54 protein-coding genes (1 of these 54 running past the window's edge) are annotated in these 57,671 nt (G+C 53.5%); 42 read left to right on the forward strand and 12 right to left on the reverse strand.

Going from position 1 to position 57,671, the window contains the following annotated elements; genetic code table 11:
* The first annotated feature begins 119 nt into the window (after positions 1-119).
* Genes LCM31_RS05810 through LCM31_RS05820 form a run of 3 tightly spaced genes read left to right on the forward strand, consistent with a single transcriptional unit; the run spans position 120 to position 3,275 of the window.
* Positions 120-2,168, forward strand: a complete 2,049-nt coding sequence (locus LCM31_RS05810) for a M3 family metallopeptidase (protein WP_224868304.1) — start codon at positions 120-122, stop codon at positions 2,166-2,168.
* A 23-nt stretch (positions 2,169-2,191) separates the two neighbouring features.
* A complete protein-coding gene (locus tag LCM31_RS05815) occupies positions 2,192-2,452 on the forward strand; it encodes a YheV family putative zinc ribbon protein (RefSeq protein ID WP_224868305.1) in 261 nt (86 codons plus the stop codon).
* 16 nt (positions 2,453-2,468) lie between these two features.
* Positions 2,469-3,275 (forward strand): hypothetical protein, encoded by an 807-nt coding sequence (locus LCM31_RS05820; RefSeq protein ID WP_224868306.1) that lies wholly within the window; start codon positions 2,469-2,471, stop codon positions 3,273-3,275.
* A 98-nt stretch (positions 3,276-3,373) separates the two neighbouring features.
* Here the strand turns inward: LCM31_RS05820 and LCM31_RS05825 are convergent, their stop codons facing one another.
* Both LCM31_RS05825 and LCM31_RS05830 read right to left on the reverse strand, forming a co-directional pair.
* On the reverse strand, positions 3,374-4,033 hold the full coding sequence (locus LCM31_RS05825) for a hypothetical protein (protein ID WP_222247961.1): 660 nt from the start codon (positions 4,031-4,033) through the stop codon (positions 3,374-3,376).
* A gap of 156 nt (positions 4,034-4,189) precedes the next feature.
* Positions 4,190-5,548 carry an MATE family efflux transporter gene (locus LCM31_RS05830; protein WP_224868307.1) on the reverse strand — a complete coding sequence of 453 codons (1,359 nt, stop codon included), beginning with the start codon at positions 5,546-5,548 and terminating at the stop codon, positions 4,190-4,192.
* Positions 5,549-5,967: 419 nt separating this feature from the next.
* On the opposite strand from LCM31_RS05830, the gene coxB reads away from it, so the two are divergent.
* Genes coxB through LCM31_RS05850 form a run of 4 tightly spaced genes read left to right on the forward strand, consistent with a single transcriptional unit; the run spans position 5,968 to position 10,196 of the window.
* The gene (gene coxB, locus LCM31_RS05835; protein ID WP_224868308.1) at positions 5,968-7,128 is read left to right on the forward strand and encodes a cytochrome c oxidase subunit II; all 1,161 of its coding nucleotides are present in this window, start codon (positions 5,968-5,970) and stop codon (positions 7,126-7,128) included.
* 24 nt (positions 7,129-7,152) lie between these two features.
* Entirely contained in the window at positions 7,153-8,703 is a 1,551-nt protein-coding gene (gene ctaD / locus LCM31_RS05840) for a cytochrome c oxidase subunit I (protein ID WP_224868309.1), read from the forward strand.
* Positions 8,704-8,727: 24 nt separating this feature from the next.
* Positions 8,728-9,300 carry a cytochrome c oxidase assembly protein gene (locus LCM31_RS05845; RefSeq protein WP_224868310.1) on the forward strand — a complete coding sequence of 191 codons (573 nt, stop codon included), beginning with the start codon at positions 8,728-8,730 and terminating at the stop codon, positions 9,298-9,300.
* Positions 9,301-9,305: 5 nt separating this feature from the next.
* On the forward strand, positions 9,306-10,196 hold the full coding sequence (locus tag LCM31_RS05850) for a cytochrome c oxidase subunit 3 (RefSeq protein ID WP_222230793.1): 891 nt from the start codon (positions 9,306-9,308) through the stop codon (positions 10,194-10,196).
* Between the two features lie 47 nt (positions 10,197-10,243).
* Here LCM31_RS05850 and LCM31_RS05855 read toward each other — a convergent pair whose 3' ends face one another.
* Positions 10,244-10,468, reverse strand: coding sequence for a DUF2909 domain-containing protein (locus tag LCM31_RS05855; RefSeq protein ID WP_224868311.1), 225 nt, complete (start codon positions 10,466-10,468; stop codon positions 10,244-10,246).
* 32 nt (positions 10,469-10,500) lie between these two features.
* Here LCM31_RS05855 and LCM31_RS05860 point away from each other — a divergent pair, with 32 nt between their 5' ends.
* The 9 genes from LCM31_RS05860 to LCM31_RS05900 all read left to right on the forward strand — a co-directional run bounded on the left by LCM31_RS05860 (position 10,501) and on the right by LCM31_RS05900 (position 16,560).
* Complete coding sequence (locus LCM31_RS05860) at positions 10,501-11,334, forward strand: SURF1 family protein (RefSeq protein ID WP_224868313.1); 834 nt, start codon at positions 10,501-10,503, stop codon at positions 11,332-11,334.
* An 89-nt stretch (positions 11,335-11,423) separates the two neighbouring features.
* Positions 11,424-12,089: a hypothetical protein gene (locus tag LCM31_RS05865; RefSeq protein ID WP_224868315.1), complete on the forward strand. Its 666-nt coding sequence runs from the start codon at positions 11,424-11,426 to the stop codon at positions 12,087-12,089.
* 18 nt (positions 12,090-12,107) lie between these two features.
* Positions 12,108-13,160 carry a COX15/CtaA family protein gene (locus tag LCM31_RS05870; RefSeq protein WP_224868317.1) on the forward strand — a complete coding sequence of 351 codons (1,053 nt, stop codon included), beginning with the start codon at positions 12,108-12,110 and terminating at the stop codon, positions 13,158-13,160.
* A 216-nt stretch (positions 13,161-13,376) separates the two neighbouring features.
* Positions 13,377-14,285 carry a heme o synthase gene (cyoE, locus tag LCM31_RS05875; RefSeq protein WP_224868319.1) on the forward strand — a complete coding sequence of 303 codons (909 nt, stop codon included), beginning with the start codon at positions 13,377-13,379 and terminating at the stop codon, positions 14,283-14,285.
* A 1-nt stretch (position 14,286) separates the two neighbouring features.
* Positions 14,287-14,955: an SCO family protein gene (locus LCM31_RS05880; RefSeq protein WP_224868320.1), complete on the forward strand. Its 669-nt coding sequence runs from the start codon at positions 14,287-14,289 to the stop codon at positions 14,953-14,955.
* A gap of 83 nt (positions 14,956-15,038) precedes the next feature.
* Positions 15,039-15,830 carry a CPBP family intramembrane glutamic endopeptidase gene (locus LCM31_RS05885; protein ID WP_224868323.1) on the forward strand — a complete coding sequence of 264 codons (792 nt, stop codon included), beginning with the start codon at positions 15,039-15,041 and terminating at the stop codon, positions 15,828-15,830.
* 149 nt (positions 15,831-15,979) lie between these two features.
* A complete protein-coding gene (locus tag LCM31_RS05890; protein WP_224868325.1) occupies positions 15,980-16,189 on the forward strand; it encodes a hypothetical protein in 210 nt (69 codons plus the stop codon).
* A gap of 33 nt (positions 16,190-16,222) precedes the next feature.
* Positions 16,223-16,402 carry a hypothetical protein gene (locus LCM31_RS05895; protein WP_224868326.1) on the forward strand — a complete coding sequence of 60 codons (180 nt, stop codon included), beginning with the start codon at positions 16,223-16,225 and terminating at the stop codon, positions 16,400-16,402.
* Positions 16,403-16,404: 2 nt separating this feature from the next.
* Positions 16,405-16,560: a hypothetical protein gene (locus tag LCM31_RS05900; RefSeq protein ID WP_224868328.1), complete on the forward strand. Its 156-nt coding sequence runs from the start codon at positions 16,405-16,407 to the stop codon at positions 16,558-16,560.
* Positions 16,561-16,572: 12 nt separating this feature from the next.
* Here LCM31_RS05900 and znuB read toward each other — a convergent pair whose 3' ends face one another.
* Both znuB and znuC read right to left on the reverse strand, forming a co-directional pair.
* Complete coding sequence (znuB, locus tag LCM31_RS05905) at positions 16,573-17,376, reverse strand: zinc ABC transporter permease subunit ZnuB (RefSeq protein WP_224868330.1); 804 nt, start codon at positions 17,374-17,376, stop codon at positions 16,573-16,575.
* Positions 17,376-18,200: a zinc ABC transporter ATP-binding protein ZnuC gene (znuC, locus tag LCM31_RS05910; RefSeq protein ID WP_224868684.1), complete on the reverse strand. Its 825-nt coding sequence runs from the start codon at positions 18,198-18,200 to the stop codon at positions 17,376-17,378. Before znuC ends, znuB begins: the two co-directional genes overlap by 1 nt.
* A 214-nt stretch (positions 18,201-18,414) precedes the next feature.
* Here znuC and LCM31_RS05915 point away from each other — a divergent pair, with 214 nt between their 5' ends.
* Positions 18,415-19,323, forward strand: a complete 909-nt coding sequence (locus tag LCM31_RS05915) for a metal ABC transporter substrate-binding protein (RefSeq protein WP_224868332.1) — start codon at positions 18,415-18,417, stop codon at positions 19,321-19,323.
* A gap of 19 nt (positions 19,324-19,342) precedes the next feature.
* Here LCM31_RS05915 and LCM31_RS05920 read toward each other — a convergent pair whose 3' ends face one another.
* Positions 19,343-19,933 carry a hypothetical protein gene (locus LCM31_RS05920; RefSeq protein WP_224868334.1) on the reverse strand — a complete coding sequence of 197 codons (591 nt, stop codon included), beginning with the start codon at positions 19,931-19,933 and terminating at the stop codon, positions 19,343-19,345.
* A 232-nt stretch (positions 19,934-20,165) separates the two neighbouring features.
* On the opposite strand from LCM31_RS05920, the gene polA reads away from it, so the two are divergent.
* Entirely contained in the window at positions 20,166-22,907 is a 2,742-nt protein-coding gene (gene polA / locus LCM31_RS05925; protein WP_224868336.1) for a DNA polymerase I, read from the forward strand.
* Between the two features lie 683 nt (positions 22,908-23,590).
* Here polA and yihA read toward each other — a convergent pair.
* Positions 23,591-24,247: a ribosome biogenesis GTP-binding protein YihA/YsxC gene (gene yihA / locus LCM31_RS05930; protein WP_224868339.1), complete on the reverse strand. Its 657-nt coding sequence runs from the start codon at positions 24,245-24,247 to the stop codon at positions 23,591-23,593.
* Positions 24,248-24,382: 135 nt separating this feature from the next.
* On the opposite strand from yihA, the gene LCM31_RS05935 reads away from it, so the two are divergent.
* From LCM31_RS05935 to LCM31_RS05980, 10 genes are all read left to right on the forward strand, one after another.
* On the forward strand, positions 24,383-25,033 hold the full coding sequence (locus LCM31_RS05935) for a c-type cytochrome (protein ID WP_224868341.1): 651 nt from the start codon (positions 24,383-24,385) through the stop codon (positions 25,031-25,033).
* Between the two features lie 193 nt (positions 25,034-25,226).
* Positions 25,227-25,904, forward strand: coding sequence for a thiol:disulfide interchange protein DsbA/DsbL (locus LCM31_RS05940; RefSeq protein ID WP_224868343.1), 678 nt, complete (start codon positions 25,227-25,229; stop codon positions 25,902-25,904).
* Between the two features lie 125 nt (positions 25,905-26,029).
* On the forward strand, positions 26,030-27,262 hold the full coding sequence (locus tag LCM31_RS05945) for a hypothetical protein (protein ID WP_224868344.1): 1,233 nt from the start codon (positions 26,030-26,032) through the stop codon (positions 27,260-27,262).
* 172 nt (positions 27,263-27,434) lie between these two features.
* Positions 27,435-27,980: a hypothetical protein gene (locus LCM31_RS05950; protein ID WP_224868346.1), complete on the forward strand. Its 546-nt coding sequence runs from the start codon at positions 27,435-27,437 to the stop codon at positions 27,978-27,980.
* 172 nt (positions 27,981-28,152) lie between these two features.
* The gene (locus LCM31_RS05955) at positions 28,153-29,034 is read left to right on the forward strand and encodes a hypothetical protein (RefSeq protein WP_224868348.1); all 882 of its coding nucleotides are present in this window, start codon (positions 28,153-28,155) and stop codon (positions 29,032-29,034) included.
* Positions 29,031-29,441, forward strand: a complete 411-nt coding sequence (locus tag LCM31_RS05960; protein WP_224868350.1) for an ACT domain-containing protein — start codon at positions 29,031-29,033, stop codon at positions 29,439-29,441. The genes LCM31_RS05955 and LCM31_RS05960 overlap by 4 nt, the downstream gene beginning before the upstream one ends.
* Before the next feature lie 115 nt (positions 29,442-29,556).
* On the forward strand, positions 29,557-30,306 hold the full coding sequence (locus tag LCM31_RS05965; RefSeq protein WP_224868352.1) for a hypothetical protein: 750 nt from the start codon (positions 29,557-29,559) through the stop codon (positions 30,304-30,306).
* Between the two features lie 87 nt (positions 30,307-30,393).
* The gene (locus LCM31_RS05970; RefSeq protein ID WP_224868354.1) at positions 30,394-32,103 is read left to right on the forward strand and encodes a M28 family metallopeptidase; all 1,710 of its coding nucleotides are present in this window, start codon (positions 30,394-30,396) and stop codon (positions 32,101-32,103) included.
* A 153-nt stretch (positions 32,104-32,256) separates the two neighbouring features.
* A complete protein-coding gene (locus LCM31_RS05975; RefSeq protein WP_077399208.1) occupies positions 32,257-32,751 on the forward strand; it encodes a hypothetical protein in 495 nt (164 codons plus the stop codon).
* A gap of 42 nt (positions 32,752-32,793) precedes the next feature.
* A complete protein-coding gene (locus LCM31_RS05980; protein WP_224868356.1) occupies positions 32,794-33,480 on the forward strand; it encodes a hypothetical protein in 687 nt (228 codons plus the stop codon).
* A gap of 214 nt (positions 33,481-33,694) precedes the next feature.
* Here LCM31_RS05980 and LCM31_RS05985 read toward each other — a convergent pair whose 3' ends face one another.
* Positions 33,695-34,576 carry a LysR family transcriptional regulator gene (locus LCM31_RS05985; protein ID WP_224868358.1) on the reverse strand — a complete coding sequence of 294 codons (882 nt, stop codon included), beginning with the start codon at positions 34,574-34,576 and terminating at the stop codon, positions 33,695-33,697.
* A 121-nt stretch (positions 34,577-34,697) separates the two neighbouring features.
* On the opposite strand from LCM31_RS05985, the gene LCM31_RS05990 reads away from it, so the two are divergent.
* The 10 genes from LCM31_RS05990 (at position 34,698) to LCM31_RS06035 (ending at position 45,999) form a co-directional block, all read left to right on the forward strand.
* Positions 34,698-35,474 (forward strand): ferredoxin--NADP reductase, encoded by a 777-nt coding sequence (locus LCM31_RS05990; protein WP_224868360.1) that lies wholly within the window; start codon positions 34,698-34,700, stop codon positions 35,472-35,474.
* Between the two features lie 924 nt (positions 35,475-36,398).
* Positions 36,399-37,400: a glycosyltransferase family 2 protein gene (locus tag LCM31_RS05995; RefSeq protein WP_224868362.1), complete on the forward strand. Its 1,002-nt coding sequence runs from the start codon at positions 36,399-36,401 to the stop codon at positions 37,398-37,400.
* Positions 37,397-38,320, forward strand: coding sequence for a sulfotransferase family protein (locus LCM31_RS06000; RefSeq protein WP_224868364.1), 924 nt, complete (start codon positions 37,397-37,399; stop codon positions 38,318-38,320). The genes LCM31_RS05995 and LCM31_RS06000 overlap by 4 nt, the downstream gene beginning before the upstream one ends.
* Positions 38,307-39,398 carry a glycosyltransferase gene (locus LCM31_RS06005; protein WP_224868366.1) on the forward strand — a complete coding sequence of 364 codons (1,092 nt, stop codon included), beginning with the start codon at positions 38,307-38,309 and terminating at the stop codon, positions 39,396-39,398. The genes LCM31_RS06000 and LCM31_RS06005 overlap by 14 nt, the downstream gene beginning before the upstream one ends.
* A 9-nt stretch (positions 39,399-39,407) precedes the next feature.
* On the forward strand, positions 39,408-40,178 hold the full coding sequence (locus tag LCM31_RS06010) for a WecB/TagA/CpsF family glycosyltransferase (RefSeq protein WP_224868368.1): 771 nt from the start codon (positions 39,408-39,410) through the stop codon (positions 40,176-40,178).
* A 9-nt stretch (positions 40,179-40,187) separates the two neighbouring features.
* The gene (locus tag LCM31_RS06015; protein WP_224868369.1) at positions 40,188-41,234 is read left to right on the forward strand and encodes a glycosyltransferase family 2 protein; all 1,047 of its coding nucleotides are present in this window, start codon (positions 40,188-40,190) and stop codon (positions 41,232-41,234) included.
* A gap of 11 nt (positions 41,235-41,245) precedes the next feature.
* Positions 41,246-42,511 carry a glycosyltransferase gene (locus tag LCM31_RS06020; protein ID WP_224868371.1) on the forward strand — a complete coding sequence of 422 codons (1,266 nt, stop codon included), beginning with the start codon at positions 41,246-41,248 and terminating at the stop codon, positions 42,509-42,511.
* A gap of 98 nt (positions 42,512-42,609) precedes the next feature.
* Positions 42,610-43,887 (forward strand): hypothetical protein, encoded by a 1,278-nt coding sequence (locus LCM31_RS06025; protein WP_224868373.1) that lies wholly within the window; start codon positions 42,610-42,612, stop codon positions 43,885-43,887.
* Positions 43,888-43,959: 72 nt separating this feature from the next.
* Complete coding sequence (locus LCM31_RS06030) at positions 43,960-44,631, forward strand: hypothetical protein (RefSeq protein WP_224868374.1); 672 nt, start codon at positions 43,960-43,962, stop codon at positions 44,629-44,631.
* 9 nt (positions 44,632-44,640) lie between these two features.
* The gene (locus LCM31_RS06035) at positions 44,641-45,999 is read left to right on the forward strand and encodes a glycosyltransferase family 4 protein (protein ID WP_224868376.1); all 1,359 of its coding nucleotides are present in this window, start codon (positions 44,641-44,643) and stop codon (positions 45,997-45,999) included.
* On the opposite strand, the gene LCM31_RS06040 is transcribed toward LCM31_RS06035, so the two are convergent.
* On the reverse strand, positions 45,986-47,158 hold the full coding sequence (locus LCM31_RS06040; protein ID WP_224868378.1) for a glycosyltransferase family 4 protein: 1,173 nt from the start codon (positions 47,156-47,158) through the stop codon (positions 45,986-45,988). The two genes, LCM31_RS06035 and LCM31_RS06040, sit on opposite strands and share 14 nt — an antisense overlap.
* A gap of 666 nt (positions 47,159-47,824) precedes the next feature.
* Between LCM31_RS06040 and LCM31_RS06045 the strand changes: the two genes are divergently transcribed.
* Positions 47,825-49,696, forward strand: coding sequence for an immunoglobulin-like domain-containing protein (locus tag LCM31_RS06045; RefSeq protein ID WP_224868379.1), 1,872 nt, complete (start codon positions 47,825-47,827; stop codon positions 49,694-49,696).
* Between the two features lie 70 nt (positions 49,697-49,766).
* On the opposite strand, the gene LCM31_RS06050 is transcribed toward LCM31_RS06045, so the two are convergent.
* On the reverse strand, positions 49,767-51,740 hold the full coding sequence (locus LCM31_RS06050) for a PKD domain-containing protein (RefSeq protein WP_224868382.1): 1,974 nt from the start codon (positions 51,738-51,740) through the stop codon (positions 49,767-49,769).
* A gap of 145 nt (positions 51,741-51,885) precedes the next feature.
* Between LCM31_RS06050 and LCM31_RS06055 the strand changes: the two genes are divergently transcribed.
* From LCM31_RS06055 to LCM31_RS06065, 3 genes are read left to right on the forward strand one after another with little or no spacing between them, the layout of a single operon-like run.
* Entirely contained in the window at positions 51,886-53,169 is a 1,284-nt protein-coding gene (locus tag LCM31_RS06055; RefSeq protein ID WP_224868384.1) for a glycosyltransferase family 4 protein, read from the forward strand.
* Positions 53,166-54,551, forward strand: coding sequence for an oligosaccharide flippase family protein (locus tag LCM31_RS06060; protein ID WP_224868386.1), 1,386 nt, complete (start codon positions 53,166-53,168; stop codon positions 54,549-54,551). The genes LCM31_RS06055 and LCM31_RS06060 overlap by 4 nt, the downstream gene beginning before the upstream one ends.
* A 9-nt stretch (positions 54,552-54,560) precedes the next feature.
* Positions 54,561-55,787: a sulfotransferase family protein gene (locus tag LCM31_RS06065; RefSeq protein WP_224868388.1), complete on the forward strand. Its 1,227-nt coding sequence runs from the start codon at positions 54,561-54,563 to the stop codon at positions 55,785-55,787.
* A 47-nt stretch (positions 55,788-55,834) separates the two neighbouring features.
* Here the strand turns inward: LCM31_RS06065 and LCM31_RS06070 are convergent, their stop codons facing one another.
* Positions 55,835-56,752: a hypothetical protein gene (locus tag LCM31_RS06070; protein ID WP_224868390.1), complete on the reverse strand. Its 918-nt coding sequence runs from the start codon at positions 56,750-56,752 to the stop codon at positions 55,835-55,837.
* A 63-nt stretch (positions 56,753-56,815) separates the two neighbouring features.
* Positions 56,816-57,671 carry the 3' portion of an MBOAT family O-acyltransferase gene (locus LCM31_RS06075; protein WP_224868392.1) on the reverse strand. It continues 698 nt past the right edge of the window, so the window shows 856 of its 1,554 coding nt (coding positions 699-1,554); the start codon falls outside the window, past its right edge; its stop codon occupies positions 56,816-56,818.

Raw genomic sequence — 57,671 nt, forward strand, 5'->3', positions numbered from 1 at the left:
AAATCCGGTTTGGGCAAGGCTGACCTCCGCTTGGGCAATCCACTAGAATAGGGGGCATATGTTAACCCGTCCCCGCGTTCATCGCCCCTGTGATGGCCGCCCATCGACAAGGAATTCCGATGTCAGACACTTCCCTCGACAACCCGTTGCTGGGTGCACCGGTACTGCCGCCGTTCGACACGGTAAAGCCCCTGCACGCGGAGCCTGCCGTCAGCACGCTGATCGTCAAGTGCCGCGAACAGCTGCGATCCTGCCTGGAAAGTGCCGGAGATAGCCCTACCTGGGACGCCACCATGGCACCACTGGAGGAGGTTCAGGACCAGCTGAGCAAGGCATTTTCGCCGGTATCGCACCTGAACAGCGTGTTGAGCGGCGACTGGCGTCAACCTTATGAAGAGTGCCTGGCCAAGGTAACCGAGTACTGGACCGAACTGGGTCAGAACCCCGAACTGTATGCCGCCTACCGCGCGCTGGCCAAAGCGGAAGATTTCGCCAGCTGGCCGCAGGCCCGCCAGCAGGCAGTGCGCCACGGGTTGCGCGATATGCATCTGGGCGGCGTGAGTCTCGAGGGCGAAAAACGCACGCGCTACGCCGCGATCAGCAAGCGCCTCGCGGAATTGAAGAGCACCTTCGCTAACAACGTACTGGACGCTACCAATGCGTGGACCCTGAATATCACCGAGGCGTCCGAACTGGCAGGTATCCCGGATTCCGCACTGGCGCAGGCCAAGACGTTGGCGGAGTCGAAAAACCAGTCGGGCTGGTTGCTCACCCTGGATGGCCCCTGTTTCCTCGCGGTGATGACCCACGCGGAAAATCGCGATCTGCGCCATCGTGTGCACTTCGCGTTTATTACGCGGGCGTCGGATGTCGGTCCCAATGCGGGCGAATTCGACAATGCCAATGTGATGGCAGAGATTCTTGCGTTGCGCGCGGAACAGGCGCATCTGCTCGGCATGCAAAATTACGCCGAGCGCTCGCTGGCAAGCAAGATGGCCGGCTCCACCGAGGAGGTGGAAACCTTCCTGCGCGACCTGGCCAAGCGCGCCAAGCCCGCCGCGGTGAAAGAATTTGCCGAGCTGCAGGCGTTTGCCACCAGCGAGCTGGGACTCGATACCCTGCACCCTTGGGATGTGGCCTGGGCTGCAGAGAAACTCAAGCAATCCCGCTACGCCGTCAGCCAGGAAGAGTTGCGCCCGTACTTTCCCTATCCCAAGGTGCTCGCCGGCATGTTTGCGGTGGTTGAAAAGCTGTTCGGTGTCGTCGCGGAACGTGATGACAGTATCCCCACCTATCACCCGGACGTGCAGTTTTACTGGGTGAAGCGCGGTGGCGAACCCATTGCCGGCTTCTATCTCGACCCTTATGCGCGCGAGAAAAAACGCGGTGGGGCCTGGATGGACGATGCGCGCGTGCGTCGCCAGACGATTGCCGGCTTGCAGTTGCCGGTGGCTTATCTGGTGTGTAATTTTTCTTCGCCGTCGCAGGACGCCCCCGCGCTGTTGACCCACTACGAAGTCACCACCCTGTTCCACGAGTTTGGCCACGGCCTGCACCATATGCTGACGCGCGTGGATGTGGCCGCGGTTTCCGGGATCAATGGTGTGGCCTGGGATGCAGTGGAATTACCCAGCCAGTTTCTTGAGAACTGGTGTTGGGAGCCGGAGGCGCTGGCGATGATCTCCGGCCACTATGAGACCGGTGAGCCGCTGCCGCAGGCGTTACTGGATAAAATGCTGGCGGCGAAGAACTTCCAGTCCGCGATGTTTACTGTGCGCCAGTTAGAGTTTGCGTTGTTTGATTTCCTGCTGCATTCACGCCCCGAGGGCGCCAATGCCGAGGAAATCCAGCGCCTGATCAACGAGGTGCGCGCACAGGTATCGGTGGTGCCGGTCTCTCCGGAAAACCGTTTTCAGAACAGCTTCAGCCATATCTTTGCCGGCGGATATGCGGCGGGTTATTACAGTTACAAATGGGCCGAAGTGCTGAGTGCCGATGCCTTCTCGCTGTTTGAAGAGAGGGGTATTTTCGATCCGGAGACCGGCGAAAAATTCCTGACCACGGTGCTGGAGCAGGGGGGCAGCCGCGATGCACAGGAAATTTTTGTGGCGTTTCGTGGCCGTGCACCGAAAATAGACGCACTATTGCGTCACTCGGGTATAGAATAACCCGATAGTAGTAGAGGTATCCCTTGAGCGACGAAACCAACAAGCCCACCAAACGCCGGTTTATTGCCGGCGCCGTCTGTCCACGCTGTAGCGAGATGGACAAGATCGTCAATTACAAACTGGGCGATAAGAATTATCGTGAATGTGTGGCCTGCGGTTTCAAAGATGAAATTCGACTGCAGGCCTCGGTCCGGGAATTGGACACCCGGGTCAATCAAACCGAAGACAGGGAAGTGGAAGAAACCGCGGTGAAGATTCTGTTGCCGCCGTCTGAAAAAAAATAACCAAAACGATTTCCACGTGAAAAAGCTCCTTTCCTTGATCGCCGTGGCGATTACCCTCGTTGTCGCGAGCCTGTACTGGCTCGACCACCAGCGCCAGGTGCGTGAACAGCAGCAGGAAATGACCGCGCACCTGATTACCCGCTGTGTAAATCAGGGGCTGTTGTCACTGTTTGTACTGCAGAGCAATGACTGGGCAAAACAGCCCAAGCTCCTGGATGTCGAGACCCGCCGGTTAAAACAACAGACACAGGCCCTGCCGGATGCCATTCTTGTCGGCAAGCCCTTTGCTGACTGGCAGGCTGCGCTTGAGGTGTGTGATCGATTGACGGAAAACAGTAATCGACTGCACAAAACCATTTTCCATCCGCTCACAGATATGGCGAAAAAAGACATCTGGGAGTTGGGCACGGCCAAGAGTGCGCCTTTCCAGGAGCGGCGCAAAAAAGCGATGTACCGCAGTAAAACTGCCGCAGATGCAGCGGATCAGTACATGCAGGAATTAGAGGTGGATGTAAAACACTGGCTGGATGTCAGTCGTATGTCGCCTGAAGCGCGCGCCCTCGCCGACCAGCAATTGCGCGATTTTATTTTCCAGAAGTATCACAAGGGGCGTTTCAGTAAACGCCGTGTTTTGCAGTATTTGGAGCGCCAGGAAGCCTTTTATCAATTGCTCACCGACAATACCAGAGGGTTTACACTCCGCGGTGGCAGTCTGTTTTTTTACAATAAAGCCCTGCACCGAAAGGTGGACGACCTGAATCGTTCCCTGATGCATGGTGAGGCAGATTTTTTTGCCAGCTGGCGACAAATTGTTGTGCAGTGATGTGTGTCGATGCGAGAGGCCGAGAAGCGTTGGTGCGTGAGGTGGCATAGATCCTACGGCTGCGCGATCGCGTTATTCGAAGCGGTGCACCGGAAATACTAGTGGGATAAATCTACCTGGCGGTTAATTGACGGCCCGCGCAATTCTATTTGCATATGCTGGGCAAAGTCGGGCCATTGACCGGGCACATCGTCGAAGCGCTGCTTATACAAAATCATCGAGATCAGGTGTTCCGGATCCAGCTCCGCTGGCTCGAAGCGCTGCAACAAAATATCGGCGAGCCCATCCAGCTGGCACGCCAGACTCTCCCCCAGCAACTCCCGCACCACCAGGTTGGCCACCATCGGATCCATCGGCAATAACGGCGTGCCGCATACCGGCTGCAACACATCGTTGATCTCTTCCATGATGCGATGCGCCAGATACGCCTCGTCGAGAATCGAGCCGAGGCCATGCTGTTCCGGCTGTCGCTCAGGGATTTCGCTAAAGCTGTGTGCAATCAGCTCCTGCACTGGGTGGAAGTCCATGCCGCCGGCATCACACAGTGCTTCCAGACGCTTTAGCCAGGCAGGAATAACCTGGATATACCGGATCACAAAACAGGTGAGGTGGAGTGGTGCGTCCCGCTCGGGCAAGTGGATACTGCGATGCAGGTTGGGCAGAGTTTTGTGCAGCGAATGGCGAAAGCGACTTCGGGCCTGCTCTGCGGCCACGGCACGCTCAATGCACTGCTGGATCAGTTCATAATGGTCAGACATACGCCGAAACGAAAACGGTGAAACCGCGTCCTCGTTTCATTGTTCGCCTATTTCCCCGGGACTTTGTGGTCCAGAACTGCTCCAGAAATAGAGCAAACAAAATGTGCGCAACAAGACTGCCTAACGAAGGATGAGGAATCCGTACCGTAGCTCCAATTACAGCCAATAATTCTTTTTAGTGTAGTTATAAAAGTAGACCATCAATCCGATAGAGCGTGCGACAAACCACAAAAAAAGGCTGAACCAGATGCCAGTGTTATCCAGCTGGCGTGTAAGCCACCAGCTTGGCAGGAATACGATGACGGTAGCGATGAACATGGTGTCACGCATCTGCCGGCTCTTGCCTGCGCCGATGAAAACCCCGTCCAGTTGATAACTCCACACCGCCACCATGGGCAGTGCACACAACCAGGGGTAGTATGCGTTTGCCGCCGACAGTACTGCGGGGATGTTGGTAAAAAGCGGCAGTATCCAAAATTTTCCGCTCACCAGTATCGCGGTAATCCCAACGGCGGTAACCAGCGCCAGCCCCCCCGCGGCGCGATTGGTGCGGCGGAACTGGGCCATCGATTTTCTGGCTACTGACTGACCCACCAGGGACTCGGTGGCATGCGCGAATCCGTCCAGCGCATAGGATGTCATCATCAACAGCTGCAGTAGGATCGCGTTGGCTGCAAGTACCGTGTCCCCTTGCGCCGCACCCTGTGCGGTGAAAAAGGTGAGGGTAAATAACAGCAGGCAGGTGCGTACGAACAGGTCGCTGTTGATCCGCAATAACTCCAGCCACGGTGCAATGTTTTGCCACGGCCAGAAGGCAGTATTGCGCAATACCTGTGCCATTTCCTGGGGCGTGTCGCGATGGCGCAGGTGCAGCAGCCACCAGCCCATGCCGAAGCTGCACAGGTCCGCACACACCGATGCCCAGGCCGCGCCGCGGGCGCCCATGCCGAGGCCGAGAATCAATACCAGATCCAGCACAATGTTCAACAGGTTGGCGGTGACCAGAATCGCCAGCGGCGCGCGGCTATCCTGACGGCCAATAAAAAATCCCAGCAGGGCAAAGTTGGCGAGCGCAATGGGGGCGCTGAGCAGGCGGATTTGCAGGTAGTCCCGCGCGTGCGGGGTTGCCTCGGCACTCGCATTCATCCACTGGGTGACCAGTGGCAGCAGTGGCGAGGCTAGCAGCAACAGCAGGGTGCCGAGCAAAAACGCCAATCCCAGCGCGCGCAGTAACCACGACGCCCCGCTGTCGCTGGCGCGCGCCACCAGGCTGGTAGTGCCCATGCGCAAAAAGCCGAACGCCCACAGCAACATGGAAATTACGCTGGCGCCGATGGCGACCCCGGAAAGGTATTCCGGACTGGGCAGGTGACCGAGCACAGCTGTATCCACAGCCCCCAATAGCGGCACAGTAATGTTGCTCAAAATCATGGGCCAGGCGAGGTGCCAGACCCGCAGGTAGGGAGCCAGCTGGCGGCGCCTGGTGACGCGCGTCTGCGCCGATGAATTTTTCATGTAAGTTGGCGGTTTAATTGACTTTCTTCTGACGATGTGTTTCTGTTGAACACGCTAGATGCGACAAAAAGACACAGGTTGTTGGTTGTACCTTCCGGGCGACGACATCTGAAGTAAAAATAACAAGTTGCACTGACGGCAGTATCGCGCAGTCGAGGTCATCGCCCGGTGTGCGAACAGTGTATGTAGTCTTGGTTTACTACAGCGTGTCCACATTCATAATGTGTGGATGTGTTCCCGATCTCGTGGTCGGGGCAGACTCCAGTCCTCCGAACAGCCAGCCGCTGTTTACGGGTTTTGCTTATTTGTGGTTTTTCACGCCGCGATCTCGCTCGGGTATTTGCCCGTGCGTCAGGTTCGTTGTCGTGCGACCTCCGTGAGCGACCCGCGAGAATAACAAACATGGAGATCTGCAGGCGATGTTGATGGGCATAAAACGGCTGTTCGCCTTCCTGACCCTAGCGACGATTGCACCCGGTGTTCTTGCACAGGAAACTGCGCAGAACGTGGAGGGGGGCGCGGCACGCTGGGGGGTCAATATGACCCAAGGGGTAACCGAAGTTTCCCGTACCACTTACGATTTGCACATGTTGATCTTCTGGATCTGTGTGGCGATCGGCGTAGTGGTGTTCGGCGTGATGTTTTACAGCATGTGGCGTCACCGCAAGAGCAAAGGCTATGAGGCCGCACAGTTTCACGAGAGCACATTGGTGGAGCTGGCCTGGACTATCGTCCCCACCTTGATCCTGATCGGCATGGCGATTCCCGCCACCAAAACCCTCTACGATATCTACGACACCAAGGAAGCCGATCTGGACATCATGATCACCGGCTACCAGTGGAAGTGGAAATACGACTACATGGGTTCCGATGTTTCCTTCTTCTCCAACCTCTCTACCCCGCAGTCGCAAATCAACAATCAGCAGCCGAAGGCAGCCAACTACCTGCTCGAGGTGGATGAGCCGCTGGTAGTGCCGATCAATAAGAAAATCCGCTTCCTGATTACGGCAAATGACGTAATCCACGCGTGGTGGGTGCCCGATCTGGCAGTGAAGAAAGATGCGATTCCCGGTTTTGTAAACGAATCCTGGACGCGCATTGAAGAACCCGGCATTTACCGCGGCCAGTGTGCGGAGCTGTGCGGTAAGGACCACGGCTTTATGCCCATCGTGGTCAAGGCAGTGCCGGAAGACGAATACCATTCCTGGTTGAGCGACCGCGCCGCTGCCGCTGCGCGCATCAAAGAACTCACCAATAAAACCTTCACGTTTGACGAGCTCTACGCCCGCGGCGAGGAGATCTACAACAGTGCTTGTGTCGCCTGTCACCAGGCCAAGGGTGAGGGTATCCCCGGTACCTTCCCGGCCATTGCCGGTTCCAAGATTGCCACCGGTCCGATGGATGCTCATATGAGCATGGTCGTGGATGGCTCACCGAGCAATCCGGCAATGCAGGCGTTTGGCGCACAGCTGAGTGAAGTCGATCTGGCTGCGGTCATCACCTATCAGCGCAGTGCCTTCGGCAACAATATGGGCGACACCGTGCAGCCCATTGACGTTCTCAATTTCAAGAATAAGTAAGTAAGAGCCGAGAGGAGTTTAGTTATGGCACACGGTCCGAAACCCGGTTTTACCCGCTGGCTCTACACCACTAACCACAAAGACATCGGCTCGATGTACCTGTGGTTCAGTTTTGCGATGTTCCTGCTAGGCGGTTGTATGGCGCTGGTAATCCGCGCCGAATTGTTCCAGCCCGGACTGCAGATTGTGCAGCCCGGTTTCTTTAATCAGATGACCACCATGCACGGCCTGATCATGGTGTTCGGTGCGGTGATGCCCGCGTTTGTGGGGCTTGCCAACTGGATGGTGCCGATGATGATCGGCGCACCGGATATGGCCCTGCCGCGGATGAACAACTGGAGCTTCTGGATTCTGCCGTTCGCGTTTGCGATGCTGACATCCACGCTGTTCATGGAAGGTGGCGCACCCGATTTCGGCTGGACTTTCTACGCCCCACTCTCCACTGAGTATGCGCCGCCCAGCGTGACCTTCTTTATCTTTGCCGTGCACATTATGGGTGCCTCATCCATTATGGGTGCGATCAATATCGTGGCCACGATTCTGAATATGCGCGCACCGGGCATGACCCTGATGAAGATGCCGCTGTTTGTGTGGACCTGGTTGATTACCGCTTACCTGCTGATCGCGGTAATGCCGGTACTGGCCGGTGTGGTCACCATGATGCTGATGGACATCCACTTCGGTACCAGCTTCTTCAGTGCCGCCGGTGGTGGTGACCCGGTATTGTTCCAGCATGTGTTCTGGTTCTTCGGCCACCCCGAGGTGTACATCATGATCCTGCCGGCATTCGGCATTGTGTCGGCGATTATTCCCACCTTCGCGCGCAAGCCGCTGTTTGGTTACAGCTCCATGGTTTATGCCACCGCGAGTATCGCTTTCCTCAGCTTTATCGTGTGGGCGCACCACATGTTTACCGTGGGCATGCCCATTGCCGGTGAGCTGTTCTTTATGTACGCCACCATGCTGATCGCGGTGCCTACCGGCGTGAAGGTGTTCAACTGGGTAACCACCATGTTCCGGGGCTCGATGACCTTCGAGACCCCAATGCTGTTCTCCATTGCCTTCGTGATTCTGTTTACCATCGGCGGCTTCTCCGGCCTGATGCTGGCGATCGCCCCGGCGGACTTCCAGTACCACGATACCTATTTCGTTGTGGCGCACTTCCACTACGTGCTGGTACCCGGTGCCATCTTCTCGATCACCGCCGGCGTTTACTACTGGCTGCCGAAGTGGACCGGCAACATGTACAACGAGTCCATGGGTAAAGTGCATTTCTGGCTCGCCTTTGTCGGCCTGAATGTTACCTTCTTCCCGATGCACTTTGTTGGCCTGGCCGGCATGCCGCGCCGTATTCCCGACTACGCACTGCAGTTTGCAGACTTTAACCAGATTGCCAGCGTGGGCGCCTTCCTGTTTGGTGCCGCGCAGATCTTGTTCCTGTTCAATGTGATCCGCACCGTGCGCGGTGGCAAGAAGGCGACCGATGAAGTTTGGGAAAACCCGGAAGGGCTGGAGTGGAGCGTGCCGTCCCCGGCGCCGTACCACACTTTCAGCACGCCACCGGTCGTACGTTAATCCGGAATTGAGAGGGCTGGCATCATGGCACTGAGCGCAAATGCAAAAACCACAGCCAAGTTAACGACCCTCGCGGTCGGCATGCTCGGCTTTGCGCTGTTCGTGATGCCGCCTCTCTACGATGCCTTTTGTGAAATAACCGGCCTGAATGGCAAAACCGGCGGCCGCTACGAAGCGGTGCCGGCAGCGGTCGATACAGAGCGCACCGTCAAAGTGCAGTTTGTGGCGAGCAATAACGAAAACATGCCTTGGGAATTCAAACCCGGCATGGTCGAAATACGTGTGCACCCCGGTGAGGCAGTGGATACCGTATTTCACGCGCGCAATCCCACCGATCGTGAAATGATCGGCCAGGCTATCCCCAGCCTGGTGCCCTTCAAGGCTGCCAACTATTTTCACAAGACCGAGTGCTTTTGCTTTAACCAGCAATCACTCGCCGCCGGCGAAACCGCTGAATTGGGGCTGCGCTTTATCGTCGACCCCGATCTGCCCGTCGGCGTGAATACCATTACGCTTTCCTACACGCTGTTTGATGTCACGGAAAGATTTGCCAAACAAGCGAACAACAAAAATACCGACTCCGAGCGAGAGGGATAAAAACTATGGCCACTGAAAGCAGCTACTATGTGCCCGAGCAGTCCCGGCTGCCCATCTTCGCCACCATCGGCATATTCCTGATGGCGTTTGGCGCCGCTACCTGGATCAATGGCGGCAGCTCCTATATTTTCTTTGCCGGCAGCCTCGCGATGGCCACCGTGTTGTGGTTCTGGTTTGCCGCGGTGATTAAAGAAAACATGCAGGGGCTCAATAGTGATCAGCTCAAGCGCTCTTACGTGTGGGGCATGGGTTGGTTTATTTTTTCCGAGGTCATGTTCTTCGCCGCCTTCTTTGGTGCGCTGTACTACATCCGGACCTTTACCCTGCCATGGCTCGGTGGCGAAGGTGACCGCGGTTCTTCGAATATGCTGTGGGAAGGCTTCCAGAATACCTGGCCACTGATGGTGACTCCGGAGCAGGCCGTGAGCGGTGATGCGGCAAAAGTGGTCGGCCCCAAGGGTATTATCGACCCCTGGCACCTGCCATTGATTAACACCGTGCTGCTACTCGCTTCCAGTGTCACCGTGCATATCGCGCACGTGTACCTGAAAAAGGGTAACCGCAAAGGCTTTAATTGGTGGCTTACCGCAACTGTTGCCTTGGGTGGCGCCTTTCTGTTCTTCCAGGTCGAAGAATACCTCGAAGCCTACCAGCATCTTGGTCTGACTCTGGAATCCGGAATTTACGGTACGACCTTCTTTATGCTGACCGGTTTCCACGGTATGCATGTAACACTCGGCACGATTATGCTGCTGATCATGTTACTGCGTTCGGTGATTGCGAATCACTTCAAGCCGGACGATCATTTTGGCTTTGAAGCGGCCAGCTGGTACTGGCACTTCGTAGATGTGGTTTGGGTAGGTCTGTTCATCTTCGTTTACGTGCTGGGCGCCTAACGAAAAATTAGGGGTGGATACCTTTGGGTACCCACCCCTTCACCGAATCAGTATTTATTCGCCCAAGGTGCGGTGTTGGAAAGTATGCCGCTGTCGAAGCCATACCAGATAGCTAAAAGTAGCAGGGCAGCCAGAGAAACTCGAATGCCTAATGCATAAAGGGAACGTTTTGATTCCGGTGCGCCCATGTCGCGCAACAGAAAAAAGAGTGCACTGGTCAGGCTGGCCAGTACCGCGAGAAACAACAACACAATTATTGCTTTAAGCCACATAACAAACGCCACTTATTGAAGTATTTATTGGCATGATAGCTCCCAAAAAATCGCAGCAACAACGCGATCAGGCAGTACAGACCGGGAACTCCGCCCATTCCGCGCAATTGGCAAAAGGCCAGGATAATTTAGCGCGGGGGGCCAGTGTAGCATTTATCCGCAACTGGCCACTGACCGTTCTGAGTATATGTTTTTTTCCCCTTTTGCTAGGGCTGGGTAACTGGCAGCTAGAACGGGCGGCGGAAAAAGAAGGTATCCAGCAGCAGGTCGACGCACGTCTCAGTGCACAGCCCATCAAAATATCCGAGCTAAAAGTCCCCGCGACCTATACCCCGGTGCGCCTGTTGGGGTTTTATACCGATGAATACTTTCTCCTGGATAACCGCACCCGTCACGGCCGTGTCGGTTATGAGGTTCTGCAGGTATTTGAGACCGGTAGCGGCAGCGCAGAAAAGTCGCGCTGGCTGATCAATCGTGGATGGATACCGGCAAGCAGTCACCGTGACCAGTTGCCGCAAGTGTCCTATCCATTAGCGGCCAAGGTAATTACCGGCTTTCTCTACCCGAATGGTGATTCGTTTGCGGGCGACGATGCTCTGCCGGCGGTTGCTGTCCATGGTCGCATCCAGTCACTGGAACAGTTGCGCGCGCATAACACCGGGCTGCAACAACCGGACTGGCATATTCGTTTGAGCGCAGATTCCGATACGGCGCTGCTAACCGATTGGAAATTGTTGACCACCAGTCCGGCCAAGCACACGGGTTACGCAGTGCAGTGGTTCACCATGGCTTTCGCCCTGGTAGTGATGTGGCTACTGGCTGCGACCAGCCTTGGGCAAATAGTGCGAGAAAAGTGGTTTAAATAAACACCAAAACAGACATAATCAACGCATAACAATAACTAACACTCGATTGGACCTGTGTCCGGTTATGAGTGTGATAGCGAGGTACTCACGTGACTGAGCAAACCCAGATCGAACCTGAAGCACAGCCTGATTCTCAGCAGGCGTCCCCGTCTCCATTACCTGCGCCGCGGGGTGGTTTGAGTCGCCTGGCCGGCATGAGTGTGGTCGCGTCGGTGGCACTGCCGATGCTCGCGGCCTACATCATTTTTTACACCGGTGTAGGCATGCCCACGGATACGGTGAATCAGGGCGAGCTGCTCACGCCGGCCCAGGACCTCGCTGAAATTGACCTACTGGCTGACGATGGCAATGCGGTTGACCTTGCGATGCAGGAGCCGAAATGGCGCTACCTGATTGTGGGCGGAGAAAACTGCGCAGGAGAGTGCGAAAAGCTCCTCTATACCACGCGCCAGGTGCACATCCGCCTGGGTGAAAAATCTCGCCGTGTGGAGCGGCTGCTGGTAACCGGTGCGCCGCTTACGGAGCTCCGTCATAGTATTCTTGCCGATCAGCACCCGAAGCTGCGCTTTACCACCACCGACCAGCAAAAACTGGATGAGTGGTTGGCGGATAGTGACCACGCAGAATTGAAACGCCCCAGTGCGCTGCTGGTGGATCAACAGGGCTACGCCATGATGGTGTACGACAACACCCACAACGGCAATCAGCTACTTAAGGATATCAAGCGACTGCTGAAGTACTCCTACGAGAAGTAACGGGAACAGGAGAAAGCAATGGATGTGGAATCAGACATCACCGAGCTGAGAAAAAACTACAAGCAGGATTGGCGGTTTCGTCTTGCCTTAATCGGCACCGGGCTTGCGGTAGTCGTGGTGGTGCTCGGCGCATTTACCCGTCTCGCCGATGCCGGCTTGGGTTGTCCAGACTGGCCTGGTTGCTACGGTCATCTGCTGTGGCCGGATAACCAGAGTGAAATCGCCGCGGCCAATGCCGCCTTCCCGGATACCCCGGTAGAGACCGACAAGACCTGGCCGGAAATGGTGCATCGCTATTTCGCCGGTATGTTGATGCTACTTGTGGCCGGTCTTACCTATTTGTTCTGGCGGCGTCGCGGCCATCGCGGCTTTATCCAGAGTCACATCCTGCTCGGCCTGATCACGCTGCAGGCGGCATTTGGAATGTGGACCGTGACGCTCAAGCTGTGGCCGCAGGTCGTGACCCTGCACCTGCTTGGGGGTATGGCGACCCTGTCGGTGTTGTGGATGTTGTCCGAGCGTTTGCGCTATCGCAAACGACTGATTCCCGCCCACGAATTTACCGCGCTGCAACGGCTGCGCCCGCTGGCGATCGCTGCCGTGGTAGTGGTTGGGTTACAGATTGCTCTGGGTGGCTGGACCAGTTCCAACTATGCAGCGCTTGCTTGCCCGGACTTTCCCAAGTGCCACGACCAGTGGTGGCCCACCGCAGACTTTGCCGAGGGATTCAATATTGCCCAGCAAATCGGGCCCAATTACCTCGGCGGTGCATTGGAGAATGATGCACGCACCGCTATTCACCTGACCCATCGCATCGGCGCGATTATCGTCACCCTGATTGTGAGCTTGCTGGCGGTACTCGCATGGCGCGCCGGCTCGCCACGCTGGGGGCAGGGTTTGCTGGTCGTGCTGGCCTTGCAGGTGGCGCTGGGTATCGCCAACGTGGTGATGTTCCTGCCGCTCCCCATTGCGGTGGCACACAATGCCGGTGCGGCACTGTTGCTATTGAGCTTGCTGACCTTCTGTTACCGCATCAATACGGTGCAGCCAGCGATCAAGCAATATCCGTAAAAAGTATTGGTAGAGGATTGAAAAGAGTATTGAGAGGAGGGTTAAGTAGTACCTCTCGGTTGAATTGGTTGAACGAAGGGAAGCCCTGATCGGGACTCCCTGCCACCGGGTAAACCTTGCCCGTTGGCAACGCTTGCTCGATAGCGACCTTTGCGCTGCGCCCATAAAAGTCAGACGCAAGCGGCCGCATATAACAACGACAACGAGGTGGTAACCATGAGTACCCAGGCAGTACCGGTCCAACGCGCCAGCTGGCGCGATTACTATGAGCTCACCAAACCCCGTGTGGTGATGCTGATGATTCTCACCTCGGTGATCGGCATGTTGCTGGCGGTACCTGGCATGGTGCCGTTGGACATATTGATACTGGGTAATCTGGGTATCGCCCTGTGCGCCGGTGGCGCCGCGGCGGTAAACCACCTGGTGGACCGCCAGATTGATATCAAGATGGCGCGCACCACCAATCGGCCGGTGGCACGCGGTCGCGTCGAGCCGCAAAAGGCCCTGATGTTTGCCATGGCTCTCGGTTGCGCGGGCATGGCAATTCTACTTGTGTTTGTGAACGCGCTTACCGCCTGGTTAACGCTGCTGTCTCTGCTGGGTTACGCGGTGGTCTACACCATGTTTCTCAAGCGCGCGACGCCGCAAAATATTGTGATTGGTGGCCTCGCCGGCGCGGCACCGCCATTACTGGGTTGGGTCGCAGTAACCGGTGAAATTCATGGCCACGGCCTGCTGCTGGCACTGATTATTTTTGCCTGGACACCACCGCACTTCTGGGCGCTTGCGGTACACCGCCGCGATGATTACGCCAAGGCGGAAATCCCCATGTTGCCGATTACCCACGGAGTGCAATACACCAAAGTCCATATTTTGCTGTACACGTTTATTTTGTTTGCGGTCTCGCTGTTGCCATTTGCTACCGCCATGCTCGGCTGGTTGTATCTGCTGGGCGCGGTGGTGCTGGGTATTGGTTTCCTGTACTGGGCGGTGGAAATGTTGCGCGATCGCAACCCCAACGCGGGCATGGAAACATTCAAGTACTCGATCATCTATTTGATGGCGCTGTTCTGCATTATGTTGCTGGATCATTATCTGGTTGCACTACCAACCAGTGGAGTCTGAGATGGGTGAGAATTCGCAGCACACGGCCACGCAAAAGCGGGGAATATTTTTAACCGTCGGCGTTCTGGTTTTATTTATGGTCGCGGTGATGGCCGGTTTCCTGAATAAAATGAACCAGCCGCGGGTAATCAGCGATACCGAGTTACGCCTCAATGGTGCAATCAAGCTGGAGCGCCCACGTATTCTCGACGAATTCGATCTGATTGCAGATACTGGTAGTGCCTTCAAAACGACGCAGCTCGAAGGGCGTTGGACACTGGTGTTTTTCGGGTTTACCCACTGCCCGGACGTATGCCCGACCACCATGGCGACGCTAAATAATTTTTATCAGACACTGGATGAAGAAACCCGGAAAACCACCGATATTTTACTGGTGTCGGTAGACCCAAAGCGGGATACACCAAAACAACTACATGACTACGTGCGCTACTTCAATCCGGAATTTGCCGGGGTAACCGGTGAGTTTCTGAACCTGAAGCGCTTTGCGAACCAGTTGAATGTACCGTTTAACAAGGTGCCTCTGGAGGATGGTAACTATACCGTCGACCACGGCTCGCAAGTGGTATTGATTAATCCCCGCGGTCACTACCATGGCTTTTTCAAGGCGCCACTGGATCCGGCCAAAATGAAACTGACCTACCGCTCAATGAGAGCCACGTTCACCGGCTGAAGGGACGGGGTTCACTGAAGTAATCGACAACAGGCGCTATGATGGCGCCTGTTCCCATTCGACCTATTGAAAATGGATTTTCTATGTTTTCTCTTAGTGTTCGGCGGGGGGCGCCGGAAATTGCCGCGCGCGAACCATTCGACGGCAAATCGCTCTGGTTACCCGCCGCTTTTCTCTGCTTTCTGGTCATTCCCTTTGGCTGGATTGGTGTGTTTGCGCCGGCCATCTGGCTCGGCCTGGTGGCGATGGAAAGTGCCCACGGCTGGAAAAAAGCCATCAGCTTTTTGATTACCGGTTTGTTGATGTTGCTGGTCAACAGCGGCGTTGTTCCGGGCAATGAACACATATTGTTGATGGAACCCTATCGGGATGCATCGGCCAATCTGATTTACCCAAGCTTCCGTCCCGCCAAGGCGGTCATTGCGCTGACCATCGTGTTGTTTATGTTGGTGCGACCGCAACCGCTAAAGCGCAACGACCTGCCCTGGATCGCGCTTGCGATTGCGTTACCCATCGCGTTGGCAGCGATGGTTCTCGATTTCGCCCCGAAACTGACCGCCACGATCGCGCTTGCGGCACTGCTCAACTTTGTTGTGGTGTGCATTGCCGAGGAGGGCTTTTTCCGCTGGGTGTTACAGCGCGGTCTTGGCCTGTGGCTTAAGCGTTGGCCCTGGATCGCCACCATACTGGTGACACTACTGTTCGTCTCCCTGCATACCGGCTGGGCGGCCTCGTCGACGATGCTTGCACTGGTCGGTGTGGCTGGTTTTGGTTACGCGCTGCTGTGGCAGTTGCGCGGTAGTTTCTGGGCCTGTGTGCTCGCCCACTGGGGGGTTAACCTGCTGCATATGACGCTGCTCGCCTATCCAGGGTGAGAGTCCAGGGTGAGAGTCCAGGGTGAGAGTCCAGGGTGAGAATCCGGGGTAAGAATCGTCGAGGTGCGCAAGCTGCGCGCTTGAACTAATCTGAAAAGACCGGTTTTTGACGCGTAAGTCTGTGAAGTTGAATCTGAGCACTGGCAAACATGCGGTTTAAATGGCTGCCTTTTGGCCGGCGCCTGCTGGGGTACCTGGGCATTGCCATGGTATTACCGTGGGTGATCTGGTTTATCGCTGGCCTGTTCGGGTGGGAGCCGTCGTTGATCACCACCTTCGGCGTTCCCGGATTGCGCATTCCGGCATCTTTCGCTATTGGCGGGCTGCTAATTGCCGCGATCGGCTTCTGGCAAGACTAAACTTTTGGGGCAAACTGCAACTAGGTGCCGCAAATGTTTCGGTTGTCTGACCTGTTTATTTTTCTCGCCGTGGGGATTTCCTTCGCCCTTTCCAGTTATCTCTGGTTCAACGGCTACCGTGAGCAGGGCGTGTTTACCGCCCTCTGGGTGCCGAGTATTCTCGCGTTTGGTATTTACGTAAAAGTTTCTGCGCTGCTGGCGCGCAGCGAGTAGTCATGTCTGACCAACTGATCTTTTACGTCGGCTTGGCGGTTTTTGTGTTGATGCTGATTGGTATCGGCCTCACGGTGTATGCGTTTCACCGCGCGGGAAGTGAACCGGTGACACCGGCCCACAAAGGACAAAGGCGGGGGCCGCACCAGGGCAGTTAATCGATGTCGCCGTCATGCACACGCGGTGCGCACATGCCCCAGCAGGAAAAACAGACTCGCCGCCAGCACAATGGATGGCCCAGCGGGGCTGTCCCATACCACTGACATGGTGAGTCCCACCACCACCGATACACAGCCGATCAGGGACGCGAAGCCGGCCATCTGCTCCGGTGTTGCTGACAAGCGGCGTGCGGTTGCTGCCGGAATGATCAGCAGCGCGGTGATCAGCAGTACCCCGACGACTTTCATGGCGATGGCGATCAACAGCGCCAGCATCAACATCAGCGCCAGGCGGACTTTGTCCACTGGCACGCCTTCCACTGCGGCGAGTTCTTCGTGCAGGGTAAACGCTAACAACTTAGGCCACAGGTACCACAACAGGGCCGCAATAATGACCGCGGCCACCGCCATCAGCGCCAGATCCTGCGACGATACCGCGAGCAGGTCGCCGAGCAGCAGCGACAGCAAATCCACATTGATCTTCAGCAGGCTCATGGTCACGATGCCCAGGGCCAACATGCTGTGAGAAAGGATCCCGAGCAGGGTATCTACCGACAGGTTCTGGCGGCGCTGAAAGTACACCAACAGCAATGCCAGCACACAGCTGCTCGCGACCACCGCCAGTGTCGGCTGAATATGCAATACAAACCCCAGGGTGACCCCAAGCAGTGCTGAGTGCGCCAGGGTATCGCCGAAATAGGCCATGCGCCGCCACACTGCGAAGCAACCCAGCGGTCCGCTGACCACCGCCACCAGCAGGCCGGCCGCCAGCGCGTACCAGAGGAATGTGGAGCTCAGTAGTTGTGACCAGTCCATTAATCTCGCCCCCCTGAATTCTTCCGCTTCCCGGGCGTTCGCACACCTGGCCGGGAGGGCGCAGGTGTTAGCGCATGCGCATGGTCGTGATCACAGCACTCATCCACCACGTCGCCGCTCAAATCGTGGTGGTGATTGTGGTGGTGCGTATACAGGGCGAGCTTGTCGCCAAACATTTCAAGGTACACCGGGTCTTTGCTTACCTGCTCCGGGTGCCCGTGGCAGCAAATGTGTTGGTTGAGGCATAACACGCGATCGGTCGCCGCCATCACCAGGTGCAAATCGTGCGACACAAGCAACACGCCGCACTGCAGCTCGTCGCGCAGCTGCGCGATTAACTGATAGACCTCGCTCTGCCCACCGACGTCGACGCCCTGGGTGGGTTCGTCGAGTACCAGCAACTGGGGTTTGCGCGCCGCCGCGCGTGCCAGCAACACCCGCTGCATTTCGCCACCGGACAGGTCGGTAAGGCGGGCGTTCGCCAGGTGCTTGGCTGCCACACGGTCGAGGGCTGCGGCGGCACTGACATCGTCGATACCGAGCTGCAAAAACCGCGAGACGGTCATCGGCATACTGGAGTCAATCTGCAGGCGCTGTGGCATATAGCCCAGTCGCAGCGCCGGTCGCCGCTCGATCGTGCCCGACGTGGGTTTGGTCAACCCGAGCAACAGGCGCAACAAGGTCGTCTTGCCTGCACCATTGGGGCCGATCACGGTGACGATCTCTGCGGGTCGCAGCTCCAGCGTAATATCCCGCAACAGTTGCCGGCCACCAATATTCAGGCCGAGGTCGTGGGCGCGGATGAGCGGGGTGGATGAACTCAGGGGAGACTCCAGACTGGTTAGAGAGGGATTTTGCCTCTGCAGAATCGCGATCGTTGATAAAACGGCTGGCGAGTGTAAGCCGCGTATGATTATATCGCACCCCTTTATTCGGTGTTGGTGAGTGTTCGTGGGCAATCGCGGTTGATGCCCGCCGTTGGGTTTATCCTTGCCGCCTGCATTCGCTTTGTTGTCTGCTTTGTTGGTTCGTTTGTCTATGTTCGAAAAACCATTGGGTGTTGTTATTGCGCTCGGGTTGATTTTGGCGTCACTGGTGGGTATTGGTTGTGGCGCAAAGTCCCCGGGTACTGACAGTTCTGAAAAACTGGTGGTTGTTACGAGTATTGCGCCGCTGGCGATGCTCGCGCGCGAAGTTGCGGGAGAGGCAGCCGAGGTCCGCCAGCTGGTGCAGGGTGGTGATCCGCATCATTACGCGCCCACGGTGAATGACCGCCTGACGATCGAGGGGGCACCGCTGGTGGTGTGGATGGGGCCCGCTCTGGAATCGTCACTTGCTCGACAGATGGCACTGGTTTCTGCTGAGCGGCAATTATCATTACTGCGCGATACAAGCCTGTTTGAATTTGATGGCTCGGATCCCGCCGATCCACACCTTTGGCTACGCCCGCGCAATGCTGCGGCAATTGCTGCGCAAATCGCCGAGCGACTCAGCACCCTGGATCCGCAACAGGCCGCGGGCTACCGCCAGCGCGCCCGCGACTTCTCGCGCGCCATGGCCAATCTGCAAAAGGTTCAGGATCGTGCGCTGTGGGCGTATAAAGAAGTGCCCATCGTCTCCACGCACAAGGCGTACAGCCAGTTCTTCGGTCCCGCCGGGGTGACGGTGGAAAGCCTCAGCGGTGGGTCAAAGCAGGCGCATGGCGCGCGCACTATGCTGGACAAGATTCGAAGTGAAGGGGATGGCGGGCCGGTCGGCTGCCTGTTTGGTGAGGTCCCTGCCAACGACCGCGATCGTCAGACCGCCAGTCATCTGAATTTGGGCTACCAGGCTCTGGACCCTCTGGGAAATACGCTGCCGCAAGGTGCGGGCTATCGTGCGCTGATGGAAAAGCTGCTGGCGGATGCTCGCCGCTGCCTGAGTACGATTCCTGATCGTAGCGCCTGATTGCGGGCGCGTGCACGCGTCAGCTGGGCTCCTGCCCCGCGGTATTCTCCTGATCCTGCTCCAGCTGTATCTCGTTAGCGGGTGTTTCCCGGTCGGCTTCCTGCTCTGGCGATACGGCAGGGGTCAGCGATGTTTCACGCGTTGACTCTGACGAATCGGACACCGACTGAGTGAGCGCCTCTGCGGGCGCTGGCTCAATGGTTGCGGCGTCCGCCGCGGTTGTTTCCAGCACTTCCTGCGTTGGCGCCTCCTGCGGCGCCTGCTGTTGTGCCAGTTGCTCCTCCGCCTCGCGCATCAACGTTTCGACCTGCTGCTGCTGAACGTTGCGCACACTGTTAAGCAGGGCCTTGCGGCTTGGATCGCGCAGCATTTCCTGACGGTACTGCTCGCGGTGCTGTTCCTGAATAAGGTACTCGTTGTCGCTCACTTCTTCTTCAGCGATCAACTCCGGCACCGGATACGCGGTTACCTCCACGTGTTCCATGGTCTCCGCCGCGTAAGCTGAGCCACTTGTGGTTTCCTCAGTGGCGGCTGGTGCCTGACCTTGCGCGACAACGGCGCCGGCGAGCCCCCAAACCACCGCGAGGTGGATCAATATGCGGGATTTCATTTTTTCATGCCTCTCTGCAACTTCCCTATTGCAAGCCTAGAAGCTGTTGCCTGAGTGGGGGTGACACTGCGATGACTCGCGCGGCGGCATCGACAAATGGAGTCGGGCGAAGCAACTTCCGCCGCCGCTGTACGAGCGAAAATTTCTCAAGGCAGGTATCCTGTCGCCCTGCGCAAACTGCGCCACATCGCATTCATCTATCTGTCATCGCCAACCGAATTTCTATTTGTCTATGAGCAACGATAAGACCTCTTCTGCGCCACTGATCCTGGTGGACGGATCTTCCTACCTTTACCGCGCTTTCCACGCCCTGCCGCCGCTGGCGACCAGCACCGGCCAGCCTACCGGCGCCGTGCGCGGGGTGATCTCCATGCTGCGCAAGCACCTTAAGGAGCATCCGGACAGCCCGGTGGTGGTGGTTTTTGACGCCAAAGGCAAAACCTTCCGCGATGAGCTGTTCGAGGAATACAAGTCGCACCGTCCGCCTATGCCCGATGACCTGCGCGCGCAGATCCAGCCGATTCACGACATCATCGATGCCATGGGCCTGCCGCGGCTGGTGATCGACGGGGTTGAGGCAGATGACGTTATTGGCACCCTGGCACTGCAGGGCGCAGAGCAGGGCATGGACGTGATCATCTCCACCGGCGACAAGGATATGGCCCAGCTGGTGCGCCCCGGCGTAACCCTGGTGAACACCATGTCCAATACAGTCATGGACGTGGAGGGCGTGAAAGCCAAGTTCGGTGTCGGCCCGGAGCTGATCATCGACTTCCTCGCGCTGATGGGCGACAAGGTGGACAACATTCCGGGGGTTCCCGGTGTGGGTGAGAAAACCGCGCTGGCACTGCTGCAGGGGCTCGGCAGTCTCAAAGATATTTATGCCAACCTCGATGGCATCGCGCCGCTCGGCTTCCGCGGCTCGAAAACCCTGGCCAAGAAAATGGAAGAGCACAAGGACGCGGCGGATATGTCCTACGTGCTGGCCACCATCAAGACCGATGTGGAGATGGACTACCAGCCGCAGACCCTCGCCAACAGCGAGCCGGACACCGATAAACTGCGTGAACTGTTTTCCGAAATGGAGTTTCGCAGCTGGGTCGACGAACTGGGTGGCGACGGCGAGGCATCGTCTGCGGCGGCCGCCGCGGTAGAGCGCAACTACAGCATCATCCTTGATGAGCAAGAGCTGGATGCCTGGCTGGACAAGCTGAAGCAGGCGGACCTGTTTGCCTTCGATACCGAAACCACCAGCCTCAACTACATGCAGGCCAAGCTGGTGGGGGTGAGCTTTGCGGTGGAGGCCGGCGAGGCGGCCTACCTGCCCCTGGCCCACGACTATATGGGCGCACCGGCACAGATCGATTTTGATCGCGCGCTGGCCAAGCTGAAGCCCATTCTCGAGAGTGATGAATACAAAAAGGTTGGCCAGAACCTCAAGTACGACAGCCACATTCTCGCCAACTACGATATCGCGCTGCGCGGTATTGCCCGCGACACCATGCTCGAATCCTATGTGCTGAACAGCACCGGCAGCCGTCACGATATGGACAGCCTCGCGCAGAAATACCTGGGCGAAACCACGATCAAGTTCGAAGACATTGCCGGCAAGGGCGCCAAGCAGCTGACCTTTAACCAGATCGAGCTGGACAAGGCCGGCCCGTATGCGGCGGAAGATGCGGACATTACCCTGCGCCTGCACCAGGAGCTGAGCGGCCGCCTGGCGCAAGAGCCGAGCCTGGAAAAGGTGCTCGATGAAATTGAAATGCCGCTAGTGCCGGTGCTGACGCACATCGAGCGCAACGGTGCCTACATCGATGCGGCGATGCTGAAACAGCAGTCCGACGAGCTGGACAAGAAAATGCGCGCGCTGGAACGGCAGGCGTACGACGAGGCGGGCGAAGAATTCAATCTCGGCTCCACCAAACAGCTGGGTGCCATCCTGTTTGAAAAGCTGGAAATTCCGGTGATCAAAAAAACCCCGAAAGGGGCACCGTCGACCGCCGAGCCGGTACTGCAGGAGCTGGCACTTTCGCACAAGCTGCCGGCGCTGATTATGCAGTACCGCGGCATGGCCAAGCTGAAGAATACCTATACCGACAAGTTGCCACAGATGATCGACCCGGCCACCGGGCGGGTGCACACCTCCTATCATCAGGCGGTGGCGGCAACCGGGCGTCTGTCATCCTCGGACCCCAACCTGCAGAACATCCCGATCCGCACCGAAGAGGGCCGGCGCATTCGCCAGGCATTTGTCGCCGACCCGCGCATCAATGGTGGCAGTGCGATTGTGGCTGCGGATTACTCGCAGATTGAATTGCGCATCATGGCGCACCTGTCCGGTGACAAGGGGCTGCTGGATGCCTTTGCCCACGGGGCGGATATTCACCGCGCAACCGCCGCGGAGGTGTTCGAGGTGCCGGTGGACGAGGTAACCGACGAGCAGCGCCGCCGAGCCAAGGCGATTAACTTTGGCCTGATCTACGGCATGAGCGCGTTTGGCTTGGCCAAGCAGCTGGATATCCCGCGCGCGGACGCCCAGACCTATATCGACCGCTATTTCGCGCGCTACCCGGGCGTGCTTGCGTATATGGAAAATACGCGCAAACAGGCAGCCGACAAGGGCTACGTGGAGACCCTGTTCGGTCGCCGCCTGTATTTGCCGGAAATCAATTCCCGCAACGGCATGCAGCGTCAGGCTGCGGAGCGCACCGCGATCAACGCGCCCATGCAGGGTACCGCGGCCGACATCATCAAGCGCGCAATGATTAGCGTGGATGCGTGGCTGCGCGAGGAACAGCTGAAGACCCGTTTGATCATGCAGGTACACGATGAACTGGTACTGGAAGTGCCGGCCGATGAGCGTGAGCTCGTGGTGCAGCGCATTCCGGAGTTGATGCAGGCTGCGGCCGAGCTGGATGTACCGCTGATTGCGGACCTGGGTGAGGGTGCCAACTGGGACGAGGCGCACTGAGCTGGTCAGCAGTTTATTTTAAGTTTTTTGCGATTTTTTTCATTTTCGCGGAACTACTGATTAAGGGGCACCTCTAACTAAGCAAGATCGTTGGATTGCAACATCATCCCCAAAGCTTAGTCAGAAGCCCCTCGCCCCGAAGATACCCCCATCGGGGCTTTTTTTTGCCTGAATTTTCATTCCCGTAGCTCGAGTGAGTTGGCTGAGCCGCTCAGTGTGTGTCAAAAACGCCTGATTATTAAATAAGCAGAAATAGCGTTTTTTGACGTGCGGCGAGGAATAAAGTCTCAGAAACAGAATTTTTTGCCCGCAAAACGGTGGTGGGTGGGATACAGTTGCGGCGTCCGAACCGCGAAAAAAGAGTGGGGAACCTTTCAGGCCCAGCTTAGTCTTTTGACTATAGGATTTGGTTTGAAGGCATCGCAATGGATGCAGTGGAATTTGGGTGAGAACCCAAGGTTGCGCCCGTCCCCCTGGGCGCAGCTCCTAAGTGCCCCTCCCCAAGGGCACTGACCCCTAGCCGGCAGCTGCAATCTGCCGGCTTTTTTTTGCCTCCAAGTTCTTGAAAGCGCTTATCGGGCCAGAGAGGCCCGGGAAAACATCCTGTGAGCGGCTCATCGCCCTGTGGTTGGCTAAAAAATGAACGGCTTACCTTGAGTCTAGACGAAATTTGGCGGTGCAATTCACGCGTCAGCCTGTTCTGCCTCAGAGTCGTCCTGCGGCAGGGCCAGCCACTGATTCAACTGACGCTCCAGCTTGTCGAGGCCCTTGCGTTTGGGGGCGGAGAAAATCTGAACCGTAACGTTGTGGTCCAGCTCGAGCGCCTTCAATTCCTTCTCTACGGCAAAGCGCGTGTTGTTGGCGGGGCCATTTTTCAGTTTATCGGCCTTGGTCAGCAGGATATGTGCGGGCAGGCCGGACTTGACCGCCCAGTTCAACATCTGCAAATCGAATTCTTTCAGCGGCTGGCGAATGTCCATTAACAGCACCAGCCCCTTCAGGCATTGGCGGTTCTCCAGATAAAACGCCAGATTGCGTTGCCATTCGTCCTTCATCGCGCGCGCCACCTTGGCGTAGCCGTAGCCCGGCAGGTCGACCAGCCGCTGGGACTCGCTCAGGCTGAAGAAGTTGATCAACTGGGTGCGTCCGGGCGTCTTGGAGGTCCGCGCCAGTTTATTGTTGTCGGTGAGTGCGTTGATCGCACTGGACTTGCCGGCATTGGAGCGGCCGGCGAAGGCCACTTCGGCGCCAGAATCCACCGGGCATTCCGCCAGGGTGGGTGCGCTGATCAGAAATTCGGCGTGGCGGTAATTGATTCGTTTAACATTGGCTTCAGACATGGGACTTCCCGGTACACTCAGATGGCGCGCAAGTATATAATGCCGCGGTTTTATCGTCGCTGATGGTTTAAGGGCGTTTGGGTGCCGCCAGCAGCGAAGATGGGTGCAAAACTTCAGCGCGCAACAGGACGACGTATGAACAGCATTATAAAGAAGGCCGCTCTGGCTTTGGGGATGATCGCTTTTGCCCAGATGGGACACGCTGCCGGTGACGCCAGTGCGGGGCAGGCCAAGGCCGCTGCCTGCATAGCCTGCCACGGTGCGGACGGCAATAGCCCGGCGCCGACGTTCCCGAAAATCGCCGGTCTCGGCGACAAGTACCTGCTCAAGCAGTTGCGTGACGTGAAGAGCGGTGCGCGGTCCATTCCCGAAATGACCGGCCAGCTCGACAACATGACCGATCAGGACCTGCAGGATATCGCCGCCTTCTACGCGTCGCAGAACATCCAGATTTCCGGTTCTACCGCCTTCTCCGTGATGCTGAACAACGGCGACAACGTGGATGGCCTGGCCCTGGGTCGCGAGATCTACCGCGCTGGCAACAGCGAAACCGGTGTCCCCGCGTGCATGGGTTGTCACTCACCTAGTGGCCTGGGTAACGCGCCCGCGGCTTACCCGCGCCTGTCTGGCCAGTACGCAGAATACGTGGAGAAGCAGCTGAAGGCTTTCCGTGAAGGCACCCGTGCCAACGACGGTGATACCCGCACCATGCGTACCGTGGCGCGCCAGCTGTCCGACGCCGAAATCAAGGCGGTTGCGAACTACGTAGCGGGCCTGACCGAGTAAGCGGTAGGTCGTTGCGAGAAAGGCCGGTCACTGACCGGCCTTTTTGTTTCCGCCTGCCGAACCCAGCTTGCACCGGCCGTCGGGAACTTCAATAATTTCCGCGGTCTATATTCAGCCAGGAGTCAGCTGAGCCCGAGCATACTGGGGCCAGACTGATGCAGGCACACAGAATAAATTTTGGGAGTAACTCTTTATGAAAGCCGTCGTCGCACTCTTTACCATGCTGCTGAGCCTGGCAGCCTGTGCCCAGGAAGCCCCGGGCAAATTCAAGGCCGGTCAGCACTACGAAGTACTCCCGCAGGCCGTTGCCCAGGATGACGACAGCAAGATCGAAGTGACCGAGCTCTTCTGGTACGGCTGTGGCCACTGCTACCACTTTGAGTCTCCGCTGAAAAAGTGGCAGAAAACCATGCCGGCCGATGTGGCGCTGAAAAAAATCCCGGCCATTTGGCAGCCGGTGATGGAGATCCACGCGCGTATGTTCTACGTGGCGGACGCCATGGGTGTACTGGACAAGGTGCACGAGCCGATCTTTGCCGCCATCGCCCAGCAGCGCAAAATGTTCGCCACCCGCGACGGTCGCGACTGGAAAGTCGATGATGCGGCTATTGAAGCCCTGTTCAACGATGCCGGTGCCGACGGCGCCAAAGCGGTGAAACTGATGAATGGCTTCGCGATCAACAGCAAGGTCAAGCAGGGTCAGGCGAAACAGCGTGCCTACAAACTGACCGGTACCCCGGAAATGGTTGTTGCCGGCAAATACCGTATCAGCACCTCGCTGCCGGGCATCAAGGGCAAGTCCAACGGTCAGCAGATCATGCTGGACGTAGTGGACTTCCTGGTAGAAAAAGAGCGCGCCGAGAAGGGCTGATCGCGCCCAACCTGCTCCGCTCGAACAACCCCGCAATCGCGGGGTTTTTTTATGCCTGAATATCCCTGCGCCGCCTCACTGCTAGGCTAACAGTGGGTACCGCCACCAATTTCGCCAGTGCCAGAATGCGCAACTTGCCCCTGCCAGTATTGATTGCTCTGTTGCTCAGCCTTTGGGCTGGGTGGCTGCTGGCCGTCGCGCAGGTTCCTGAGGGGCAGGCGATCGAAGAACCGCTGCCCGTGCAGCAGACCCCGGTGGATATTGCGGCGCGCGCGGTGAGCCTACTGTCATTTGTCGCGGTGGATTATCCCGAGGCGGTCGCCGAGGGCAGTGTGCGGGATCGCGGGTTGTATCGACAGACTCGCGAAAACGCTGAACTGGCCGCCGATCTGGTGGCGGAGCTGCCCGACAGGCCGGGGCGGGCCCAGCTGCTCAATACACTGCAGTCGCTGCAGGCGGCAATTTCCGGCAAAGACGCCGCGGACCTGGTACGGCGCCGCGCCAACACGGCGGCCGACCGCCTGGCAGCCCTCTATCAATTGCCCCGTTCCCCGGCAGAACCCCTGCCTGCCGCGAGCGAGGCCAACGCCCTGTATCGCGACCGCTGCCAGCACTGCCATGGGGAAAATGGCGTTGCCGAGCAACCGGAGCGCGCGCTGAATGATCCCGCGCGCATGGTGAACCTGAGTCTGTACGACTTTTACAATGTGCTGGAGCCCACCCGCAACGATGCCCACGACGAGGCCGTGGACGGCGACCTCAGCAGTCGCCAGCGCTGGGCGCTGGCGGTCAAGGTGGCCAGCTTCAGCGCGCCACCGGTGGCGCCATCACGCAAACTTGCCGAACAGTACCCGGCACTGGTTGGCCTTCCCGGCATGGCGGTGTTGCGCCCGTCAGAACTTCCCGAACCGGCGCGCGCGTCGCTGATGTGGTGGCGCGCCCACCCGGAACAGACCCGCGCCTTGCAGCACCCGCTGGCCCGGGCCGCGGGCCTGATCTATCTGGCGCACATTACCTATCGCGGTGGCGACCCCGCGGACGCCTACCACAAACTGATGCTGGCCCTGCGCAGCGGCTACCTGCCGGCACGCGCGCAATTGGCTGAGCGCGATCCGGCACTCGCAGCCCAGCTCGATCAACAGTGGCAGGCGTTGCGTGAGGCCATTCTCGCGCGCGCACCGGCCAATGAGGTGATCGAGCAGTTTCAGCGCCTACTCGCCAGTGTGGTGAAGGGCAGGGAGTTATTGCAGCCCACAAGCAGCAGCGTCATCTATGTGTGGGCGGGGATACTGTTTGTTGCCGCGCTGGCGCTCGGGCTGTTGTTGTGGTTCGGCTTGCGTCGCCGGCGCACAGGGTAGGTAAGAAACGCCGATCCCTTTGGTTGGTGACCACATAGCCTCTTAGGCTGGCTTGACGCGAAAACAAAGAAAATTGTCGCATTCGCTGCCACTGTTGAGATTTACGACTAGGCTTTTAATTAGGTTGTGCAAATAACCGCCAGTCGTTGAACCCAACAGAGAAGAGTGCCGCATGAAGTTGTTGCGTCAGTTGTCCTTCCGTCCCGTTCTCGTATCCCTGCTGCAATCCTACGTCCTTACCTTTGCAGTGTTCCTGATTCTCCCCGTATTCGCCTCCGCGCAGGAGCAGACCGGCAACCAGGCTGCGGCCAAAAGCTGGGTCGGTAACTGGCTGGTGGTGGGGCAGGGGGATGAGCAGCTGGTGTGGCAACTCCACGCTGACGGTACCGGCTTTGCGCACGGTTTCCGCGCAGATGGTCAGCTTACCCATGGCTTTGCGATCTCCTGGCGCATTAACGGCGATACGGTGCGTATCCGCACCGGCGGCACGCTGCACTGCAACAGTGGCATGGTGTACGCGCAATTTACCGGTTGGAGCGCGGTCACCTTAGACTTCAACGTGATTGACGGTCGTCATTGGCGCCAGCACAACGGCGGTATCCTGGCCTTTCAGCGCCGTCTTGGTGATTGGGAAACACCCAATCACGGCGCCGAGTGCCCCAATCTGTACGATCGCGAGCGGAAAGAGACCCCGCAGACCGCCTCGGCCGGCAATTGAAGCCAGAGCGCACAAGGCAGTGCTGAGCAAAGTGGTACTGATCAAAGTACAGGCCAGCGCGCTGGCAACGAAGGCGTCCAGCCTGCGGCCGGGGAAGGAAGTCTCCGGCCCGGGTCATAGGGGCAGGTATTCATCTCAGGGAAGAATACAGCGCAAGCGGAGCCTGGCAGTCATGCAGCAACGCTTTATTCACAAGCTACTGGTCACCAGCAAACAAACGCTGATCGCGGCGGGCGTTGTTTTGTTGTCGTCGACAGGGGTGGTTTCGGCACAAGATTCCGCTGCTGGTTCTTCGTCCCCTCCTGGCCCTTCCAAGGATCTGCAGCACAAATCACCGCAGAATTCCACCCGCGAGCAACCAGGCCAGTATCCCGGCTGGGAGGTGGAGTCGCGTTTGCAGGCCGAGCAGTGGGTGGGAAATTGGCTGATCTCCCGCGACGGCGAAGCGCAGCACGTGTGGAGCCTGAACAAAGACGGCACCGGTCGCTCCTATGCGTTCAATCGCCATGGCGATGAGATGCAATTTGCCTATGGCTACGACATAAGCTGGTATTTCGATCCGCATACCCAGATGGCCAATATCAAAACCGAGCGCCGTATTGTGTGCCGGGGCGGCCGCGTCTATCCCTACTTCCTCACGCTCAAATCCTACGAGAGTGATTACGCCGTAAAAGGCAAATTCGCCTGGCAGACCACCTGGACCGAAGCCAGCATCGGTCGCAACTACCTGCATAAATCCCTAGTGGTTTTCGTCGCGCCCCTGTCTGCTTGGCACAACCCGGAAAAAAACGCTCCCTGTCCGATTTTCCCGCGCATGGATGTGGAAAAAGATATCGACCTGGCGCTGGACCGCTGGGAGCAGGAAGCGCAACAGAGCGAACACGAACAACTCGTAGATACCACCCCGGTAGAAGGGGAACCAGAATTTACCGGTGAAGACTTTGGACCAGCAGTGGATGAGCCCAAGGGCAAAGTCCCAGGCCAGAAAACATCGTCAAAAAGTAAATCCGCCAAGGCGCGGGTGAAGGACAAATCCAGGAGAGACCGCCAATGAATGCTCAGGTAAAAATCGACCAGCTGCTATTGCGGCTGACCCCGATTCTCGATCGCGAAGTACTGGGTTTGTGTGTGCTGGATGAGCCCCAGTTGCGGGAACACTTGGCGCATTGCCGGTGTATTTTCCGCGAGCGTGAAGGTATTACGGCGTTACTGCCAAAAAACCTCGCCGAGCTGGGACAGTTACCGGTCAGTGACGACTACCGGCAGATTACCCTACAGTTCGTTGACGGCGTGGAAGCGCCTGGGTTCACCGCCACAATTTTACGTGAACTCGCCGATGCCGGGATTCAGGCCAATGTGGTTTCTGCGCGCTATCACGAGCACATTCTGGTACGCGCCCGTGATGCCACACATGCGATGCAGATCCTCTATGGCATCAGCAACCGCCTGCAGTATTCCTAACAAGTAGTTACCTTTCCCTTTCTCCGCCCAGATGTGCGTGTCTGGGCGGAGTTTGCCGATGGCAGGGAGCGCCCCAGAGAAAACCTTTCTTGAATAGAGGAGTGCGCTGCCGACCATGCATATCGCCTATCCGCCGCCACTGCCCCACGGGCCAATCCGCCAGTTGTTGCCGGATTTTTTTGTGGTGCGCGGTCAGGCTCGGGTTGCGCCGGGAGTGCTGGTCAATCGCAATATGGGCATCGTGCGCAGCGGGGACGACTTACTGTTGGTCAACCCCATACGTCTCACCCGTTTACAGGAAGAGCGCCTGTGCGATCTCGGCAATGTGCGCCAGGCGGTGCGTCTCGGATATTTCTTTGGATGCGATGATCTCTACTATCGCGACCGTTTTAATGTATTTTTCTGGCGACAACACCACTCCGACTATTATCCGGTCCCTGCCGCGGACGAATTCCTGGAAGAGGGCGGCCGCTGCCCGGTGCCGGATGGCCAGATATTTGAATTCAGCCACAGCGAGATTCCGGAGGCGGCATTGTATGTCCCCAATTCCGGCGGATTGCTGCTTACCGGGGACTCCCTGCAATACTGGAGTAGCTGGACGGCCTGTAACTGGGCCGGACGCTGGGCACTGCGCCTGAGCGGGATGCATCGAGGGATGCAGGTATCGCCGGCCTGGTGCCGCCGCGCCACCCCGGAAGGGGAAAATAGTCAGTGCTGGCTTGCCACCGACTTTGAGCGGCTGCTCGATCTTCCATTTCAGCATATGCTTGCCGGTCACGGCGATTTCTGTGCTGACCGCGCCCACGAACTCGCCGAGCGCGCCGTCGCTGCGAGTTTCTCCGTATCGCTCAATACGCGGCATTGATCGCAAAACCTATGTTGAGCAATCGCCGGTGTCCCGTGCGGTGCCGTGATAAGCTGTCGGCGTTTCGAGTATTAGAATGAGCCCAGCATGTCCCGCTTCAGTGCCATCTCCGCAAACTTCATACGTGCGATCCGCGCAAACTTTATAAAAGTACCGCAACCGTTCCGCCCGATAGCATGGTTTGTTTCCCTCGTGTTTACAGGGTTGCTGAGTGCCTGCGTCGGACTCGCGCAGCTGCCAGCGACGCCTCGCGCCGACATGGACAGCATGCGCGTGGATGTGGAATTTTTGGCGGACGACCGCTTACAGGGGCGGGAAACCGGTTCTGCCGGTTACCAGCAGGCAGCGGATTATGTGGCTGACCGATTTGCCAAGCTCGGGCTGACTTCTATCACCGGTGCTGATTACTTCCAACAGGTGCCGCTGCGCAAAGCGCTTTGGGGAGACGGTGCGGCGACACTGGTACTGCATAGCCGCGAGGGTGACATCACCTTTGACCTGGGGGTGGATTTTCTCGGTGCCCCCTCGACGGCGCATAACGACAGTGCGACGACGGCCGGCCTCGTATTTGTTGGCTATGGTATCGATGCGCCCGCCTATGGTGTCGACGACTATGCCGGGCTGGATGTGCAGGGCAAAATTGTCGTGTACCTGTCCGGGCGCCCGCAGTACCTGCCGAATGAGGTGGGTGCCCACTTCGCTTCCAACCGCACCAAGCAGCAGACCGCCGCGCGCCACGGAGCAGTCGGCACCATTACCCTGAATACCCCCATACGCGAGCTGCGCCGCGCGTTTGCCGCTTCCGCCAAGCATGTGCAGGACCCGCGCTGGGACTGGCTGCGTGCCGACGGCACGCCCGGTAACAGCATCCAGCACCTGCAACCGGGCGTCATGCTCGATATCCCGGCGGCCAAGCAATTGTTCATGGGTGCCGCACGCAGTCTCGACACCATCTTCACCGAAATTGAAAACGGCCTGGTGCCGCAGGGATTTGCCCTGCCGTATACCGCCACCCTCACCAGCAGCGCCAAGCACCAGCGTATCTCCAGCCCGAACGTGGTCGGCCTCCTGCCGGGGCGCGACCCCAAGCTCAGACACGAGTACATCATCTTTTCCGCACACCTGGACCATATCGGCATTGAGCCCGGCACGGGGCTTATTAACAACGGCGCACAGGATAATGCCGCCGGTATCGCGGTGATGTTGGAGGTCGCACGGCTGTTTACCACCGCGAACCGCGCGCCCAGGCGTTCCATTCTGTTTGTGGCGGTAACCGCGGAAGAAGAGGGCCTGCTCGGCTCGGATTACTTTGCCCGGCACCCGCCGGTTGCCCCCAAGTCCATGGTGGCCAACATCAACCTCGATATGCCGATGCTGCTGTATCCGTTCCGCGATGTCATCGCCTTCGGTGCCGAGCATTCCAGTCTCGGTAAAACCGCCACCCGCGCTGCCCGTCGCACAGGCCTCAAGCTGAGTCCAGACCCCATGCCCGAGCAGGTCATCTTTGTGCGCAGCGACCATTACAGTTTTGTACGCCGGGGCATCCCGGCGATTTACCTCATCACCGGGCGCGAGGCCATTAACGGCGAGGTCGACGGCAGCCGCGCGCAGATCCAGTTCCTGCGCAATCACTATCACAGTCCCAGTGACACAGCAGATGCGGGGGTTAACTACGTGGCGGCACAGCAATTTGCCGAAGTGAATTACGCAATCGCATGGGAAGTCGCGGATTCCGCACAGAAACCGCGCTGGAATCGCGCTGATTTTTTTGGCGAGTTGTTTGCTGGAAATAAATAGCCGACATTGATCAAAGTGCGATCAGAGCCCACCTGTAATGACATGTAATCGCTATTTGGGACCCACTTACCAGATTTCGTGATAGCCTTGCCGACCGCTGGCGGAGCATTCGTCCAGCAAATAGATAAACAACAATATTGTTAAGGCTTCATCATGTTGAAAAAAATTACTTTAGTGGCGGCAATTGCGGGTCTCGGGCTGGTATCTGGTTGTGCGAGTATCCTCAGTGACAGTAATTACCCTGTAACCATCAACAGCAACCCCGCGGGTGCCAACTTTGTTGTTGTGAATGAAGCTGGTTTCGATGTTCACACCGGCGTTACCCCGGACACCATCACCCTGTCTGCCTCTGACGGCTTCTTCTCCTCCGCGAGCTACGTGGTGAAGTTCCAGATGGCCGGCTTCGAAGAGCAGAGCTTCCAGCTGCGTGCAGGCATGGACGGCTGGTACATCGGTAACATTCTGTTCGGCGGCCTGATCGGCATGCTGATTGTTGACCCGGCCACTGGCGCTATGTGGAAACTGCCGGAATCCGCCAACGTTTCCCTGGCTCCTGTAACTGCGGCTACCGGTCTTGAAACCCTGTCCATCGCTTCCGTTCACCAGCTGACCGATGAAGCCAAAGCGCAGCTGATTCCGCTGAACTAATTTCGCTGCATAAACATACCAATAATAATTTTGGGGTTATCCATGAAAGTACTCGCTCGTGTAGTTTTGATGTTAACCGTGGTTGCGTTTGCTGGTTGTGCAAGCGTCAGCAAAATGCCGTTGAACGACAAAGTCGCCGCAATCGATACTTCTGAGAAAAGTATCCTGGTGGCGAAGCTGTCGATTCGTAACGACAACAAGCCCAGCCATCAGCCGAACCTGCTCGCAGTGTTCGTAAACCAGAACGAAAAAGACTATTCCTTTACCAAGCCTACCCTGATCGCTGATCTGGACAAGGGCGGTAAAGAGTACTTTATCAGCATGGACGTGGCCCCCGGTAAGGCAACTATCAAGCTGGCCCGTTTCCTACGTCAGGTTCCGCTGCTACTGAATGCAATGGCTGACCTGCCGTTTGAATACGAAATCGACGTGCCGGCGAATGAAGTGGTTTATGTGGGTAATATCACCGCCACTATCAAGCCGCGCGAAGGTGAAGAGCCTCGTGCCGGCCTGGTGATCCCGTTGATCGATCAGGCCGTTGCCGGTTTCTCTAACGGTACCTTTGAGGTAAGCATTACCGATAACTACGATGCGGATATGGAAGCTCTGAAGGCGAAATACCCGTACATTGCCAGCCAGGCCATTGCCAAAAACCTGCTGCCTGCGTGGACTCACCCAGAGCAGCGTGGCGAAGCGCCAACCATTCTGGCGGAAAAGACCGAGGAGTAATCCCGCTTTTTGGTAAAGCGGGGTGATGGCTTGAGCCGTTGTCCCGTGTACGACCGCAAAGCGAGTCTCTCAAGAGACTCGCTTTTTTTGTGTCTGTAATTCGCATAGTCGCAAAACGCACAACCATAGGCTCGACGCCTGCGCCAGTGGAGCTAACGATGGAAAAATACAATAAAGCTTGTCTCTAGGTAACCGTTGCCGATAAGCAATGTCTTTATTGCACTTTTCGACAGAGCTCGAGCCAGCGCTCAATACCGGCACTGCGATACTTTTGTCGATGCAGCACAAAGTAAAATTCACGGCTGAAATCCCGCTGTGGCACGGGCAATTCCACCAGCGCGCCGCGACGAAACGCATCCGTCAGGGAAACTCGTGAAAGGCAGCTGATACCGAGCCCTGCTTCTACCGCGCGCTTGATTGCTTCGGTGTGTTGCAGCTCCAGGCGAATGTTGAGTTCCGGCAACAGTCCGGCAAGGGCGCGTTCGAAGGTCTGGCGGGTACCGGAACCCGTTTCCCGCAAAATCCAGGTGGCCTCGCGCAAATCTTCGTCACTTAATTGTGCGCGCTTTGCCAGAGGGTGGTCCGGTGCGCAGAACACCACCTGCTCGTCTTCCCGCCACGGGATCATTTCCAGATCCGGATGATTCAGCTCGCCTTCGATCAAGCCCAGATCCAGCTCAAAGTTCACTACGCCCTGGGCAATTGCCGCGGTGTTGGCAACCTCCAGTTCTACCCGGGCCTCGGGCTGTTCCTCCATATAGCGCGCCATAATGCCCGCTGCCAGATAGTTGCCGATGGTCAGGGTGGCCCCGATCTTAAGGCGGCCCAGGTCGCTGTGTACCATCAGGGTGGCTTCCAGCTCCCGCGCGCGCTCCAGTAATTCTTCCGCACGCGGCCACAATTGCCGGCCCAGTTCATTCAAGCGCAAACGCTTGCCAGTACGTTCGAAGAGGCGCAGGTCAAACTGCTGCTCAAATTCCTTCAACGCGGTGGACGCCGCCGACTGCGACATATTCAGGCTCTCCGCGGCGCGGCTGACATTTTCGTGGTGAGCACAAGCCAGAAACACTTCCAGTTGGCGCAGGGAATAGCGCATATAGTGTCAGCCTCCAAGTATCGGAAAATTAGATAACAGATATCAAAATATCCCATTTTGCCAATACATTTACCAGCATTAGAATGCACCGAGAAATTGAGGAATAAGCGGTTCTATTGTTATGTCTAACTTGAATAAAGAGACGGTGCTTGAGGTCCATCACTGGAACGATACGCTGTTCAGCTTCAAAACCAGTCGTGACCCCGGGTTCCGCTTCGAAAACGGCCACTTCACCATGATCGGGCTAGAACAGCCCAACGGTCGCCCGCTGTTGCGCGCCTATTCCATTGCCAGCGCCAACTACGAGGATGAACTGGAGTTCTTCAGCATTAAGGTGCCCGATGGCCCGCTGACCTCGCAGCTGCAGAAAATCAAGCCCGGTGATGAAATCTTTGTCAGCCGCAAGCCCACCGGCACCCTGGTGGCCGACCACCTATTGCCCGGCAAGCGTCTGTGGCTGCTGTCCACCGGTACCGGTCTGGCACCATTTATGAGCATCATCAAGGACCCGGATGTTTACGAGCGCTTCGATCAGGTGATTCTCACCCACGGTGTGCGCTTCAAGTCTGAGCTGGCGTATCAGGATTACGTCGAGAAGGAACTGCCCGAGCACGAGTACTTCGGTGAAATGGTACAGAACGGCCTGCTGTATTACCCCACGGTGACCCGCGAGCCTTATCGTAACAATGGCCGCCTTACCGACCTGATGTTGTCCGGCAAAATGTTCAGTGACCTCGGCCTGCCCACGCCAAATGTGGAAGAGGATCGCTTTATGCTGTGCGGCTCCCCGGCCATGCTTAAGGATCTGACCAAGATTCTCGACGACTGGGGCTTTAGCGAAACACGCGCCGGTATCCCGCGCGAATACGTGATCGAGCGCGCGTTCGTCGAAAAATAAACCGAAATAAGTATTTGCTGCTGGGGCAGGGCAGCGGCGTCGGTACTTAGGAGTGATTGCGTGATGGATTGCGCAAGGAAAGAAAAGGTTTTCTCCACTCCCAAGTGTCGACCCCGGTGCCCTGCCGAAGAATCGGCCGCACCACACCAGTGAAAGGGTTTTACCCTGTTTGATAACCACCTTCGGGTGGTTTTTTTATGCCTAGAAAGCCTGTACCCACCCACTGGACTTGGAATTAATAAAAGATATGGCCAAGGGGGGGCACGTTGCTGTACCGTACCAGATCGCGGTAAATGGCAGTATTGGATGAGTAATGCATCCAGTTTGTACAAAATGTACAACGAGTTGACTCCAAAACCTGCAAGAAATGATTCGGGACTTTAGTCCATCTTTCTCACTGGTCTGGACCAGGCACACATGAAATTTTGCACTGGGTAAAACGTGTGTGAAACCTAGCCTTAATTTCAGTTTTCTTTACCGGGGGTTTCCAGGTAGCACCGATTGGGAGCCAGCTTTATTAACTTTCGATAGTTTGAATTCTTGTTTCATTAATCCCCTCAAAATTTTTCTCAGTTATTTGCATGTCCACCATGGCGTATAAATCATTATTTGATGTTAATTTTTGAAATGTCATCAATTCTTGGTAAAGTGTGACCCGCATCTCGTATTGGAGAACCTTTCAGCACCGGCGACAGGGGAAAGTGCACGGTATTGATACCGCTGCGCTCGGGTACACCGGATGTAAATTACTGAAAGGTAGCTATCTGGCTGGATAGGAAGGCCAACTCTAGCAATACACCAGTTACTAGTGAATGGAACGGACTGGCACGCACTTTGCGAGTCCAAGATCACTAGTCGTTGCAATAACTAAAATGGAATTTCGGTCATTTCCTTGCGAAGTGGTCTCTCATATAGAAGCAGACAATGGAAAGTCGCGCTCCCTTAGCTCTTGCGGTAGTCATCGTTAACTACCGTACACCTGATCTCGTCGTAGATTGCCTGGAAAGCTTGGTACCACAGCTACCGAGCCGTGCCGGCGTGGTCGTGGTTGATAATGCCTCTGGCGATCACTCTATCGAAACACTCCAGGCCTGGATCGACGGCACTGACGCGGCAACTGCTGAAAAAGTACATTTACTTGCATCTCCAGCCAATGGAGGGTTTTCGGCCGGCAATAATCTCGGGATCAAGCGCCTTCGAGCGAAATTCTATTTGTTGCTAAATAGCGACACGATCGTTCGTCCTGGTGCTATTTCTCTCCTGATGGATCGTATTCAACGAGACACAAAAATCGCAGCAGTTGGCCCCCGACTTGAGTATCTGGACGGGAGGCCGCAGGTCAGCCGCTTCCGACGCCGTGGTGTAACCAGTGAGTTTATACGCGGCGCACAAATTCAACTTATTTCACACATTCTGCGTAGAAAAAATACGCCTATAGAGCTTGACGAACCCGAGCAACAGATTGACTGGGTAAGCTTTGCATGTGTCCTGCTGAGAGCAGAGGTCATCAAAAAAATCGGCTTGATGGATGAGCAATTCTTTATGTATTTCGAAGACATTGAATACTGTCTACGAATACAGAAAGCAGGATATACCATCGAACAGGCGTTGGGAGCCCGCGTTGTGCATCTGCGTGGTGGTACTTCCAGCGTAAAAGAAAGTGCTAAAAACAAAAAACGTATACCTGCCTACTTCTACCGGTCACGGACTCGATATTTTATGTTATTAGGTGGCAAAAAAAGGCTCTTAATTGCGAATTTGGCGTGGTATTTCGGACGTGCCATCCGAATGCTGAAGTGCCTGCGCGGTAAATATCCTGGACCCCGGATACCAGGGGAATGGCGTGATATCTGGATTGATTTCCTGGCCCCGCAGACATCCACTACTTTCTCACCAAGAAAAAGCAGTCGAGTGGTAAACCAATGATTCAAGAGAAGCAAACTCTTCCAGATTTCGTAATCATTGGGTCCATGAAGTCGGCAACTACGACGATCTATGAGCAGCTGCGTAAGCTTGATGGGATATACATGCCCGAATTGAAGGAGCCAAATTTCTTTAGCGATGATGCACAGTATGCCCGGGGTGCAGACTGGTACAAAGGGTTGTTCGAGAGCGCCGAAAGGGACGATATTCTTGGTGAGGCTAGCACCCACTATACCAAGCTTCCCACTTACCCAAAGACCGTTGAGAGACTCTATGAGTCACTGCCCAACGCAAAGCTCATCTATGTAATGCGCCACCCGATTGAGCGTCTGATATCGCAATATATCCACGAATGGAGCTGTAACAATATAAAGGTCGATATTAACCAGGCAATTGAGCAACATTCGGAGTTGCTCAACTATAGCTGTTATGCACGCCAGTTGGGCCCATTTATTGAACGATATGGCCGGGACAAGATACTGCCGGTATTTTTCGAGCGGCTAAGAGCATACCCACAGTCTGAACTAGAGAGAATCGCACAGTTTATTGGTTATACCGGTAAGGTGACCTGGCAAGATGACTTGTCTAAAACCAATGTTTCCTCTGAGCGCCTTCGCACCAATCCTGTAACGAGATTCCTGATTGGAAATCCGGTTCTAAAATTTCTACGCAGAGTTCTTGTACCGCGAGCACTCCGTAACGCAGTTAAATCACGTCTGCAGATGAAGAAACGCCCTATTTTATCTGAAGCATCGCTTAGAAAGATTCAACACATATTAAATCGTGATTTGGAAGAACTTGGTTATCTACTGGGTACTGAAATTACAGTAGACAACTATAGAGATTGCGTTGTGGAAGATACTTTGGACTGGAGCACGAAGCAAAACGATACTGCTGTGGGGGGCGAACATGCCTACTCATAACAATGACGCACACAAGCTTGGTGAACCAACTCTGGGATTTGTCGTTATCGGCAGGAATGAGGGAGACCGGCTGCGCCGTTGTATCGACTCAATACTTGAGCAGCGCCAGTCTATCAGCCCGGGAATTGAAGCGCATAAAAACGACGACACTCTGAATCAGGATAGCAACCTTAACTTACCACCAGTTGTGTATGTTGACTCGGGTTCAACAGACGGCAGTGTCGAGTATGCGAACAGCGTAGGCAGTGACGTTATACAACTCGATATGACCACGCGTTTTACCGCCGCGCGTGCGCGTAATACCGGGTTAGCCTATCTATTGGAAAAATACCCAAATATTGAATACATCCAGTTCATTGACGGCGATTGCGCCATACAACCCGGCTGGTTAGTGAAAGCGATTTCCTTTTTGTCTGTTAATCCACATGTGGCGATCACATGTGGGAGAAGAAGGGAAGTCTATCCACAAAGAACCATTTATAACGCTTTGTGCGATATGGAATGGGATACCCCAATAGGCGATACAAAATCCTGTGGCGGTGACTTTCTCGCGAGAAAGGAAGCGATAATCGCGGTGGGTGGCTTCAACCCTGAAATGATCGCGGGTGAAGAGCCCGAAATGTGCTTTAGGCTGAGAAAAAAGAATTGGAAAATCTGGCGAATCGCGGAGGAAATGACTTCGCATGACGCAGCAATGACAAGCTTCCGGCAATTCTGGTTACGAAATAAGCGCGCAGGATTTGCTTATGCTGCGCGCAGTGCGTTACACGCCACCAAGCAAAATCCATATTGTGTTAGAGAAGTCGCAAGTATTTGTTTCTGGGCGTGTGTGTTCCCAATTCTAATTATAAGTATATATCCGTTCTCTGCCCCAATCGCGCTCTTCCTAATTCTTGCCTACCCGGCAATGGCGTTCCGTATATTTATACGAAAACTACAGCGTAGAAATTCATTTCGACGTTCCCTGGTCTACGGGGTGTTAACACAAATTGGAAAGATCCCGCAGTTCTTTGGGGTGACGAAGTTCGCCATGGGCCAGTTCTCCGGGTGCAAAACTTCGATCATCGAATATAAATAGAGATTACTAATGCCTGATATTCATTCTGTCGATATTGGACTTTGCCGCATCGATACAGCGAGTATGGACAGTGCCGTTGACCATATTCGTGAAATGCAGAGAAATAAACATGCAGGTTACATTGTGACACCGAATGTTGATCACCTGGCCAGACTCGCAAGAAAAGATGACACGGGAAGCCTTCAGCATATCTATCGCAATGCGAGTTTGTCACTTTGTGACAGTCGCATTCTAGAAGCTCTGCTCAATCGCCATGGTACCAAGATACCGCAGGTCGTGACTGGCAGTGACCTAACGCGGCGTCTATTCGAAAGCGAACTAAATAGTAGGGACCGAATATATATCCTTGGCGGCGAGGATGAGGTTATCAACATCGTTCGGGATAGATTTCCCTATCTGGATATAACCCACCATAACCCGACGATGGGATTTATAAACAAGGGCGACGAAGTAAAAAAAGTTATCGATAATATTCTAGGTGCACAGCCAGATTTCGTGTTCCTTGCGGTTGGCTCGCCCCAACAGGAGAAGCTCGCCCTGATGCTAAAACAGCAGGCTCGATTCAACGGTATTGCGTTATGTATTGGGGCGTCGATACTTTTCCTTGCTGACAAAGAAAAAAGGGCGCCGAAGTGGATGCAGCGCTCACGCCTAGAATGGCTTTATCGCTTGTTGCAAAATCCTACAAGGCTCACAAAACGTTATATCCAAAATGCGCTCGTTCTGCCAAGAATTAATCGCATGCTCGCCCAGAGTGTTGCTGAGCCGGCAGCAAACTGAATTTAATTTATGCAAGGGAATGTACAAGTGCAGAATAGAGATTACGTCATAATCTCGCCGTGTCGCGATGAAGCAGAATATATGCAGCGGACGCTGGATAGCGTCGTGGCGCAGACAGCACCACCGAGGCTCTGGGTCATTGTCGATGATGGGTCCACCGATGGCTCGAGCGAAATTCTCGCTGAGTATGCAAATAAGTACCCATTCATCCGTATTTTAACCCGCGAGAACCGCGGGTATCGCAACGTCGGTCCAGGGGTTGTCGATACTTTCTATGCTGGTCTGAAAACCATTGATCGAGCGAAGTACAGCTATCTCTGTAAATTGGACCTGGATCTCGAACTACCCGCGCGATATTTCGAGCATTTGATGGAAAAAATGGAGGCGGACCCGCGAATCGGTACTTGCAGTGGCAAACCCTATAACGAGCGAGACGGCAAACTGGTCAGTGAGCGCCGCGGTGACGAGATGTCAGCAGGGATGACAAAGTTCTATCGTATCCAATGCTTTGAACAGATTGGTGGGTTTGTGCGGGAAGTTATGTGGGACGCAATTGATTGTCACAAATGTAGAGAAATGGGGTGGCGTGCGTTGAGCTGGGATGAGCCAGAGCTCAATTTCATCCATCTCCGTGTGATGGGTTCCAGCCAACACGGTGTCCTGGCAGGCCGCGCCCGTCACGGATTTGGACAGTATTTTATGGGTACGGGCTGGTTATACATGCTCGCAACCTGTGTGTTTAGGGCCATCGAATACCCATACGTCATCGGTGGCATTGCAATGTACTACGGCTATCTAAAAGCGTTATTTAGGCAAGATAAGCAGCTGGATGATCCAGAATTGATCAAAGAAATCCGCTGGTATCAATCTCGCTCACTACTTGTGGGAAGACATAGAGCGGTGGAGCGCCTGGAAGCTACCAATGCCTCCCGCTGGAATCCGGACGCAAATGCCACGGGAAATGCATTGTTACAAGCTCGGATGAATGCCGAAAACACAAATACTAACGATGTAGCCAGGTCCCCTACCGACAAATCCCTGCTAAGAGGAGCATGAGAAGGAACCTCATGGCAAAGATAGAAAATAGTGGGCGCATTGCCTACATCGCTCCTGAAATACCTGGTAAGTCCAGTACCTTCGTATACAACGAGATTCTTGAGCTGGAAAAGCTGGGGAAAACCGTTCTCCCATTTTCACTGCATTCGGTGGAGACTGGTGGTGCAGATGAACAGATTGTACGAATAGCAAAAAATTGCCACTACCTGTATGGGAAGAAACTGCAGCATGTATTAGTTGAAAACGTTAAGTTCCTGGCGAAGCATCCGCTAACCTACCTAAAGAGCGCGCGACATTGCCTAGGGGATAGCCTGCTCTGTGTAAAAGACCCAAAGCTCGCGTTAGGCCAGATATACCGTTTCCTGGTGGCTGGTTATCTCTCCAACAGGTTGCTCATGGAGAATATTGATCATATTCATTGCCATTTTTCGCATATCGCTACCGACATTGGAATGTATACCAGCATGCTGCTGGACACGCCCTTTAGCTTTACCGCCCACGCAAATGACATTTTTCAGCGTGCATACCTGATGCGACAGAAGGGTGAACGCGCGAAGTTCGTTGCAACAATTTCCACCTTCAACATGCAAGTGCTTAAGTCCCAGGGCATTCCTGCGGACAAAATGGTGCTGGTTCGATGCGGCGTAGACACCAATCAATTTTCTCCACGGGATCAGTCTAATCAGGAACGTGGAGTGGTTGTTCTTGGCTTTTTAGGTCGACTCGTTGAGAAAAAAGGTGTTGATATATTGATCAATGCGATGGCAAAACTATCGCCACACCAAACCAATATTAAGCTCGAGATCATGGGTCATGGACCGCTGGAGCAAAGTCTTAAAGCTCTCGTTCAAAGTCACGGATTGACAGAGAATGTCTCTTTCGGCGGTGCTCTACCGCACGATCTTGTTTCCAGTTGGTATGAAAAGATTGATTGCTTCGTGTTTCCCGGGAAAGTCGACTCCAACGGCGATATGGATGGCATTCCGGTCGTGTTGATGGAGGCAATGATGCGTGGGGTCCCGGTAATTGCAACTTCGGTATCGGGAATTCCTGAACTGGTAATTGATGGCATTACGGGAAGCTTGTCTGAACCTGACGCAAGTGCCTTGGCGGTCTCAATCCAAAATGTCGTAAATGAGACGCCAGAAAGCAGCGTAACAAAAATCAATAATGCAATATCAAAGGTAGAGTCAGAATTTAATCTCGCGAAAAACACACGAATTTTACGCGACAGCTTCGATATCAATCTCCAGCTTGAGTCATGCCAAATACAATAGCATTATTGGCTGTTTTAGTATGGCCATTTCTATCCTTACTGCTATACAGAAAATATAGTGCGTTGACGGCTACCTTCTGGACGATTTTTGGCGCATATATGTTTCTGCCTCAGAAGGTCGCATTTGTACTTCCTATCTTACCCAATATAGACAAGCAAAATGTTGCAGCGTACAGCGCACTCATCGGCTGCTTTCTTATTAAAAAGGTAAAGTTTCGCTTTCCGCCGACATTCAGCAGCAAGTTATTACTTGTTACCGGCCTGCTAATTTCAAGCCTGACGGTACTTACAAATCTCGATCCTGTGTTCACGGGAGTACGGGTGAAACCTGCCCTTTCACCTAAAGACCTAATTTCAATGACATTTCAGATGGCATTTACACTGGTTCCATTTGCCCTCGCGTCAATTCTTGTCAAAGACATAAAAGATGGCATTAATGTCCTAAGACTGGTCGCAATTGCTGGGGTTCTCTACTCGCCGTTGATGATTATCGAAGTGGTGCTGAGCCCGCAGCTCCACACATGGATCTATGGCTTTTTCCCCCATGCGTTTAATCAGCAAATCCGATTTGGGGGATACCGGCCGGTCGTATTCATGGGGCACGGGCTATTGGTTGCTAATTTTTCTGTTGTTGTCTTGCTCGCAATGACCGGACTATGGAAAGCGAAACAAAAGATCTTCATTCTGCCAAACATCGTCTTTGTTCTGTATGGATTATTCCTTCTCTTGATATGTAAGTCTGTTGGGGCTTGGCTCCTGGGTACGCTTGGCTTTCTTATGCTCGCGGTCTTGCCATCAAGACTATCGACTTTGGGCGCGTACATAATTGCATCCGCTGTATTTTTCTATCCAATATTGGCCATGTTTAACTACATCCCTCACGACAGACTACTGGAGCTGGCCGCCGTTTTTGGGCCTGATAAGGTTGGTTCGTTGGCGTTCCGATTTGGAAATGAAGAAATCATGCTTGCACATGGTCAGGAAAAAATACTGTTCGGTTGGGGAGGGTGGGACCGTAACCGTATTGATGGTGTGGTCACAGATGGTTACTGGATTATCAAGTTTACCCAGTTTGGTCTACTTGGCTATTTGGTATTCCTTGGACTACCGATGTTAGCAGTAAAAAATGGCAAAGCGTTTTTGAGTAAGATTCGTGATCCACAACATGCTCAGGTATGTGCGACTTTTTGCGTGACCATCGCAATGCTGATGGTTGATCAGATTCCAAATGCTTCGCAACACAATTGGGTGTTCTTTTTGTATGGCGCTGCCATCGGTATGTGTGCGAATCATAAGTTTCGAAAATCACGTCGACGTGAATCTGCGGATCGGGAACCCATAATAGGAAACTCGGCTGTGCAACTGCCAGCTCAATAAAATCTTCAGAGAAATTGTGAAAAAATCGTGGATATGTTTAGAAGTCTGATTAATGTAATAGGTAAACATCTAGTGCCATTTACAAACCCGCGTGTGGTGTGCCCGCCTGGAATAATCCCCAAGGGTAGTGGTAAGCCAATTATAGTAGCGTCTGTTATGCGTTCCGGAACACACTTGGCGATAGACTTGCTATTGAATAATTTCTCAGAGCTGGCGAAGAAACCGCTATATGTCGATGCTGACCAGCTATTTAGAAGTAAGATGAATAGGGACCAATATATCAATAATGGTCTGCAGATCGGGAGGTGTGTTGTCAAAACCCATTTTCCTCAGGCCGCGCCTGAAAATATGCGAGCGACTATCGAGAAGCTTGTTGAGCAGTCACATGTCATTCTATTACGTAGGCCGGTAGACCAGACGCTTCGATCGACTCAGTCTTGGGGTCTGGTAAATGATGTTGATCTATATAAACAAAAGGTAGACGACTTTTTTGAATTTTGGAGTGGAGTATCGAATGATGTGTTGGAGGTCAACTTCGATGAACTAACGGATCAAGAAAAGTTTCCCGAAATTGTTCAGAAAATATCAAGATTGACAGGGCTTAAGGCTAAAGCCAAAACATATTATCCCGTTAATCCAAAAAAAATCAGCACTATGATAATAACGAAGTTGGCAACGCGAATTTTTGGTAAACGAGCGCCGGTGATAAATACTGGAATTCGCAGTGGAATGACTCAGCACTAGGCCGACAAAATGAAAATTAAAGTACTGTTGGTAATTGAAAGTTGTAATCCAGAGCTAAGCTCGGTTCCGCTGGTTGGTTATAATTTTTATAAGATTATAAGTGACTTTGCTGATGTTCATTTGGTGACACATTGTCGGAATAAGGAAGCGCTTTATCGCGCAGGACATACCAGCGACATTACTTATTATGAGCAGACACGCACAGAGATTGCCTACTACAAACTAATAGCATTTCTCACGACTTTCCGCGGGCGAACTGTTTGGCCACTGCGCCACCTGCTACAGTTTCCAATCTATTTCTTCTTTAACCGTTTCGTTGATCAAGAATTTGCGGAGAATGTCGCCAACGGTGACTATGAAATCGTCCATGCGTTGACGCCAATTATGCCGCGATATCCGTATTCTATTGCCGCTGCGTGTCGTAAATCTGAGCGAGAAACAAAATTCATTCTTGGGCCTGTAAACGGTGGTGTTCCCTATCCAGAAGCCTTTCGGAACATAGGAAGACGGGAGTTTAGTTACTTCAATTGGATCCGCAGTGTCGGTGTATGGCTGGTACCCGGCTATCGTGCGACCTACAAGCATGCTGACGTAATTTTGACGGGCTCGTCATACACAGACTCCTGGTTAAAAAAGGTATTCCCATCACAGTCCGCCAAGATGCGTTTGATGTATGAAAATGCCGCCAACGAAATGTTCTATAAATCCGCTTTGCAAATTGGAAAAGAGGCGGAAAGTCGCAGCTTCTGTGAAGGTAAGTCTACAAATGCTAGGTCCATGTTCAAACTCCTGTTTCTGGGCCGACTGGAGCCATATAAGGGTTGTGATATGATTTTGGAAGCGCTGGCTGAACTTTCCGAAACGGATAAGGAACATTTGCAGTTTACTATCGTTGGAGACGGTTCCCAGAGGAAACAGCTAACGGATTATGTGGCGAATAACAAGTTAACTGCTCTGGTAGATTTCAAAGGCTGGATTCCGCACGCTGATGTACCGGCCGAGTGCAAAGATGCAGATCTTTTTTGTTTTCCGTCGGTTCGTGAATTTGGCGGAGCAGTTGTGATGGAATCGATGGCAGCCGGGACGCCATGTCTGGTCGTAAACAATGGCGGAATCGGTGAATACGTGACGGAAAATAGTGGTTTTAAGATAGAGCCAATATCCCGAGAGCACGTTGTAAAGCAGTTAGCTGAGAAAATCAGATTTTTGAAGGACAACCCTAAGAGACTTTTTGATATGGCCTTAGCGGCAAGGAAGCAAGCCGAGCTATATTCATGGAAAAATAAAGGCTCGGCACTGGAAAAAATATATAGGCAAGCAATAACGTCGAGTGAGTTCGAATCTATCGAGCAGGTCAGGCATGTATGATATGTTGTGCCAGCCGGTTGGCTACACGGCGGTGGCAAAATTTTTCTTCCGCAGTTGCACGAGCGTTTTCCGAGATGGCTTTTATTTTCCCACTATTTTCCAGAAGGAATAAAATAGCTCGTTTAATATCCTCAACATCTTTTTGCCGCACAAGCATGCCGTCATGCCCGTCCGTAATCATGTCTCTTGTTCCACCTATAATTGAGCATACGGTAGCAACACCGCATGCCATCGCCTCCATGATTGCTACAGGTGCAGCTTCGCCGAAGCCAAAACTTGTTAATACAAAAATATCTGTTGTCTGTAAAATCTTGTTAACTTCCTGCTCTTTTTTGAAGCCCATGAATACGACCTTGTCGGTGAGTCCGAGTTCATGCACTTCCTGCTCGAGCTTCTCCCGCATTTCGCCGTCACCGACGATCTTATAAATGAAGTTAAGGTTTTCTGGGAGTTGCGCTAATGCCTGCAGCGTATAGGTGTGCCCTTTGACATACGCCAATCGACTTACGGAGGTCAAGATGATTGGTTTGGTGCCGAATTCCGCGTAAGTACGTGGCAAAAATTTGCTCACATTTACACCCATTGGTACAACGTGTACCTGATCTCTAGGGTAGTTCGGAAGTGCGTCCAGAATTTCACTACGCAGCGGTTCTGTCACAGTGATAATTGCAGAAGCGCCTGATAACTTCTCTGGATGGTTGCGGCCATACTGATTGAGATTGCCATGAATACAGACACTGTATGTGAATTTACCCGACAGGGCACCGATCGCTACTATATGTGATGCATCTGCAGATGAATGGACATGAATATGTCCTATCTCTTTTGTTTTGCAATACAACTGAAGATTCGCTGCGAGCGGAATAAATAACAGGGTGCGCAACTTGTCTGAAAAGCTAGCCTGTAGCCGAAAGCAATATAGTACTGAACGCATCAGCCAAGGTAGATTTGCCAGGATGTGCGCAATCAGTCGTATGACTGGGATCTTCGTAAGGTAGTAGGTATCGCTAACCTGAGAAAAAAATTCGTGAAAGTTCTTTGCGCGCGGTTTGCGCGTGGATATGATTTCGACATGGTTGCCCGCTTCGCGGAGCGCCTGAATCTCACGCCAAAAGAAAATATGTGTTTGTCCGGGAAATTCTGGGATTAGAACTGCCATTCGTCTGCAGTCATGCATCTTAACATCCTTGTTTGATAATCAATTTCTACCTGCTATCACTTGGCGTAGAAAACACGCGATAGCACTAAAACCACCATACTCCTGAGATGTCTCCTTTTCGGGAGTGGAATGAAGGAATTACTTAGTAAGTTGATCCTTATGCGCGATCGATAACTAAATGTATCGCGTAGGCCGTATCGATATAGATGACGGATGGGATAATACCATAACGGCGCGAAGATCATTGACACAGTCGAAAGGAGACAGGGTAAATGCGCACCATTATTGCTATTTGCACGGATTCGCACTTGGTTAGTTTTCCCTATGGCGCTATCGGAAGGGTCACACCCTTGTCAGGGTCCCCTAATCCGAGCATCGAATTTTCACGAGCTGGTGGGCATAGGCGTACAAGCCACGACGGATGCGACACTAGCACGCGACGCGGAGATAAGCGTTTGAAATATTTTGATGGTTTGCCTGTTGTGCAAGCTAGTAGTTTGTTCTTATAGAATGGAAAATGGTGTGACCGATTAGTAAATCGTTTCACAAAAAGTGTCAATCGAAGCAAATATTCTCGTCTGAATCTGGAAAAGAAAAGCGGCTAACCCATACTTTTTCTGCTTTTTTGTACTGCGAGAGACGAGGTAACGAATGTCCAGGTATTCAATGTACGTTTTGATAATGCTCATTTGTACAGGGTGTGGAGGATGGAATCCACCGGATCCGGGAGATGGCGACACCAACAGTCCGCCAGAGATTCAATTGGTTGGTGCCAACAATATCCAACTGCACCACGGTGAAGCGTACGAAGATATGGGCGCCACGGCGAACGATAGTGAGGACGGAGACTTGACCGACCAAATAATCGTTACCGGCTTACCGATTACTTCAAATGTACCGGGTAACTACGTTATCGGATATCAGGTTACGGACTCCGATGGCGCATCCGCATCAATCGAACGACTGGTAAATGTCGCTGAAAACAACGCGCCTACGATCAATTTAAACGGAGCTGCCTCTCTAGAAGTGGAGCAGAATACAGAATTTTCGGATCCGGGTGCGACAGCGAACGATACAGAGGACGGAAATCTCAACGCGAAAATTGATGTCGCCGGGGAGGTCGATACCACAACGCCAGGCACCTACGAACTGATTTACAGTGTCACAGATTCCGCCGGCGCAACGGCAGAAACGACGCGAATGGTAACCGTTGCGCAAGTCAGTTCATCTTTCTCACATATACCAATTACCATTGAAAAGGCGGGCTTTACCACAATTTTACCCGCGTCTGATTCGCGTCTGATCTATGTAAGCAGCAGCACCGGGGATAATGCAAACGACGGACTGACTCCTGAAACAGCAGTTAATAGCATTACCCGCGGGAAGGATTTACTGAGAGATGGCAGCCCTGACTGGCTGTTGCTAAAGATTGGTGACGAATGGCAGGAGGGGCTGGGCAAATGGGTCAAAAGCGGACGATCCGCATCTGAGCCAATGGTTGTGACTGCCTACGGCGAGGGTACCAAAAGACCGCTCTTGATGAGCGGTACCAAAGATGGTTTGCGCGCATCCGGTGGGGGCGGATCGCCACTGATCATAGATAACCTTGTTTTTAGTGGACTTCATCTTTATTCCGAAACACGGGACCCCGATTCACCCAGTTTTACCCAGGTATCGACAAACCGCGGGATCAACTGGTATCGAGGCTGCAGCTACCTGTTGTTTGAAGATAATTACATCGAGCATTATAAAGAGGGTATTCAGATTCATGATCTGGACAATCTTGATATCAGTGGCGTGGTAATCCGTAGAAATGTAATTGTCGATTCTTATGCAACCGATACGCACTCTCAGGGCATTTATGTATCGCAGACTGAGGGGGTTCTTATCGAAGAGAACATCTTTGATCACAACGGTTGGCACGCGACTTATCCAGGTGCGGTTGCCACAAAATTTAACCACTCGATCTATATCCAGAGTGACAACACGGATATCGACATAAAAAACAATATTATTTCTCGCAGCTCAAGCCATGGCATGCAGCTACGACCGGGTGGAATTATCGAGGGTAACTTCCTGATTAGGAACCCAATTTCCATATTATTAGGTCGCGCCACAAATTCACCGAGCGATGGACAGATCATAAATAATGTGGTGCTAAATGGTAATGATATTGGCCCGGGTGATCTCCGTCGAGGTTGGGGTATTGATTTCAATACGCAGAATAATGGATTGGTGAAGAACAATATCGTTGCGCATGTGATGAGTGATGCAAGTAATCGTTTTGCGATCAAGGAGTCAGAAAATGCGACATACATCAACAACATTGTTTATAAATGGGAAGAGGGTACCGATGACCCTGGGAATTACATAGATCCAGAACGCACAATCGAAGAGTTCGATCAACTCATGGGTGGTGCCGGTACCTATGATTCGTTCATCGGCAATATCCGCGCACAATCGAGATTAACTTGGAATCCTGATTATTCGGTCAGGCAACTAAGACAATTTTTTGTTGATGGATTTAGCGAGCAATAGGTCATAAATTTGAGCATAAAAACGGCCGCCTGGAATACCAGGCGGCCGTTTTTATATCTGATGCGAATACTTACTGCGCTGGCGAAAACGCGTCTTTGAAGTATTGACGGATCTCTTCTACATCATAATTCGGATTAGGGGACCGCTGCGAGTGAGCGCGGATATTATTATAAAAGGACTCCATCGTGCCGTTTCCACCGGCATGGCTATCAAAATCATTGATTGTCAGCGCGGCGTTTACGAAACTACTGGCGGGTTCCGACTGAGCACCCCAGTTGTATACCGCGTTGCCAGAGCGTGTAGCTAAGTCACTCTCACGAATTGCGATAAGGTTTTCCGAAATCGATTCTTCGTGAGCGACAATGTTGTCGGTGATTTCCGCGGAGACTATACCAGTCGCCAGATCGATACCCCAGCCTCGCGGTTCGCTAGCAGATATATCACTTCCATGTAGAACAATATTATCCTTGATCACGCCTGGATTGCCTTGGGCCTGGTCTCCCCCTAGCATCAGCCCTATCGCGTTTTGCACCAGTACATTGCCGTCCATCAAGCCGCCTGATCGTAACTGAATTCCATTGCTAGAGCTCCGGGTGATAATGTTGTCAACGATTTCAATATCACGATTAGTGGTTTGAACATAAATAGCGTGGTTGAACATGGTTTTCTCTGCACCGGCAACCGAATCGTTCCATCCGATGTGGTCGAATATGTTGCGTTCTATACGTACATTGTCTGTTTTATCGAGATAAATACCCTGGGCATGACTGCCGGTCACATTATATGAGTCAATAAATACATTGTTCTTGATCAGGACGTTCCTAATGTGGAAGCCGTCTATTTCCTCGAGGGTAATAGCTTCTTTGTACAGCTCAAACATATTGTCTTCGATAAGGAGGCCGTTGGTTCCGCGAAACCAGGTAATACCCCGGTCATCCGACACACCGGTAAAGTTGTTCCCGGCGTTTGGATCGCGAGAAATCGCGTAAAAGTGCAGGCCGTGGATTACCAGAAAATCCACGTATTCCGGACTACCGCCACCCCCTTGGTAGCGGAATGCGGTCTCATCACGTGTGCGTAACAGAGGGCGGCTTTCGCCAATCCCGTAGCTAGTAATCACCATAGGCTCCGATGCACTGCGACCAGACTTGATCCAGCCGCCAATGCCTGTTTCCCATGTATCGCCACTCTTCAGCGCGAGCCAATCGGGATGGCCGTCGCGTAATAGGCGCGCCCCATGTTGGATGCTCTGCACCGGTGTACTGGAGGACAGGCCGTCATTTGCATCGTTGCCTTCTTGGCTACTTACATAGATAACCCGAGTATCATCCGCTGGCAGGATCTGGGTGTAGTGTTCCACAACCTGTGTAATGGGAAGATAGTCGAGGACCAGAATATGGGCGATATCGGAGTCAGTTCCTCCGCTTTCACTGGTTACGACGAGTGTGACTTCATAACTGCCCACAGACGCAGAGCTGAGTACTGGGGTCGCGCTATTAGGTTCAGAAAGTATTGCCGTAGAATCACTCGGGCCCGATGTGATTGACCAGCTATAGGTTAGCGACTCGCCGGAAGGTCCGGTGCTGGCGCGCCCATCAAGTGTAATATCTTCCCCATCGGCCCCGGAATAGCCGGTCCCGGCATTGGCTACAAGAGCGTCACTATCTTCCGCTATGACGACACTCACGGAATCCGTATCTGAAGCTGCGCCATCGTTTACGGTCAGGCGGATTTCATAGGTACCGGGAATATCCGCCGAAAAATTGGTTTCCACACTGGTCGAAGCGGAAAAGCTGGTTTCTGCTCCTGATGGTGCCTGCACAACAGACCACTGGTAGCTCAATGTATCGCCGTCTGCATCCGAGCTATCCGCACCATTCAAGATCACTGATTGCCCCGGCATGGTGCTTTGGTTGCTGCCGGCCTCCGCTACTGGTGCGCGATTATCAGCGGGGGGATTATTATTGCCGCCGTCCGATCCACTGCCGCCTCCGCAACCGACGAGCAATAGACAAATTACGCAATGAATAAAAAAGTACTTCATGAAAGATAATCCCTAATTTGGATGAAAGCTCGAATACATAAATCCATATTGCATTCGATTCTCGAGAGAGAAATTTTCGGACTGGTGAGAACTGTCGAAAACTATAAACCGACGGACGAACAGCTCGTAACGGATTCACGGTGCGATGACAGCAGTGCTTGAGCTATATGAATGGTACTACCTAAATGCCTCAAAAAAATGTGACGAACGCGCGAAATTGACCACCGCGATAAGAAAACATCGTTGTCTTCCAATCATTTACACATGCCGACCAGGGGCGATAAAATTAGCAACGGACCACAAGGCGAAATCACGGATGAATATTACTTTCGCATTTCCGGTACCCTCACTTAGTGGTGGGTGCCGCGTCGTTGCTATCTATGCTCAGGCTCTGTCAGATGCAGGCCACAAAGTTACCATAGTCTGCCCAAAATATAAGTACGGTGGGTTCTCAAACGGCCTAAAGCGGCTATTAAAAAGGCGTTTTTCCAAGAATTCGCCTATTGAGCATTCTCATTTTTCCCGGTTACACGGTGTCAATATCATTACTTTGTCGCCTGACCAGATGTCCAATTCCGATCGCTTCCCATCTGCCGATGTACTAATCACCACCTGGTGGAAAACCGTAGAGTGGACGCGGCATTTTCCAGTGGAAAAGGGCGCCAAATGCTATTTCGTGCAGCACTATGAAGTACATGATGAAATGCCAGTGGCACGGGTCAAGAAAACGTACGAGACTAGTCTTCCAAAAATAGTCATCGCCGAGTGGTTGGCGCATGTGATGGCGACTGAATATGGTGACAACGATACATTTCTCGTGCCAAACGCGGTGGATCATGAGGAATTTTATCGGCCGGCAAATATAACGATGTCACCGTTTACCGTGTGTGGCATGTATTCAGAGTCAAAATTTAAAGGCATCGATGTCACGCTCGCGGCGTTTTCCAGAGCAAGACAGATTGTTCCGCAAGCGAGACTGATTTTGTTTGGAGCAAGCGCTCCCAGCCCTTCAATTGAATTCCCCGACGGTGTTGAGTTTGTTCTATCCCCAGATCGAGAAGAATTGCGGGCAATATACTCGAGCTCCCGAGGCTATGTTTTCAGTAGCAGAAGCGAGGGGTTCGGGCTCCCAATATTGGAAGCCTTGGCCTGTGGGTGTCCGGTAATTGCGACCCGTAGTGGATGCGCACCTGATTATATCCGCGATGGCACTAATGGCTATCTCAACGGTATTGACGATATTTCAGCTCAGGCAGAATCAATCATCCGGGCACTGACACTCGATGATAATGAATGGAAGTTGATGTCCGGCGCGGCCAGCAAGTCGGTCAAGGAAAGTAGCTGGACAACTTCTGCCACACTATTTGAGCGGGCGCTCGTGCAAATTAGTGAGTGCAAAGCACAAGAAACCACTGCGGTGTACGTATGAGTAACCCGGTGTCTGAAGCACCTGCTAGTACTGGACAAGGGTTTAACCGCTATGTGATTCGCAGCGCGGCATTTTGGGTGTTTGGTGGCTACGCATTTGGTCAAATATTTCGTTTGGCTAGTAACCTGATCATGACACGACTGCTCGCCCCCGAGATGTTCGGAATCATGGCGCTTGCCAATGTCGTGATTGCCGGGATACAGATGGTCACTGATGTCGGCATCCAAAAAAGTATCATTCAGAGTAAGGCCGGTACACACAGAGATTTCCTTGACACCGCGTGGATACTGCAAATATTTCGCGGGATTTCCCTAGCCGCGATTATCTTTGGAATAGCAATTGCACTTTGGGTGGGTAGTTCTTCTTTGCCGGCAGAAAGCGTCTATGCTGATCCGGATTTGCCCGCAGTACTCGCGATTCTCGCATTTAGTCTTGTCGTTAGCGGTTTCCGCTCGACGAAATCCGCTACTTCAAATCGCGAACTTCGCTTGGCGAGAGTTACTTCGATAGAGCTTGCGTCACAACTTTTATCGATCATAACGATGGTCACCTGGGCTACATACTCCCCTACAATTTGGGCCTTGGTTGCGGGGACCATCGTAGCAAATGTTGCCAAAGTCCTTGCCGAGTATATCTTGCTACCGGGATATAACAATCGTTGGAAATGGCAGTGGGATCATGCTCGCGAGATTTTTCATTTCGGGAAATGGATCTTCGCCACGTCATTGCTTGGTTACTGGGTGCTTAATGGCGACAGGATAATTTTGGCTTTCGACATTACTGCAGCGGAAATGGGCATATATTCCATTGCAATTTTTATCGTTGGGTCAGTCAGGGGTGCACTAAATAGCATAATGCAGAAAGTGATGTACCCGGCGCTAAGCAGGGCAGTACGTGAAGGCGAAAACTGTTCAAATGTATATTATCGATTTCGGCTACCGTTGGATCTCATCATTTGCGGCTTCTGTGGTTTCCTATTTGTGAGCGGCTCAACACTAATTGAAGTGCTATATGATGACCGGTATAGCCAGGCGGGTCCATTTCTTGCAGTGTTAGCCATTGGCCTATTTGCGGATCGCTACCGTGGTTTGGGGCTATATTACCAAGCAACGGGCAAACCCAAGAAGATGTTACCCATTGCACTATCGAGGGCAATGATTCTGAGCGTTGGCCTACCTTTTTTCCTGTATGAATATGGCTTTTATGCCGCTGTGGTATTCCTCGGCATATATCCATTGTTCGTTGTACCCCTCCAGCTTTACCTGAAGTGGCAAGCAGGCTTGATGAGCATTACACGTGAAATTATCTATACCGCATTCCTGTTACCGGGCGTGATTACAGGCTACCTGTTTGTGGTATTCACAAAAAACTACATTGGATAGGACGACACATTGGAATCAGCAGTAACCGCGACGGCCAGTACCGCGCCAGTTTTTATTGTAGGCCCGCCACGGTCTGGTACGTCATTGCTGTCTGCAATTATCGGCAGTCACAGCCGCATTGCCTGTGGCCCAGAAACAGACCTGTTCAGGGCGTTGCCGATCAAGCGCGCAAGGTCACTGGCGCAAAGCAATAACAGGATTGCGAAGACAATAGAGCAGCTTGACGAAATCCGATATCCAGATGGTCGAAGTCTTGCGAGTCATTTTGGCTTGAGCAATGAACATTTACGTAAACAACTCGATACCCGGCATGATTTTGTAAAGGCAGTTTACGCAGCAATACCTGAAGCTTTTGCAGAGGTACAAGGTAAGCAACGTTGGGCTGAGAAGACGCCCCGCCACTTATTCTACGTCGACACCATTAGAGCCCTTTTCCCGGATGCGAAGATTATTCGTATTATTCGCGATCCGCGTGATTCAATACCGTCGGTGATTAAAAATATCGGGCTATCCACTTCATATATCGCTGAATTTTACCGGTGGATGGGCGTATATATGAAAAGTTCGAAGTTCTTTGCGCAGGATGCAAACAGCATTACCGTTCGCTACGAAGATCTTGTCACTGACCCGGCGGAAAAAGTCTCAGAGATTTGCCAGTTTATCGGCGAAGAATTTGAACCACAAATGCTTGAGCGAAAAGGCGCTGAGCTTGTCCGGGTGGCTTCAGAGACTTGGAAAAGCGATATAGACAAGAAAATTTCGGCTGACAACATCTACGGCTGGAAGTCGAAGATGGATCCAGATGTGGCAATAGCGGCATCTCTGATCTGCAGCGAAGCACTGTTAGAACTCGGATACCCAGATTCCAGGTTGCCCGAGCGAGAGTTGATGGTTTATCCCTTGGGCGAAAACTTCGGCGCTGCGAATGAACAGCATATCCTTGAGTGCGCGAAGCGTGGACTTCGGTATCGCCCTTACGATGACACCTACCCAGAGTCAATTAGTGCGACATTTAAGGTGATACCTGACGTTGTACTCGGTGATATTCCACTCGGAAAGAAAACTTCAGTGCGTATCTTTCATACTCTGTCGGCAAGCTTGCAGATAATATTCAGATTCTTGACGGCTCGCCCGGTTAGTATCGACCCTGATGTGGATCTAGGTGTCGGATCACTTAACCGTTGTATTGGCAAGATCGCCCTAATATTTGGAAAGCAGCAAAGGCTGGCGCCGTAGGGGCAAAGCAGGATTCAATGAGAATAGGCGACTGAAAATTTCAGAAATTATGCATCGTACCTACCGCATAGCGAGCGAGGATCTTCTCCTAGGTGAGATATTGTCAATTCGGTACGTAATTTAATGCCCTTAGTATTTAGATGGTATTCAGTGTCGAAAAACAGGTCTATCGGTAGTAAATAGTTGCGCGGATGACCGGCGAAGGGCACGTCATTACTTGCATAAAAATCCAGAACCACATCAAAAAACTCATCGAACCGTGTTGAATGATATTCGGGATTGTCTAGCAGGTTAGGAGGTGCGCCAATAACACAAATACTATTTTTGCGTGCCCAAACGAAGTATTCAGAAAGGACGCGTTGCGAATGACTGGTAAGATGGCCGTCAGCAATATCTTTGGCTTTGAGAGTGGCTAACTGCCCACGGTTGGACATTTGCGGGCTGACGGAGTGCTGAAGCTGATTTCCAGATTCGTCGACATTTGCGACATTATATAGTTTCGCTGATTGGCCTTGATAACGGTCGTTACCTCCGCGCAGCCCTTCAACAATTCTCGATATGGGAAGGTTTGTATATCCTAGGAGCCGTTCCTGCACAGGTAGCGTGCGAAAATAATAAGGATCCCGCGCGATTAAAAAATCCATAAGTTGTGACGAAGGAATTTTTGAATCTTGATACAGCGCATACTCAAGTGGCAGATAAACGATGTCCCCGCTATTTAGGACGCGCTTGCTTCGGTCGAGAATGTAACGTAATCCAAGCCCAGCGTGTACACCAAAATTTGTTGTGGGTATCCCATAGGCATTCTCTAGCGCTGGTGTATAGATTCCGAAAAGGCTATTGGATCCAGAAAGGATGAGTAGCTTTTCTGTAGTATATTTCCTCGCGTGAAGCTCCTTGAGGTGGTATAGGTCAGCAGCCCACTTGGAACTGGATGTCGGTACGCCTTCCTGGATATGGATCATTACGATCTGTGCTGCAACACAAAGAAGGACGCCAGCAAAAAAGGTGAATAGATAGCGCATTTGTCAGAAATTAAAGTATAAAAATTCGCTGCTCTGTGTGAATGCCAGCGTCTTTAAGCTGAGGGTGATCGCCACACCCGCACATATCATCCAGGCATATGCCAAAGTACTACGTCGTTCAATTGCTGTGCGGGATTCATCACCGGGAAAACATCGGTTGCAAATCTGATTTGAATTTGGTGTGAGAAAGGCAATTGCCATTGCAATGGCAATAAGCAAGAAACCTTTTAAGTGCGGAAATGCTCCCAATGCATCACCGCGATTCGATTCTGAAAAATCATTGAGGAGTGCTGGTGCCATATGCGTGATTTTTTCTGGCAGAAGAATCCCATTAAATCCATAAAATCCTTGTAGGATTGAGAGGGCGCCCTGTAAGGTTTCTGCGCGAAAAAATGCCCACGCCGAGCATACCGCCAAGAATGTAATTACCATGCCGGGAAGGCTGCTAAACCTTATCCATATCCGAGATGAACTTCTTGTGGCTCTTTGCTCTGTATTATTGCTTGTATTGATCGAATCGGATGAAACCGCGACACCAGCCGTCGTAGGTAACTGGTGTCCCTGTGCGTAAACTTGACTGAAAATGGCCGTGCGGATACGAATCCATTGGTGGTTAATCACCAAGAATAGGCCATGCAGGCCTCCCCAAATAATAAAATTCCAGCCAGCGCCATGCCACAAACCACCGAGTAGCATCGTGGTAACCAGATTTGCGCTGCGCGATCCCTTGCGGTTCCCTCCTAATGGAATATACAAGTAGTCACGTAAGAAATTCGAAAGTGTTATATGCCAGCGGCGCCAAAACTCAATAATACTTGTCGCCTGATATGGGGAGTTAAAATTCTTTGGCAAATTTATG

The organism is Microbulbifer agarilyticus, from assembly GCF_020171345.1.
In the GTDB taxonomy this organism is placed as follows: Bacteria; Pseudomonadota; Gammaproteobacteria; order Pseudomonadales; family Cellvibrionaceae; genus Microbulbifer; species Microbulbifer agarilyticus_D.

Excerpts from the sequence above, each read along its gene's own strand:
- LCM31_RS05935 (WP_224868341.1), top strand. The coding sequence starts at position 24,383 with ATGAACAGCATTATAAAGAAGGCCGCTCTGGCTTTGGGGATGATCGCT.
- LCM31_RS06045 (WP_224868379.1), top strand. The coding sequence starts at position 47,825 with ATGTACGTTTTGATAATGCTCATTTGTACAGGGTGTGGAGGATGGAAT.
- LCM31_RS06000 (WP_224868364.1), top strand. The coding sequence starts at position 37,397 with ATGATTCAAGAGAAGCAAACTCTTCCAGATTTCGTAATCATTGGGTCC.
- LCM31_RS05895 (WP_224868326.1), top strand. The coding sequence starts at position 16,223 with ATGTTTCGGTTGTCTGACCTGTTTATTTTTCTCGCCGTGGGGATTTCC.
- polA (WP_224868336.1), top strand. The coding sequence starts at position 20,166 with ATGAGCAACGATAAGACCTCTTCTGCGCCACTGATCCTGGTGGACGGA.
- LCM31_RS05955 (WP_224868348.1), top strand. The coding sequence starts at position 28,153 with ATGCAGCAACGCTTTATTCACAAGCTACTGGTCACCAGCAAACAAACG.
- LCM31_RS05975 (WP_077399208.1), top strand. The coding sequence starts at position 32,257 with ATGTTGAAAAAAATTACTTTAGTGGCGGCAATTGCGGGTCTCGGGCTG.
- LCM31_RS05860 (WP_224868313.1), top strand. The coding sequence starts at position 10,501 with ATGATAGCTCCCAAAAAATCGCAGCAACAACGCGATCAGGCAGTACAG.
- LCM31_RS05970 (WP_224868354.1), top strand. The coding sequence starts at position 30,394 with ATGTCCCGCTTCAGTGCCATCTCCGCAAACTTCATACGTGCGATCCGC.
- LCM31_RS06005 (WP_224868366.1), top strand. The coding sequence starts at position 38,307 with ATGCCTACTCATAACAATGACGCACACAAGCTTGGTGAACCAACTCTG.
- LCM31_RS05920 (WP_224868334.1), bottom strand. The coding sequence starts at position 19,933 with ATGAAATCCCGCATATTGATCCACCTCGCGGTGGTTTGGGGGCTCGCC.
- LCM31_RS06010 (WP_224868368.1), top strand. The coding sequence starts at position 39,408 with ATGCCTGATATTCATTCTGTCGATATTGGACTTTGCCGCATCGATACA.
- LCM31_RS06025 (WP_224868373.1), top strand. The coding sequence starts at position 42,610 with ATGTTTCTGCCTCAGAAGGTCGCATTTGTACTTCCTATCTTACCCAAT.
- LCM31_RS06040 (WP_224868378.1), bottom strand. The coding sequence starts at position 47,158 with ATGGCAGTTCTAATCCCAGAATTTCCCGGACAAACACATATTTTCTTT.
- LCM31_RS05830 (WP_224868307.1), bottom strand. The coding sequence starts at position 5,548 with ATGAAAAATTCATCGGCGCAGACGCGCGTCACCAGGCGCCGCCAGCTG.
- LCM31_RS05995 (WP_224868362.1), top strand. The coding sequence starts at position 36,399 with ATGGAAAGTCGCGCTCCCTTAGCTCTTGCGGTAGTCATCGTTAACTAC.
- LCM31_RS05985 (WP_224868358.1), bottom strand. The coding sequence starts at position 34,576 with ATGCGCTATTCCCTGCGCCAACTGGAAGTGTTTCTGGCTTGTGCTCAC.
- LCM31_RS05880 (WP_224868320.1), top strand. The coding sequence starts at position 14,287 with ATGGGTGAGAATTCGCAGCACACGGCCACGCAAAAGCGGGGAATATTT.
- LCM31_RS05855 (WP_224868311.1), bottom strand. The coding sequence starts at position 10,468 with ATGTGGCTTAAAGCAATAATTGTGTTGTTGTTTCTCGCGGTACTGGCC.
- LCM31_RS05890 (WP_224868325.1), top strand. The coding sequence starts at position 15,980 with ATGCGGTTTAAATGGCTGCCTTTTGGCCGGCGCCTGCTGGGGTACCTG.
- LCM31_RS05850 (WP_222230793.1), top strand. The coding sequence starts at position 9,306 with ATGGCCACTGAAAGCAGCTACTATGTGCCCGAGCAGTCCCGGCTGCCC.
- LCM31_RS06020 (WP_224868371.1), top strand. The coding sequence starts at position 41,246 with ATGGCAAAGATAGAAAATAGTGGGCGCATTGCCTACATCGCTCCTGAA.
- LCM31_RS05845 (WP_224868310.1), top strand. The coding sequence starts at position 8,728 with ATGGCACTGAGCGCAAATGCAAAAACCACAGCCAAGTTAACGACCCTC.
- LCM31_RS05990 (WP_224868360.1), top strand. The coding sequence starts at position 34,698 with ATGTCTAACTTGAATAAAGAGACGGTGCTTGAGGTCCATCACTGGAAC.
- ctaD (WP_224868309.1), top strand. The coding sequence starts at position 7,153 with ATGGCACACGGTCCGAAACCCGGTTTTACCCGCTGGCTCTACACCACT.
- cyoE (WP_224868319.1), top strand. The coding sequence starts at position 13,377 with ATGAGTACCCAGGCAGTACCGGTCCAACGCGCCAGCTGGCGCGATTAC.
- coxB (WP_224868308.1), top strand. The coding sequence starts at position 5,968 with ATGTTGATGGGCATAAAACGGCTGTTCGCCTTCCTGACCCTAGCGACG.
- LCM31_RS05965 (WP_224868352.1), top strand. The coding sequence starts at position 29,557 with ATGCATATCGCCTATCCGCCGCCACTGCCCCACGGGCCAATCCGCCAG.
- LCM31_RS05915 (WP_224868332.1), top strand. The coding sequence starts at position 18,415 with ATGTTCGAAAAACCATTGGGTGTTGTTATTGCGCTCGGGTTGATTTTG.
- yihA (WP_224868339.1), bottom strand. The coding sequence starts at position 24,247 with ATGTCTGAAGCCAATGTTAAACGAATCAATTACCGCCACGCCGAATTT.
- LCM31_RS05940 (WP_224868343.1), top strand. The coding sequence starts at position 25,227 with ATGAAAGCCGTCGTCGCACTCTTTACCATGCTGCTGAGCCTGGCAGCC.
- LCM31_RS05945 (WP_224868344.1), top strand. The coding sequence starts at position 26,030 with ATGCGCAACTTGCCCCTGCCAGTATTGATTGCTCTGTTGCTCAGCCTT.
- LCM31_RS05980 (WP_224868356.1), top strand. The coding sequence starts at position 32,794 with ATGAAAGTACTCGCTCGTGTAGTTTTGATGTTAACCGTGGTTGCGTTT.
- LCM31_RS06060 (WP_224868386.1), top strand. The coding sequence starts at position 53,166 with ATGAGTAACCCGGTGTCTGAAGCACCTGCTAGTACTGGACAAGGGTTT.
- LCM31_RS06050 (WP_224868382.1), bottom strand. The coding sequence starts at position 51,740 with ATGAAGTACTTTTTTATTCATTGCGTAATTTGTCTATTGCTCGTCGGT.
- LCM31_RS05825 (WP_222247961.1), bottom strand. The coding sequence starts at position 4,033 with ATGTCTGACCATTATGAACTGATCCAGCAGTGCATTGAGCGTGCCGTG.
- LCM31_RS06035 (WP_224868376.1), top strand. The coding sequence starts at position 44,641 with ATGAAAATTAAAGTACTGTTGGTAATTGAAAGTTGTAATCCAGAGCTA.
- LCM31_RS06055 (WP_224868384.1), top strand. The coding sequence starts at position 51,886 with ATGACAGCAGTGCTTGAGCTATATGAATGGTACTACCTAAATGCCTCA.
- LCM31_RS05885 (WP_224868323.1), top strand. The coding sequence starts at position 15,039 with ATGTTTTCTCTTAGTGTTCGGCGGGGGGCGCCGGAAATTGCCGCGCGC.
- LCM31_RS05870 (WP_224868317.1), top strand. The coding sequence starts at position 12,108 with ATGGATGTGGAATCAGACATCACCGAGCTGAGAAAAAACTACAAGCAG.
- LCM31_RS05900 (WP_224868328.1), top strand. The coding sequence starts at position 16,405 with ATGTCTGACCAACTGATCTTTTACGTCGGCTTGGCGGTTTTTGTGTTG.
- LCM31_RS05960 (WP_224868350.1), top strand. The coding sequence starts at position 29,031 with ATGAATGCTCAGGTAAAAATCGACCAGCTGCTATTGCGGCTGACCCCG.
- LCM31_RS05810 (WP_224868304.1), top strand. The coding sequence starts at position 120 with ATGTCAGACACTTCCCTCGACAACCCGTTGCTGGGTGCACCGGTACTG.
- LCM31_RS06015 (WP_224868369.1), top strand. The coding sequence starts at position 40,188 with ATGCAAGGGAATGTACAAGTGCAGAATAGAGATTACGTCATAATCTCG.
- LCM31_RS06070 (WP_224868390.1), bottom strand. The coding sequence starts at position 56,752 with ATGATCCATATCCAGGAAGGCGTACCGACATCCAGTTCCAAGTGGGCT.
- znuB (WP_224868330.1), bottom strand. The coding sequence starts at position 17,376 with ATGGACTGGTCACAACTACTGAGCTCCACATTCCTCTGGTACGCGCTG.
- LCM31_RS05950 (WP_224868346.1), top strand. The coding sequence starts at position 27,435 with ATGAAGTTGTTGCGTCAGTTGTCCTTCCGTCCCGTTCTCGTATCCCTG.